Raw genomic sequence first — 56857 nt, forward strand, 5'->3', positions numbered from 1 at the left:
GCACGAGCGCTAGATTGCCCGCGTCGGCGGCGAGCTGAGACCATACCGCCGCCGCCAACGGAGAGACCTCGCTTGCAAGGTCATAGGGACAGTCCTGTTATCGAGCGGCGAGTTCGAGCTGTTCGAAAAGAGCCACAAGTTCGCTATGGTCTCGCATCCCATCATGGACCGCCCTTAGCTCCGAGGTTGGCGGTATCGTTCGAGGAGGATCGGCGTCGCCGACTGCGAACGTTCACCTGGCACTAAATCAATCGTTGACGGGTTGCCTGATAAACGGCGTTGGTGAGGTTGTACGCTCCAAGCTTCATTCGCGCCCGATCGAGGTGGAACTTCACGGTGCCTGGCCGCATGCCCACCAGTTCCGCTGTCATTGCCATCGATTTCCCGAGCGATGCCCAGGCGAGGCATTCGACTTCGCGCGCCGAAAGATTGACATCGGGCGCCTTGAGCGTGGTGGGCCGGCACGCAACGATGCGTGCATGGACGAAGGCGACCGCGGCGATCGCCTTGAATTCGTCGAGCGGTGACTTGATATGTGGCCAGTCTCTTGCGGCGAAAGTCAGTGCCGCGAAGTTGCCGAAGGGGCAACGGATAGGGATGGATACCCCTCCCCCGATACCGTGGCGGCGGGCGCCATCCCAGAATTGTCTAACGTTGCGATCGGCACCCGGCGTGGGTGCGTTTAGCCAGGCGAACGGGCGCATCAAGCGCTGGGCCTGGGCCATGACGGGGTCGATCTGCAAGTAGCCGCAGGCGGAATACTCGTCCTGCCACGCCTCGGGGAAGTTCGTGAACGCTGCACCGAAAGGGAAGGTCATATCGACATAGGCAAACCAGTCGAATGCGCATCGCTTCGTGAACGCGCAAAGTGCCTCGCGAATGTCTTCTTCATTCATTGCAACATTGCTTGCGTCAATCAGTTGGTCCAGTGCCGAATTCATCTGGCATCATCTCCGGTTGCGACTGCCAAGCGTGCAATGCTCGCAAAAAGGGTGCAACGAAGCCTGGGTGAAGAATTCACAATGGTTTTGTGAAGGTTTGTGAGTGCAATCAGTTCTGATTGAGCGCGTATCCTATCGATCGCACTGTCCTGATTGGGTCGCGTCGTAAAGACCTGCGCAATGTGCGCCGCAATCGCCCGACGTGGACGTCTACGGTTCGTGGTTCGACGAACACAGTCGCTGGCCATGCTGCCTCGATCAGTTCGTCACGTGAACAGACCTGTCCCTGCTTGCTCAACAGAAGAACCAGAAGTTTGAACTCGAGAGGCGGAAGATAGATCTCCTCGTCAGCGCAGATGACACGATGCGACGCGAGATCGATCTGGATTTCAGCGAATCGTAGCGATTTCGGCCCTGGAGACCTTTGCTCAGGGTTCATTGTCTGTGTCGGCGAAAGGCGCAGCAAGTAGTCTACCAGCCGCCGCGGCGAGATTGGTCGATGGAACCGTTCGGCGCCCGCCTTGATCAGATCGAGATGGAGTTTGCGATCATCGCCCTCGACAAGGGCGATAAGAGGAACGGACAGAGCTGCAAGTTGGTCCATAGAGGCGCAGCACTGTTCAGATGGGTCGCCCGTGAGGCGGCAGTCAATTACGACAGCCAGGACCTCGCTATCGATCTGGCGATCGATCCCGTCACTCAGTTCCACCTGAAACCCCTCTGTGGCAAGGATGTATTCCAGCCAAAGGTAAAGTTCCGCATCGGTTGAATTGATGAGTATTCGAGGCACCATCCAGTCATCCTTTCGGCATCGTCATTTTGATGTCACAAAAAGATTGCGATAGGAAGGATTATTCTCGCTTTTCGATTGCAATACGGTAACTAATAGGCGATTATGCAAGTCTTCTATCAGAATAAAATTCAATATGCTTTAACACTTAAATGAAAAATGAGGTAACATAAGGCAGTAATTTGTATTTCGACTGTCTTGCATACGCCAAGGGCTCAGTGCGAATTTCGCACTACCTGTGATCAGGTCCAATAGGCCGGCGCAACGCAAGTCAATCCAGGCCGGCTCAGTGGAGCCTGTTATGTCGACGCAAACGACCGCTTCTATGATTACTTCGCAAGCCGCTTTGCGAGCGAATGAGAATGAAAGGCATCTCAGAAACGCCGTCACCAAGGTTTTTGGCGACGATGCACGTCTGGTCGCTGCCTGGAGCGCTTTGGAGGCCAAATTCGATGGTCGCGAAGAGGATTGCCGCCTTTGGGCCGCAGTCTTTCATCAGCTGGGCGCGCGTACCGTGTTCTAATTGTCTGGCGGCGCAACCAACTTGTACCCGGAGCTTCTGATCGTTTCGATGAAGGTCTCGCCGAACGGCGCCAACGTCCGCCGCAGCCGGCAAACATGGACGTCGACGCAGCGGACCGTTAGTCCGGGCTGAGACCAGCCGGCGGCAAGCAGGTCTGTGCGCAGCCTTACCCGACCGTAGTGCCGATGCATGTCCGCAAACAGACCGAATTCAATTGGCGAGAGCCGGATCGTCCGATCTTTCCAAGTGACCGTTCGCTCGAGACGATCAAGCCGGAGGCGAGATGGTGGGTGTTGTCGCTCGCCGAGGGAACCGGCGGCCCGTCGCAGAATATCGAGGAGGCGCGGGAGACCGAACGGTCTGATCACGCATATCGTCACTCCCGCTGGCAGCAATCGGGCGACAAGTTCGCAAGAGGTGGATCGAATGAGAGCGATGGTGGCAGCCGGCTGTTTGTTGCTCGACACTATCGATCGGCATATTTCTAGCGTGTTTTCGCTGGTATCGAGGATGATGACCGCGGGATCGACGTGTTCATCGATCGCTATGTCGCCCGGCCCAATTGCTCGAGAAACCAGAAAGCCCTCAGCCTGGAGGACATACCCGAGCAGGCTGAAGAAATCCGGATCATCCGTAATCACAAGCACGCGCGCCATGTACCACCCTGACAGCTCCTAATTGGGAACGAATTCTCCGCCGTTGACGTCAATCGTAGCGCCGTTGACGAAGCCTGCCTCCGATGAGACCAAGAACGCGATTACGCTAGCAACGTCGTCCGGAGTTCCGAGCCGTCCGAGTGGAATGCGCTGACGCGCCTCCACATTGACCGGCAGCTCTGCGGGGCCCGTCATGTTGGTGATGATCCTTCCTGGTGCCACGAGGTTGACCGTTACTCCCTTCGGACTGAGGCAACCGACAAGGCCCTTCATCAATCCCGACAACCCGGCCTTGGAACTGACGTAGCCCAATCCTGCGATCCTCGGGCGAGTTCGTGCCGCGATCGATCCGACCAGCACTATCCGGCCGAAGCCCTGAATGATCATCTTTTCTGCGACCGCCTGGCAGCAGAGCATAGCGCCCGTTAAGTTCACCGCGAACACGCGGTTCCATTCATCGAGGGTGAGATCCGGAAGCGCTATTGGGCCATTTTCGCCTTTCGGCGAAATCCCGGCGCAGCAAACGAGAATATCCGGGGATCTCCAGCTCTTTTCCACTTCAGCAAAAAAAGCTCTAATCGACGGCGGGTTCGTAAGATCGGCCTCCCCGCTGATCACCCACTCGTCGCTGGCGAGCGCTGTAAGCGCCTGCTTGGCGAGCACTGCCTGATCGTGTCGCTGTCCGAAAACAGCGACACGATAGCCATCCTTCAGCAGGCGCTGTGCCGTCGCGAGCCCGATGCCGGATGTGCCGCCCGTCACGACGGCCACCTTTTCGTGTTCGGCAATCATGCGCATTCGTCCATCTGCGCAAAGAGTGAAAGAGCCGGATGCGCACCGGGATCCGCTATCACCTCAATCAAGGTCGCGGTCTCGGTGCTCAAGGCACGCCCAAGCGCGCCGGCAAGATCCTCTGGCTTTTCGACCCGCTCGGATGCGCAACCGCAAGCGCGCGCGATCAAGCTGTGGTCAACGTTGCTGAAGTCGATCGCCGTCGTATGTCTGCCGAACTTTGCGATCTCGGCATCCTTCTGGAAGCCAAGAATGCCGTTGTTCAGCACGACGATGACTATGGGGAGGTCACTTCTGACGATCGTTTCGAGTTCGGCCCAGCTGTGGGCAAAGCCGCCGTCTCCGACGATTGCGACGACCTTCTTGGCCGGTTGGGCGCACTTGGAACCGATCGCCAACGGCACGCCCCATCCCAGTCCCGCCAAGCCCCGCGGTGTTATGAAACGAGCGCCAGCGCTTGCGCAGCGCAACTGGCCGACCACCCACATGGAGGAGTAGCTGGCGTCAGCAGCTACGATCACGTTCTCATCCAACCGTGCCTGGAGCTCACGAAGCACGCGCTCCGGACGGATAGGCATCTTGTTCGAGGACGCAACATCTTGCCGATCGACCTCAAACCGGGCCCAGCATTGGGCGATCTGCTTTTCTATCCTGGTCCGCGCCGCCCTGCGCCTGGATAGGTCTCGGTCCTTCAATGCGTTGGTGAGTGCCATAAGTGTCGCCCTGACGTCGCCAACCAAGCGGAGTGCTTCGTAATTGCGTCCGATCTCCAGCGGATCGACGTCGATATGGATGATCTTCGCGTTGGGAGGAAACTGGCGCCAACTGTCGGTCCCGTTCTGATTGGTACGCGAGCCGACCAAGAGGATCAGGTCTGCGCCTTCGACCAGCGGCAGAGTGTGTCTGCCGAGCGAGCGCGGTCCGACGAGCGAGCCAAGAACGCCGGCTGAGAGTGGATGATGCTCGTCGACTGATCCTTTTCCCATGTTCGTCGTAAGCACCGGCAATCCAGCAGCTTCCTGGAGAGTTGCAAGTGCTTGCGACGCATCGCTTGCGTGGACCCCTCCCCCCGCGATGGCAATCGGTGCTTGCGCTTCGGCGATCAGCTTAGCTGCGAGCGCGATGACGTCATCGCAAGGGCGCCCGCGATCGAGCGGATAATGTCCGAGGTGGCTGCGCCTTGTTGCCGGCCGCTCGGGTCCTTGTTCTCTAAGGAGGTCCGCCGGCAGCAAAAGCACTGCAGGTCCTGGTCTTCCGGAGGCGGATGCAACGAAGGCCTGGTCGAGGTAGTCTTCAATGCGGTCCGCCTCAGTGACGCGGCGCACCCACTTTGCGCAAGGTTGGAACAACTGGATATGGTCCAGTTCCTGGAAGGCGTTCTTGTCGGTTTGTCTGCGTTCGACGTCCTGGACAAGTGCAATGAGCGGGACGCTGGCTTTCAAGGCTTCGGCGAGGGGTGGAACCAGGAGCGTTGCTGCCGGCCCGTTTTGAGCGGCGACCACCGCAACCTTGCCGGAAACGCGCGCGTAGCCATCTGCCATTGCACCGCCCATGTTCTCCTGCCGGTAGGCGATCTGGCGTATGCCAGTTGCTTCGGCTGCCAGGATGAGCGCGGATGGAAGGCTTTGTGCAAATATGTGCTCGACGCCATGACGCTGAAGCGCAAGCGCCATGCGTTCCGCGACGGTGACCATTTTCGTATTGATCGTCATTGTGCTTCTCGTCGTTTAGTAGGTCTGGGAAATAAAGTGATCGAAGACTTCGATGACATGTTCGATGTCAGCCGCCGTCATGGCGGTGGAGAGGCATGCCGAAGCGCCTATCGGGAGGGAGATGCCGTGGGAAATGCAATGGCGGGTCAATCGGCGCATCGTTTCCTCCTGCTCGGCCGACATGAAGGCTTCGCGGTAGGTGCGTGGAAGCTCTGAGCGTGGGTGGATCCGAAACAAGGACGCAGTGCCGGTCACGCAGAATGGCGCGCCGCTTCTGGCGATGGCTGTTCGAAGCCCGAGGCGGACTTGATCGCCAAAATGCTCGAGACGGCTGAATGCATCTTCATTCATGGCCTGCATAGTTGCTAGGCCGGCGACCATGGAGACTGGATTTGCAGAGAAGGTGCCGCCTTGCGGAACCGCCGGCCGGCCATGCTCCGCGCTAAAAACGCGCATCACCTCGCTGGCGCCCCCGATCGCACCGATGGGGAACCCCCCGCCAATGATTTTGCCCGCGGTGATGAGGTCCGGGGTAAGGCCGTGCCGCTCGGATGCGCCTTGGTATCCCTGCCTGAGGTTGAGAACTTCGTCGGACACGATCAAAATGGAATGACGGCGCGCCAGTTCCATGATCGCCTGGATGAACTCTGGCTCCGGTTCGATCAAGCCGGCCCTGCTCGGCATGACGTCGATCAAAATGCAGGCGGTTCGGCCGCCGACGGAACCGATCGCGTGTTCAAGGGCGTCAACGTCGTTGAATGGCAGGACCGTCACGTCGTCTGCGACGCTGGCCGGGGCGCCGTGGTAACCTGGAACGCTGCTCGGCCGCTGGACTGGTCCCCAATTTGCCGGGCTGTTTGACTGCCCGACTTCGGCCCAGTCGCTGGCACCGTGATAGGCGCCCTCGAAGCGAACCACATTTGTCTTGCCCGTGACGGCACGCGCCGTTTTGATTGCGAACATGACGGCTTCCGTGCCGCTGTTTACGAAGCGAATATTTTCGATCGCCGGAATGCGTTCGACGAGCAAGGCGGCGAGTGCAATTTCATGTTCGGTTGGGTTTGCGAAGCAGGTTCCGTCCCTTACCGTTCGAGACACTGCTTCGACGACCGGCGGGAACGCGTGGCCGTGTATCAGGGTAGTGAAGTTGTTGTTGAGGTCGAGAAATCTGCTGCCGTCGAGATCGACGAGGTGGGCCCCCTCCCCCCGCGTCATGTAGATCGGGCCACCATCGCGCTCAACCGTGGCTCTTGAGGTGCCATCCGGAAAGTACCGGCGCGCCTCCCTGAATGCGGCGTTGGACCGGGCTCTGGATTGAGCCCGAGCGGCCACTATGCTGTCCATCATCAAACTTCCCTTTGCAACGAGCAGTGGTTCATGTTTTCGTCGCAATTATGTTGCAACAAAAATGACGCTCTGGGAAGTCACGCAACAAAAAACTTTTCTTAGGTCGTCGACTGTCGCCGAATTCTGTCCGCATCGACCCGGCGGAGGCGACGGTATCCGTCCCGAATGTCGCTCTCGATTGCCGCCCGCACGCCCTCGGCATCCCCAATTACAAGGCTCTCGATTGCTGCCAGGTGGTTGTGCACGCCAAACCTGTTTTCTGCGAACTCCGGGTACAGATCATGGAAAGCCGCCCCTGTGCGCAGCCAAAGTGTCTCAATGGTTGCGACGAGGTTGGGCATTTCGCTGAGCTGGTAGAGCGCGAAATGGAATTCGCGGTTTGAGGCGAGGACGCCAACGTAGTCTCGTTTGTCGAGGCGCTCGTTGATCGTCTGTTGCAGTGTCTGCAACTGGGTGATCGTCTCTTGTGTGGCGTTGGATGCCCCCTTGAACGCCGCAAGGCCTTCCAGGGCCAATCGCATCGCGGTCACCTCGTCGAGTGCTTCTCGCGTCAGGCTTGGAACGATCACCGTCTTCGGGCCTGCAAACACAAGCGCGCCTTCCTGTGTCAGCCGGTTGATGGCCTCACGAGCAGGTGTCGAACTCACTCCGAGTTCGTCGGCGACGCCCCGCACGGTCAATTTGGTGCCCGGCGCAAATGCCCCTCGGATCAAGCGTTCCTTCAGATCGTCGTATGCGACATCGCGTAGTCGCGTCGGATTCTTTCCATCTGTGGTTTCGATTCCATCCGCTGCGTCGCTCAATCTACGTCTCCCGGTTGACTTGTTCGCAATTATGTTGCAACAAAAGTGAAATATGTCTTTTACGCGAACTTTATGTGACCTCGCAGAGCTACCACTATTCGCTGCACGGGTAACGCAATCATGACTTGCATGTTTATTCGCAGCTTTGCAGCCTGCGGTAATTGATTGATCAATGGGAGGTTTATTTGATCGGAGAGAGAGTCACCTTACGGGGTCTTCGAAAGAGCTATGCGGGCGCCTTGGCGGTGGAGCGACTGTCGCTCGACATAGCCGCAGGGGAGTTCTTGTCCATCCTCGGCCCCTCCGGCTCGGGAAAGACCACCCTCCTTACCATGATCGCGGGGTTCGAGTACCCGGACGAAGGAACGATCTCAGTCGGAGTCAGGGACATCACACGAGTTGTGCCGAACCGGCGCGGGATCGGCATGGTGTTTCAGAAGTATGCGCTGTTCCCGCATCTGACCGTGGCTGAAAACATTGCTTTTCCCCTGAAGATGCGGCGCCAGCCGAGTGGTGACATCAAGGCGGATGTGGCAGCCGCTCTCCACTTGGTTCAGCTTTCGGATTTTGCCGGGAGATATCCGCATGAACTGTCAGGTGGGCAGCAACAGCGCGTGGCCGTGGCGCGCGCATTGGTTTTCCGCCCACCCGTGCTTCTCATGGACGAGCCGCTGGGAGCATTGGACAAGAAGCTTCGGGAAAGCATGCAGTTCGAGATCAAGGCATTGCAGCAGAACCTGGGCGTAACCGTGGTTTATGTGACCCATGATCAGGAAGAAGCCCTGACAATGTCGGATCGGGTTGCGGTTATGGCCGGCGGCAACCTTGTTCAGGTCGGATCGCCGCAAGATCTCTATGAGAGGCCGCGCGACAGTTTTGTAGCTGACTTCATAGGCAAGATGAACTTCGTTGCAGGCCATGTTGTCGGGGTCGAGGCTGACGAGACGATAGTCCGAACCGCGCCAGGAGGTCTCTTCCGTGTCAAAGGTCGGACGGCAGGGGCCAGACAAGCTCAATCCGTCCAACTGGCGTTCCGTCCCGAACGCGCCCGATTGATGGCGAAGGAAGAGGGCCGGCCGGATGCAATCGGCGGAACGGTGGCCGCGAGCGTATTCGTTGGAACTCACCACATGTATGTGATCGATATCGCCGCCGGAAATGCCCGCCAGCTGCACGTCCAGGCCGAGACAAGTGCAACGATGCGCTTTTCGACCGGCGACAAAGTCGATGTCATACCCGACCTCTCTCGTCTCGTGGCGTTTCCTCTGGCGGAGGCTCGCTAGATGGAGCAAGTTTCTCTGGAAATACCTGGAGGTTCGATTGCTCGCGGCGGATCGGCAAAGATCCTGTCGCGGAGCGCGACAATCCTGTTGCTGATGCCGCTGGCCCTGCTTTTGGCAATCGGGTTCGTCTACCCGCTTCTGCAACTGGTCAAGATCAGCCTCTTCACGCCCGAATTTGGAATAGAAAGCTATCGGCGCATCCTCAACGAGCCTTTGTATCTGCTGGTCCTGCTGCGGACTTTTATGGTGGCGTTTTGTGTCATGGTTTTATGCCTCGTCGGTGGCTACCCGGTTGCATTCGCCATGTCGCGTCTGAAAGGCAGATCCGCGGCGCTCGTTGCTGCATGTGTGCTGATCCCCTTGTGGACATCCGTTCTGATCCGCTCCTATGCGTGGATCGTCCTGCTCCAGCGCAACGGGATCATCAATTCCGCTCTGCTCGACGCAGGTCTCGTCAGCGAGCCGCTGAAGCTCATCTATACGGAGACCGCCGTGATCGTGGCGATGGCGCATGTGCTCATGCCGTTCATGATCCTGCCGTTGTTTTCCACCTTGCGCTCCATCCCGAAAGACCTGTCGCATGCAGCTCTCAACCTTGGTGCCGGACCGCTCGTAGCGTTCCTGCGAGTCACCTTGCCATTGAGCACGCCAGGTGTCTTCGCCGGCTGCGTCATGACCTTCATTCTCGCGATCGGCTTCTACATCACGCCCACCTTGGTTGGTGGGCCAGGTTCGATGATGATCGCAACCCTGATTGGCCAACAGACCACCGTTGTCTTGGATTGGTCGTTCGCAGCAGCACTGTCGACCGTGCTTCTGGTGATCACCCTCATCCTTGTCGTGGCCTTTCGAAAAACCATCTCGCTGAACAAGGGGTTCAATGGTGTCAACTGATCAAACCACTTCTCAAACTCCATTGCAGTTCACTCAAATGACCCTCGCAGGATCAGGACGCCTGTCGAGATCCGTCACGGGCGGTCTCGCTCGGATCGTTGTTGCCGCCGTCCTGTTTTTCCTGATGCTGCCCACGATCGTGGTCATCCCGATGTCGTTGAGCGCCGGCGAGTTCATCGAGTTCCCGCCGCGTGGTCTGAGTTTACGCTGGTATGGGGAGTTCTTCGCCGATCCAGAGTGGCTCTCTGCCACGCTCTTCAGCCTGAGAATTGCCCTTTCAACGACAGTTGCCGCAACGGTCGTCGGGACCCTGGCCTCTATCGCCCTCGTGCGGGGTCAGATTGCGGGGAAGCCGATTATTCAGGCGCTTTCGATCGGGCCGATGATCGTTCCGCATATCGTTCTCGGCGTTGCGCTCTATCTCGTGTTTGCACCGCTTCAGTTGACGGGCAACTTTCTCGGCTTTCTGATCGCTCACACCGTGCTTTCGATACCTTATGTGGTCATCACCGTGAGTGCGGCCCTTCAACGTCTCGATCCGGTCCTCGAACTTGCTGCACTTAGCTGCGGGGCCAGCAGACCGCGTGCCTTCTTTTCCGTCGTTCTGCCGAATATTGCCCCGGCGATCGCCGCTTCTTCCGTCTTCGCGTTCCTTGCTTCTTTCGACGAGGCAACGGTGGCGTTCTTCATCTCCGACACGGGCGGCAAGACGATCAGCCGCAAGATGTTCGAGGACATCGATTTCAATCTCACGCCCGTCATCGCAGCCGCATCAACGCTGCTCGTCGGTGTTTCGCTTTTGCTGATGGCATCCGTCCAGACCTTCGCAAAGAAACGCTGAAACAAACGCCAACATTTTTATTCCCGGGAGGAAAATCCAATGACAGCAGCCAAGTATCTCATACAGCGGCCGTGCACCTTCATCGTTGCAGCTTTCGCACTTGTGTTGGGCGCGAGCGGCCATGCAAGCGCCAACGAAGAGGTCATCATTGCCTCAACCGGCGGGGCCTACGACAAGGCCTTGCGCGAAGCGTGGTTCGACCCTTTCACAAAGGAAACGGGCATCACCGTGAAAACCGTCGCGGCAACCAATGCGGAAATGCGGGCCAAGGCCACTGCGATGGTCAAGACCGGCAACGTGTCCTGGGATCTCTTCATGCAGGGCGAAATACAGGCGATGTCCCCGCAACACCTCGAGACTGCTGCGGATATCAGTGACTTCTGCAGAAACCTCGACGGGCGTGAAGACCTGGTTGCGGACGCCTGCAGACCGGGCGGAATCCGGCTCCAGTCTACCGCAACGCTGCTCGTCTATGACCGCAGCAACGCGTCCGCGCCGGTTCCCGAGACGTGGGCGGACATGTGGGACACGAAGCGGTTCCCCGGCCGCAGAGCCTTTCCCAACTTTGATGACCCCTGGCGCGTGATGGCAGCGGCACTGCTTGCCGATGGGGTGCCGCGCGACAAGCTCTTTCCTCTCGACGTTGATCGGGCGTTTGCGAAGCTTGATGAAATCCGCCCGTCCGTATCGGTGTGGTGGAAGACGGGCGACCAAAGCGTGCAGGGTTTCAGAAACAAGGACTACAGTCTCGGTCAAATCTGGTTGACCAGAGCAACGGCGCTGAAAGCCGAGGGCCACCCGATCGGCTGGTCCTACAAGGCCGCCTTTCTTGTCGGAGACCGCGTCGCCCTGCTCAAGGATGCTCCCAATCGAGAAAACGCTCTCAAGCTCATGGCCTATTGGCTCAACAATCCGAAGGCCCAGGCGCGAGCCTGTGAGCTGCTTTCATGCACACCGCCTAGCAACCTTGCGATCGAAATGATGTCGGCTGAAGTGCGGGCCAGCATGCCCTCGCCTGTCGACATTGAAGAGCACATCATCGTGCCCGATGCCGAGTGGATCAACGCGAACGCCCCGCGGCTGCTCGAACGCTGGAATGCGTGGATCAGGTAAGGATCAAGATGAGCACTGACTTCAACTCACCAAGAAAAACCGTCCTTGTCGCTCGAATCTGGCACGAGTCGAACGGTTTTAATCCTCGGGTCACCGGGCGGGACGCCTTCGAGATCATGGCAGGCAAGGATTTCCTCGAGAAAGCTCGGAAGAGTGGTTCGACGATCGGCGGTATCATTTGCCGGCTAACCGAAGCCGATGTCGAAATCGTCGGAAGTTTGTCTGCCTCCGCCCCTCCGAGCGGACTTGTCGAGCATGAGTTCTATGTGGAACTGCGGGACCAATTGCTCGGTGATGTTGAGGCTCATCGGCCGGATGCCATCGCGTTGGAACTGCATGGGGCCATGGCGACGACCAGATGCCCCGATGCCGAAGGGGAGCTCCTTACGGAACTCAGAACGCTCGTCGGTCCTGACGTACCAATCGCCATCGGCCTCGACCTCCACGCCAACGTCACTGTGGATATGATCGAAGCGGTCGACATCTGCATCGCTTGCAAGGAGAACCCTCATTCCGATGTCGTCGAATGTGGCCACAAGGTTGCCGACTGCATACTGGCGATGCTGGATGGTCGATTGAAACCTGTCACGACAATGGCAAAGGTTCCAATGATCCTGCCTGGAGCTGGAGAGACTGCGACGGGCCCCCTTTATGACCTGCACGAGATGGCGCGCGATTACGTCAGTTCTGATCCGGGTATATGGGACATATCGCTGTTCAACGTGTTTCGTTACTCGGATGATCACGATATCGGACAAGCAGTTGTGGTTACCACAAATGGCAAAGCCGACCCGATAACCATAGCAAGGAATCTTGCTGAGGCGTTCTGGATCCGGAGAGACGAGTTTATCGATGACCTTTTGTCAATCGACGAGGCGCTGACGAAGTGTGCCGCTAGCCACGGCGAGCGCTACATCTTCGCCGACATGGGTGACCGCATTCTTGCAGGGGCGCCCGGCGACAGTACAGCCATCCTGCAGGCCGCTCTGGAAAGGTATCCCGGCCTGCGGGGTGCTATGTCACTGACCGATCCCCAAGCAGTGATCGCAGCGCACACCGCCGGACAAGGAGCGTCACTCGAAATTCTGATCGGCGGGCGGGTGACCCCGGGTTTTCTACCGTATCCTGTGAAGGCCGTCGTCAGACATCTTGGCGACGGACACTGCGTTCTTGCCGGCCCGTTTCAAGGGGGACAGGCGTGCACGATGGGCGATACGGCTGTGCTCGAAATCGACGGACGGCTTTCGGTGTTGCTGACCACTCATCCAGCCTTCAGCCATGACCCGGCTGTCTTTACCAGCCAAGGTGTCGGGCTAAGCAGCAAGGACTTTATCGTTGTGAAGTCCGGCTACCATTTCAAGCTCAATTTTGCTGACTACGGAGAACCTCTGCTCGTGCGTAGCCCGGGCGTCGGCTACTATGAAAAGGGTGTCTTCAACTACAAACGCGCCCGCTTTTGGCCAGAGCATGCGCAGGCCTCCTCCCCGGTCACGACCATGGTACGGGGGCCGATCGCTGGTTCAAGCCATGCCGAACGGATCGATTGAGTATGAACCGGTTGTGGGCTCTTCCCTGCTCTACGAAGCCCAGGTCTTGAAACCCGAGTTTTGTGAGAACGCGCATGGACTGATGGTTTTCCGGCCGAACGAAGGCGACGATCTGATTGATCGACATTGTCTGGAACGCGCGGTCAACGACGGCCGCCGCCGCCTCTGTCGCCACACCACGGCCGGTGGCTGCGGCTAAGAAACAGTAGCCGAGCTCGGCTTCTTCGTCGGGGGTGATCCGAAGACCACATCTGCCAATTGGAGGGCTCGCTGCCTCTTTTCTATCAAAGACGAGATAAAACCCGCAGCCGAAGGATCGCCAGTGTTGAACATAGCCTTGAAGCAGATGATCCGAGCAACTCCTGCTCATTTGATCCACATTGGCCAGAAGCAGCGACACGGCGACATCCCGGTGGACATGATAGAGGCCGTCACCATCGGCGTTCGTGGTGGGACGCATGTAAAGGCGCGACGTTTCCAGGCACGCCTCTCTTGCCCCTCGATACGACATCTGAGAGCCCTCGGTTGCTCAGCGCATTATCTTGGCGACAGCGTTTGCGAGGCCGTTGACCTCATCTATGGTATGGCCGGCGGTTGGGCACACACGGATCCCGGCCTTCCCTCGCGCTACGGTCGGGAAAAAGATCACCGAGGTGTAAAATCCCATGTCCAGCAGGGAGCGCGCAGTCTCGATGGCTTCGACGTGGTCGCCGATCGTTAAAGTCCTTATAGGTAACGTGGTGCCACGATGTTCGGTTGGCGTCAGGAGGTCGAACAAAGCGAGTTTCTCACCCAGGTCCCGTTGCCTGATCGCCAGTTCGGGGCTCTCATGAATCGCTACGGAGGCGATCGCTGCTCCAAGAGCGGCAACGTTGGGAGAGGCGGAGAACGCGTGAGCGATCGCGTATCTGCGAAAAAGCTCCTCTTGCCGCTCCGTTCCGAGCATCAGCAAACCGCCGGATGCGCCGAACCCCTTTCCGAGCGAAGCCGCGATAATTGTGCTGTCCCCAAGCGGGCCCTCAAGCTGGGAGCGGGCAAAGCCTTGTCCTTTATCGCCAAAGATCGAAATGCCATGCGCGTCATCGATGTAGAGGAACATGCCATATCGGCTCTGCAGCTCTTGGAGGTTTCGGATTGGCGCTGCGCCGCCCATGGAATAGACGCCATCGCAGACATAGGCGACCTTTTTGCCCGTTCGACACACGCGCTCGAGTGCTTCGATGTCGTTGTGCGCTATCGTCAGGACTTCTGTCTCAAGAGCGACCGTCGCCTTATGAAACGCCAGAGTCGCGTGCGCGAATTTGTCGAACACGACAACGGGTTTCTCTCCGTTGGTCAGATGGCCGGAGGCAAGAACCGGCAAGGCGCCCATGTTTGCAGCGAGGACAGTCGTATAAACGATAACCCGAGCGGAAAATAGCTTTGACAGAGCGTCTTCAAGATCGAATGCGATCTTGAAATTGAGGCGTGTTCTCGCGCATGACCAGTGCAGGTTTCCATATTGTTCGAGCGCTTCGATTGCTCCGGCGACTATCCGCGGGTGGTTGTCCAGCCCGAGATACGAGCAACGAACAAAATCCACGATGTTACGGCCTGCATCGTTTGCTGATTGGAGTTCAACGCCCCGCCCCCGATTTGGGTATGCGGAGACCCCGATCAGGCCGGCCGCCTGTGCCGCCCGGAAACACTCATCGGACGACTGAATAAGCGCGGCAGTGTTCCTTCGGACAGTCTGATCGGTTCCGGCCACGAAATCCGTGAGCATCCTTGCCTCCATCAAGAGCGGTTGTCGCGCCTAAAGGTGGCATAGATCACTTTTCACTCAACGAACGGCGGCAAAAGAACGGAACAAGTTTCTGCAAATTTTCGTATGCCATGGGTGGCATTGTGCAATGATTTTACGAACAAGTTTGACGGCCCTTCTCGGTGGTAGTGCTGGACGGTTAACGGTCAGCGCAGAATCGAACATAGCGGCGTCTAAGGGCGGCGATTCGGTCGGGCGGTGTGAGTCGGAGACGAAATAGTGCCTGTGCACACGTCGAGCCCCGAAAGCCGGAAGGGCATAAGAGACTCTCCGGTGCAAAACTTGCGGCGGCCCTAATGCGGAGAGTATGCAGGTAAGGTATTGAAAAACAGTGGGAAAATGCGCTCTATTGACTTCATGTTCTGCTGTCGATCCGCTCTGAGTTAACCCTTTGTTAACTCTATATTCCTTGTCAGACGAAAGGAACCGCACATAATAACGGTTAGGATGAGTTCCTGCCTGAAAAACCGTTATTTGAGAGCTTCCTTGCAATGAACGCTAATTCGCTGTCCATGGCTCCCGCACAGCCGATGCACTTTGAGGATTTGATCCTCGAACAGGGCGATTTGATTTCAAAGAAGCTGCACCTGTTGAGCATGCAGCAGTTCCCGCCGAATGCCAAGAAACTGCTGCGCCAATTCTCGCTCTCGGAGGTCGCTGATTTCCTCGGGGTGTCCCAAAGCACGTTGAAGAAGCTCCACCTTGAGAGCAAAGGCCCCCTCCCCCAGACGTCTTCGTCGGGCCGCCGTTCCTACAGCGCCGAGCAGATGGAGGAACTGCGCCAGTACCTCGACCAGCATGGTCGCTCCGAAGCGCGCAAGTACGTGCCACGCCGGCGCGCTGGCGAGAAGCTCCAGATCATTGCGGTCGTCAACTTCAAGGGTGGATCGGGCAAGACTACCACTGCCGCTCACCTGGCGCAGTACATGGCACTGACAGGTCACAGAGTGCTCGCCGTCGACCTCGACCCGCAGGCCTCGCTGTCTTCGCTTCACGGCTTCCAGCCCGAGCTCGACATGACGCCTTCCCTTTACGAAGCGATCCGCTACGACGAGCAACGGCGATCGATCACCGATATCATCCTGCCGACCACCTTCCCCGGCCTCGACATCGTACCCGCCAACCTTGAGCTGCAGGAATTCGAGTACGATACGCCCCTCGCGATGACGAACAAGAGCTCGAACGATGGCAAGACCTTCTTCACGCGCATTTCGCGCGCGCTTGTCGAGGTCGAAGATCGCTACGACGTGGTTGTCATCGACTGCCCACCTCAACTCGGCTACCTGACGATCACCGCCCTGACCGCGGCGACAAGCGTACTTGTCACTATCCACCCCCAGATGCTTGATGTCATGTCGATGGGACAGTTCTTGCTAATGCTGGGCGGCATCTTGAAGCCGATCCGCGAAGCTGGTGCCGCCGTCAATCTCGAATGGTACCGCTACGTCATCACGCGCTACGAGCCAACGGACGGGCCACAGGCGCAGATGGTAGGGTTCATGCAGACGCTGTTTCACCAGTTCGTTTTGAAGAACCAGATGCTGAAGTCGACAGCGATCTCTGACGCTGGAATTACAAAGCAGACACTTTATGAGGTCGACAAGGCCCAGATGACGCGCTCGACCTATGAACGAGCGATTGGATCCTTGAATGCGGTCAATGCCGAAATCGCTGAACTCGTGCATGCGTCCTGGGGACGTAAGGCTGCACGCTGATCACATCAACCTTCACACTCAGTCGGTTAGGTAGAACGGAGCAGGCACATGGCGAGAAAAAATCTGTTGGCGGGACTGGTAGACGCAGCGGAGATCCCGCAGGCGGATACCGCGCCAGCCTATCCCATGCGTGGTGCGTCAAAGAGCATGGTGCGTTCTCTCGACGAACTCTCTAAGCAGGCCGACAAGTTCCTCGAAGGTGAAGCCGTCGTCGAGCTCGATCCGGATACGGTGGATGGGTCCTTTGTGCTTGATCGTTTGACGGACGATAGCGAGCAGTTTGAAGAATTGAAGGCGGCAATTGCCGAACGCGGCCAGGACACGCCGATCCTCGTGCGCCCTCACCCGTCTGCATCCGGACGCTATCAGATCGTCTTTGGACATCGCCGTGTGCGTGTAGCGCGCGAACTCGGCCGTAAGGTCAAGGCAGTTGTCAAAGCAATCGATGACCGGACACACGTTATCGCTCAGGGCCAGGAAAACTCAGCCCGCGCCAACCTCTCGTTCATCGAACGTGCCAGCTTTGCTTCACGCTTGGAGGCGCTTGGTTACGACCGTGGAGTGATCGCATCAGCTCTTGCTGCGGACAAGACGGCGGTTTCGAAGATGATGAGCGTGACTGAACGGGTGCCGTTGGTAGTCATCGAGCAAATCGGTGCGGCGCCCTCGACTGGGCGCGACCGCTGGCTCGAGCTTTCGCTTCTGGTAGGCAAGGCCGCCAATGCGGAAAAGGTGAACGACATCGCCGGCGATCCGAGCTTCCAATCGCTTTCAAGCGACGAGCGGTTCAACACGCTATTCAAGGCACTGGATACGTCGGGGCAACCCGTCAAAAAGATGTCACTGAAATCCAAGGAAAGCTGGCAGACAAGCGACAAGGCAGTCTCGGCTCAGTATTCGAACTCCGGCAAGGCCTTCGAACTTTCAATGAAATCGAAGAACGCCGGTCGCTTCGGGCAGTATCTCGCTGAAAACCTGGATCGGCTCTATTCCGAATTCCTGGCGGCGAATGACGGGAAGGAAGACTGAACGCTCAAAAGAAAAAGGCCCCCAGACGGTAACCATCGTGGAAGCTCGCTTTAGCGCCTGATGAGCAAGATGGCCCCGCTGTCGTCGTGCCGAAGTTATCTAAGTAATTGAAAAAAAATAATAAAACTGGAAAATTGTCGGCCGGCAACTTCGACCCCGGCAACGCTGATTTGCGCCCAGCGCATAGAGTGACCGTCAGCGCTAACCCGGTGTTAGGGTCAGCACCTCGCTGTTGGTTTTGCGCGAATCGCCGCTACGCCGATGCCGACAACCTGGAACGCCTCATTCAGTTTCGCCACGGTTCTGCTCACCTTGATCCCGGCGCCGCCGCCGGTGACCACCCACGAGCCGGGACAACGATTGTCCAGCACATGCTCGGCAATCAGGGCAGCATCGTCCAAATGCCCATCGTCGTCTGAAAAGCCGGTGAAGCTTTCGAGTATTTCGACCGCTGGGGGTTGGTCATTGTTTCTATGGTCCAAGCGGCGTTTCCGGCGCCGAAGGTGATACGGCGGCCAATCAAAAATTCTGGCACCAAAGTGCCAACCTTCTTAAACACCGTGGCCGGATCGGCATGGAGGGGAGGGGGGAGCCGGTGCCAAAAGAACCCACCGCGGCGGATGAGGATGCAGGCGCTTGGCTGAAGCTGCGAGACGGCGGCAATTACCGTCGGCCGGCGGCGCCGATCGTCAATAGCTTGGAAGACCCTGTCGGCAGAGGAAGCACGCGATCGGTCGCCTGATGAGCCGCGCCTTCAATGGCGGATGAGGCCATATCGGTGGGCTTCGTCCAGCAGGTCGCGGACGGAGGAAGGCTGCCATTTCTTGCCGCCGCGCACAGTCCGTTCTCCCATCTGATTCAAATTGGCGGCAATGTCGCGGAGCGACAGATTGGGATCGGCAATGGCGATCGCCGCTACCAGCTTCATCAGATGGTCTTCGGGCGCACGGCGAGGGGACCGGGCCAGGAGGTCTTTTTCCGCGAGCTTGTCGCGCACCAAGCGCGCTCGACGGTCCAGTCGTGACCGCGGCGATTAAGCACCCGCACGACGTTGTCCCAACTGTGGTGAGGCCGCAGTTGCCGCACCATCGGCAGCCAAGTTTGCGCGGATGCAATGAGCTCGTCGAGATAACGCTTTGCGCGTGCTTTTGAGACTGATTTGATGGCCTCCGGTGGCCGTTCTCGCAAGCCCGGGTTTCCCGGGAGCTTGCCACGCGCCTTCGCCGCCTTGATGCCGGCTTTGGTGCGTTCGGCAATCAGCGCCCGCTCGAGTTGGGCGACCGCGGCGAGAACTTGGAGGGAGAACATGCCCTGAGGCGTCGATGTATCGATCGGATCGCGGATCGAGCGGAAATGCACACCGCGCTCTTCAAGATCCTCGATCACTGCCAATAGATGGCTCACGGCTGGCCAGCCGATCGAGGCGAACGACGACGAGGATATCTCCCGCGGTGAGCTCGCCAAGCAATTTGACCAAAACTGGGCGCGCGCGCGATGCCCCAGAACCGTGCTCCTGATAGATGCGGTCGCAGCCGGCAGCTCGCAGCTCATCGATCTGGGCATCGTGGATCTGGCCGTCTGTCGAGACGCGGGCGTAGCCGATCAGCCGTCTTTGAGGCTGTTGGACGCTAACTGTTAGTCGCTTTGCCATCGCGCTTTCACCGGCCTCATCTCAAGCTGGTTTGTACAGATAAGAAATGCGTGAGGAATTGCTCAGTTGCAAGCGTGTTTTATGTACTGAATAGCGGCCCGCCAGGCTCAAATCGGTGCCCGGGGCGAGCAACGGCGCATCCATATAGGCAAACGCGCGTCAACGGGCTTCTGCGGCTGAAATGCAGTTGTCATTATCGCCCAAACTCTGGAATGGGCGGGCAATTCGGCCCGGCGGCTCTCTGCGGGATTTGAGCGCGAGCCTGGGTCGACGCTGATGGCGCTGATGCGGCACTCGCCAAGTCTCAAGGCCTCTTGAATGCGGAATTGAGCGTTCGCATTTGGGGTGGTGGCGTAGTGTCAATAATTGCGCAATTTATGTTATTGTGCGATGCTTGCGGGCAAACGGAGGTGTGACATGAACGTTTCCATTGGTGACCGTTGGGAAGCCTTTGTATCCAACATCGTGAAGGACGGCCGTTACGGTTCGGCCAGCGAAGTCGTGCGTGAAGGATTGCGGCTGGTCGAGGAGCGCGAGCAGAAGTTGAGGGCTCTGACCAGCCTGCTCAACAAGTCGATCGCCGATGGCGGCGAAGCATCCGACGCAGATATTGACGCGGCGCTGGAAGCCAAGGCCGCTCAACTGACCAAGGAAGGCTTCTAAGGGTGCCGCAGCTTCGTATGCTGCCTTCGGCACTCACAGACCTGGTCAATATTCTCGAATACATCACTCGACAGAGCGGTAGTTTGATGGCGGGACGTCGGTTTGTGGGAGAACTTCGGCAAAAATGCCGGACACTGGCAGATCTTCCCGGCACCCTCGGCCGAGCAAGGCCGGAATTGCGCCTCGATATACGCAGCGCGGCGTTCAAAGGATACGTCATCTTTTTCCGGTACGCCGACGAACGTTTTGAGGTCGTCAATATCATCGAGGGGCATCGCGATATCGATGAGTTGTTTTCCGCGGTCGACGCGAACGAATAGCACCCCACGCCCCCGCTAGCCTGACTGCCGATTGCCGCTACCAAGGATGAGCGAGCGGGGGGCGCTAGGTAACCAACCGCGCCGCTCGTCCCAGCTTACGCTCGGCGTCGTTGTAGTAGCGGGCGGCCTGCGTCACGGATTTGTGCAACGACTGCTGCATCGCTTCCGGAAGGGGAATGCCACGATTGGCGGCTTCAATCAGATAACCTGATCGCAGTCCATGCGCCGAGAACAGGGTCGGGTCGAGACTGACCTGCTTACACCGGTTTTTGAGGATCAGATTGACCGACTGCGGCGTCAGCGCACGGCGATCAATGTTCCCCCACTGGTCAATCCGGCGAAACACCGTACCCTCTTTGATATTGGCTTCCTCGAGCCACCGTTTTAATGCGGTCACCGGTCGGCCGATCAGCAGTACATGTTCGTCGTCATCGCTGGTGGTCGTCTTCGTCCGACCCAGCCGGATGGCGAGGCAGGGAAGGGGAGGGGAGTCCGGGATCGATGGATCCGCCAGCACGGGGTCCTCGTCGGTAATTTCATCCAACCGCAATCCAGCCACTTCCGACCGGCGACGGCCGCCGGAGGCGAAAGCGGTCAGAAGCAAGGCGCGGTCGCGAAGATCGACCAGGCGTCCACCCGCGCAGGCGTCCAGCAGCTTCGCCAGGATGTCGCCGGTGACCGCTTGTCTGCTCTTGCGTTGCCGTGGGGGCGCGCTGGCACGGACCGCAAGTCGCAGCGCCGATCTGAGCGACGGCCCATCGAAGGCTCCGGTCAAGCCGCGCCAGCGGGTGAGGATCGACCAGCTCGTTAGCCGGCGCCGAACAGTCTCCGGGGCGTGCGGCCCGTCGGCGCGCAGCAGCCGATGGGACCGAAGGCCAGCTTCAACCTCCGACGGCATGCCATGGGACGCATCGGCCGCTCGCTTGACGGGGTCCCACAGATGGTGGGCGACAAACTTCAACAGCAGACTTTCCGGGGCTGGCCAGGGAAGGGGAGTGCCCGTGGCGAGCTGACACAAGGTCTCGAGGTAACCGAGATCGGAGGCAAGCGCCCTGAGCGTGTTGTCGCCTATGCCTTCGCTGGCCAAATGCTTGAGTGTGGCGACGTCGTCATCCGTCAACAGGACAGCAAGCTGGTCGCGGCGATCGAACGGCAGGATGGCGTCGAGCGCGTCGAGTTCTTCGGCGCGCTTAAGGGCGCCATCGCGGCAGGTACCGTTTTTGCCGATCGCCTTAGTTTTCGTCATAGCACAGTGCCCAGTCTTTGCCGACATACCAGCAGCGCTCAACCGGTGGGACTGCCTTCCAGATCAGGCTCTTGACGAATTCGACGCCGCCCCGCGTGAAGGCCGCCGTCAGAGCGTCGAGCTGGTCGGCATCCGTCGCGAGTTGCCCAGTTGCGCACACGAAAAACGCGGGTCCGAGCCAACGGGCTGAAAAGCTCTCTAAGTGGCGCTCAATCCTGAGCGCCACGCCATGGGAAGCATGGCGGCCCTCTTTGGAGCGACGCGCAGGACCTGGCACACCCAGCGGCATTACCAGACGTCCGCCCGGCCGGAGCGCTTCGATCCAAGCGTCCGCCGGGCGGGCGACGCCAAAATTGACGTACACGGCATCGGCCGCCTGCTTTTCCCACTGCGCCCCGTCGGCGGCGATCACCGTGACGTTGTTCCGATCGGCAAGTGCCGTTCTGGCTCGGCTGGCAAGGGCATCGTCGATTTCAACGGCGTAGACATGCCCAGCCGGTCCCACCAACTCCGCCAAGATGGCGGTGTAGTAACCCATCCCAGCGCCGACGTGCACGATACGATCGCCGAGTTGAGGTTCGAGCGCCGCCAACAACCGCGCGTGCAAGGCCGGACTGCCGTTATGAATGCCCTTGTCCGCGGCCAGGACGAACAAAGCGTCCTGGTAGGCGTACAACAGGGTCGCCAGCCGGCAGCGTGCGGTATCCGCCGCGCGGTTCGGCGATCTGCCAGGGTGTTTCGCCAAGAAACTTTTCGCGCGCGACAGCGGCGAAGGCTGCTTCGATGCGCGTGTCGGTGATGCCGGCTGCAGCCATCATCTGGCAGGCAAAGGCGCGGCGGATTATTGTGAGCTCGGCGGACGAAAAGGACGTTGCAATCATGGGGGCTCCGGCAATGCAGCGAGATTATCGTCTTTGCGACTCGAAAACCATCACTATCGATACCTGAAACCTATCGATAGTGATTGCCGCAACTATCAGCCGTATCCAGTAAGGAACTGGCCGGCGGACGTCGTCAAAACTGCCGAAGCCGGGTCTCGCCATCGCGATGGCGCGCAAGCGACGTGCCGCAGGGGCTAGCGGGCCCGCTGACGCAGTTGCGTCTTGCACGCGAGAACAAGGTCGGTGACGTGATGCTTGAACCGACCATCCGCAGGATCGAGGAAGACTATCAGACCCTGCGAGAAAACTTCACACGCTCCGGGGTCTCGCACGGCGATCATCTTTCATGAGGTCGAAGCGAGGCGCCCGATGCCACCGCAACTTTTGCCTTGGGACTTGTTCTGGGCGCTCTGACCAATCTGGTCGACAATGCGGTGCACTGGGTCAGGATGCGTCATCCTGAGCGGGCCAACGCCGGATCTACCTCAATGTGATCCCTGACTATGAGGGCGGCCCGGCGATCGTGGTCGCCGACAATGGCACCGGGTTCCTCGATGATCCTGCGACCATGGTCAGCCCGTTCTTTACCTGGCGACCAGGGGGTAGCGCGGACTGGGACTCTATTTTGCAAACCTTGTGATGGATCTTAACGAAGGCCCAGACTTTTATTTCCGACCATGGGGTCAAGTTGTGCAAATAAAACTCGCACTGAACCGGTGGCAGTGCAGACACCGGAAATGCGGGCGACGAACCCCGACAGGTTGCCCGAGATTGCTTCACCCTACATGGGACGAACTGAACGGATGTCTGAGATTGTAGGCTTGGTTGGCCACAGGATAGGCGGTCGCCCGGGTGAATACTTGATGCACTGGCTTGGCATGCCGGTCAGCGGCGACATGATCTTGCGACAACTGAAGCGCGATAATTCGGCGTTCATACAAAAAGACGCTATTCGGGTTGTGGGCATAGATGATTGGAGCTGGCGGCGTTCCTCGCGGTACGGGACGATCGTGGTCTCCACAAGAGGTGTTTTTGACTATCGACGTTGATTCATTTGCGTCAGCGTCAAAGGGTAGCGGAGCGGGTGATAGGCGGCAGCGCTGATGTTGACGGTTCGGTTGGTTGCATCATAGGCGACTTGATCGAGAGTAAGAACCGCAGCCGGAATTTCCATTTGCAGTAGCTCGGCCTCTGCGTCTGTCGCGAGCCGCGCGCTGACTGTCGATTGGCCGCGGGCCGGGAACACGCCGTAGGTTTGTTCGAATTCGGAGTAGAGCGAACGGTTCTCCGCCGTCCAATCGAGCTTGAGAATACCGGGCGTCATTCCCGCAGAAAACCAGTCGCGCTGGACGACGACGGGCAGGTCGTTCAGCAGGCGCAATCGCTCCAGATAAACCACTTCGGCGCCGACCGGCAGAGAAAGAGACCGTGCGATCTCTTCGCCGGCCTTGATTACTTCGCCTGTCAGAAGTCGCATGCTTGGTCGCAACCGGTTCTCGATCGCCGTTTGCGTAAAGCTCCTGACGATTTCCAGCTCATAGCTCGGCTTCGGCTCCGACACGTAGATGCCCTTGCCCGGCCGGCTCTGGAGATAACCGAGATGTTCAAGTTCCTTGAGAGCCTGGCGCACGGTTATGCGGCTGACGCTATATTGCGTGACCAACTCCCTCTCGGAGGGAAGTTTCTCATTCGTCGCCCATTCGCGCTGATCTATCTTCGCCTTCAGCAGATTGCGCAGTTGGATATAGAGCGGATCGGGGTGATTGCGCTCTATCAGGGGTTCGCGTTGGTTGGCGTACGCCGACATTGAGGTTCCTGGCATGTGATCGAGGCGCTTGATTACTGCAAATACACGCAAATGTCGTCCGGCGAAACGCCCGCATGGCCGCGAAGATGCACGCCGGACCGAGTGAGTGAATCATAGTTGACATGACTGGTTATGACCAGTACTGATCGTGCTGTCCTTTTGGCGGAGCATGACATGAAACTTACCCTGATCGGCGGCGGCGGTGTCCGCGCGCCCCTATTTGTCGGTTCGGCGCTGCGGCGCGCGGAAAAGAGTGGGCTGACCGAGATCTGCCTTCAGGATATCAATGAGAAGAAATTGGAGCTCTTCGGTCGCATTAGCCAGGAAGTGGCCCGGCGCGTGCAATCGCCGGTGCGCATTACCGTGACGCCCGATGCTGAGCGCGCGCTCGACGGCGCGAAATATGTGGTCACGACCGTCCGCCCCGGAAACGAGGAGGGGCGCATCAAGGACGAGCGGATCGCGCTCGCCCATGGCGTGCTCGGGCAGGAGACCACCGGTCCCGGCGGCTTCGCCATGGCGCTCCGCAGTATTCCGGTCATCCTCGGTTATGCCGAGATCCTGAAGCGCCGGAGCCCTGATGCGTGGCTTTTCAACTTCACCAACCCGGCCGGCCTGGTCGCGCAAGCCCTGCAGGATTCCGGTTATCACCGCACCATCGGAATTTGCGACGGCGCGAACGGAGCCCAGGAAGCGCTTGCCCGCTGGTTCAAGGTGCCGCAGAACGATGTCCATGCCGAAGTCTACGGGCTGAACCATCTCTCCTTCACCCGTGGCGCGACGCTGAACGGCAGGGAAGTGCTGCAGCCGTTGCTCGACGACGAGGCTTTCCTGAAGTCTACCTCGCAGCGGATGTTCGATCCCAGCCTGATCCGCCGCCAGCGCAACTGGATCAACGAATATCTCTACTACTACTATTACGCGGAACGTGCCGTGGAGGCGCTGAAGTCGGACACTCGCACGCGCGGCGAGGAGGTCAAGGACCTGAACGCCGCACTCATGGCGCGCCTCGGCGGGATGGATCTGGACAGCGATGCCGATGTGGCCCTCTCCGCCTACTACGCCTACGAGCGCCGGCGCAACGCCACCTACATGCACTACGCCTTTGAAGACGCGCCGAGCATGGAGGCTGCCGACCGGGTCTCGGATCATCCCGCCCACAGCGCGACCGGCGAGGAGGGAGAAGGCTATGCCGGTGTCGCGCTCAATCTCATTGACGCGCTGGAGACTGGCGTGCCCTGTTATAGCGGCCTGAACGTGCGCAACGAGGGTGCGATCGAGGGGCTCGCCGATGACGATGTCGTGGAGGTGAGTTGTGTCGTCGACAAGGCGGGCATAAAGCCGCTGCCGATTGGAAAGATGCCGGAATCGCAGGCCCAACTGATCCTCAACGTGAAGCGCTACGAACGGCTCGCGATCCGCGCCATCCTGCAGCGCGACCGGCAGACAGCCATCGAGGCGCTGATGGCGCATCCGCTGGTTCTGTCCTATTCCCGCGCAGAGCCGCTCGTGGACGAATACCTAGCCGCGCACGCCGCCCACACGGGAGAATGGCATTGAGTGAACCGAACGAACGACCCGACTTCGAGGTCGTGGTGATCGGCGAATACTATTTCGACCTGATCTTCCGCGGCCTGCCCGGTGCGCCGACGATCGGGACGGACATCTGGGCGAAGGAGTTCGATTGGCTCCCGGGGGCGTCGTTCTCGACCGCACTTGCGTTTGCCCGCCTCGGTACGCGGGTCGGCTGGTGGTGCACCTTCGGCAACGACATCTTCAGCCGCATGATCGTTGACGAAGCGCGGCGGGAAGGCATACCGACAGAGCTCTTCCAGATGGTCGACCGGCCGCTCAGGCGCGTCAGTGCCGCCTTTTCGCTTTCGCACGACCGCGGCTTCATGAGCTATTCGGAAGAACCGGAGGGTCTGATTGCACGCGAGGAAATTCGGCGCCTCAAGCCGCGCGTCCTGTTGCTGCAAGGTTTCTCGCTGGATCCCGAGCGTCTTGCTCTGATCAAAGAGGCGCGTTCTCTCGGCGTCTTGGTGTGCTCGGATTGCCAGCATATCGACATGACGCTCGATACGCCTTCGATGCGGGAGGCGTTGTCGTCGATCGACGTGTTCCTGCCCAATGCCAAGGAGGCGCTCGACCTGACCGGCGCGGCGGATGTGGAGGGTGCCCTGGCGCTTCTCGTCGAACTCTGCCCGACCGTTGTGGTCAAATGCGGCGGGGAGGGGGCGATCGCGATGCACGAGGGTCAGCGATACGCAGTATCCGCACTTGCGGTTGAAGTCTTCGACACGACCGGCGCAGGCGATTGCTTCAATGCCGGCTTCGTGCACGGCCTCCTGAGCGAACCAGACTTCGAGTCTGCGCTCGAGATTGGCGTCATCTGCGGTTCGCTGGCCGTCACCGGCTATGGTGGCCGCAATCTTCCCTATCTCGACGACCTTCCGAAATACAGGCGAGCGAGGGCTCCCGTATAGCAGCGTCCAGTGCAAAACAAAGGTGGGAACAATGGCAAGAAATAAACTGGCACTCCTGGCCGGCGCGGCCCTGATGGCATCGATATCGGCCGTTTCGGCGCGAGCCGAAACCGTTTCGATGTTCTGCTCGGCAACCGATTACGAGCTCTGCGAAAAGGGAGCGGCGCAATGGTCGAAAACCTCGGGTCATGAGGTGAAGATCAATCGCATGCCGCAGAACCTCGACGATGCGATCCCGATCTACCAGCAACTCTTCGCCGCCAACTCGGCTGATGTCGACGTGCTTTATATCGACGTGATCTGGCTCGGCATGTTCAAGGACCACCTTGCCGACCTTGCGCCGCTGGTGCCGGAGGATGAGGTGAAGGCGCATTTCGCCTCGGCGACCGGCGCGGCGCGGCTTGAAGACAAGCTTGTCGCCATGCCGTTCTACATCGACACCGGCCTGATGTTCTATCGCAAGGACCTTCTGGAGAAGTACGGCAAGCAGCCGCCGAAGACCTGGGACGAACTGACTGCGACGGCCAAGGAGATCCAGGACGCGGAGCGGGCGGCCGGGAGCCCCGACATCTGGGGCTACGTCTGGCAGGGAAGGAGCTATGAGGGCCTCACCTGCGACGCACTCGAGTGGATCGCTTCGAGCGGTGGCGGCACAATTGTTTCCGACGACGGTGAAGTCACCATCAACAATCCCAAGGCCGTCGAAGCGCTGACGCGGGCGCGCGACTGGATCGGCACGATTTCGCCGCAGGGCGTGTTGAACTACGACGAGGAGGCTTCACGTGCGATCTTCGAAAGCGGCAACGCCGTCTTCCACCGCAATTGGCCCTATGTCTGGGGCACCTCCCAGGCTGAAGACGCCGGCCTCGTCGGCAAGGTCGGCGTGATGGCGCTGCCCGTGGGCGCGGCAGGCGAGGGCTCCAGCGGCGCGCTGGGTACGGCCTATCTCGGCGTTTCGAAATATTCGAAGAAGCAGGACATCGCTGTGGACCTTCTGCGCTATATGGTCGGCCTCGAGGACCAGAAGATGCGGGCGATCGAGGGTGGCTACAATCCCACTGTCGCCGCCCTTTACGAGGACAAGGACGTGCTGGCGAAGATCCCGTTCCTTGAAATGGCAAAGGCAGCCTTCGAGGAGTCCGTGGCGCGTCCCTCGGCCATCACGGGCAAGAACTACAACCGTGTTTCGCGAACCTTCTACCGCGCCGTCCACGAGATCATTTCGGGCGCCGATGATGTTGCGGGAACGGTCGAGCAGATGGCCCGTCGCATCGAACGCGACGTGAAGGCTACCGACTGACATCGAAGATCCCGGCGGGCATGGTCGTCTGCCGGGATCAATCTCCAAGCAAACAGGAATCGCGAGTGACCGTTCGCCTGTTCGAAAAGCCCGAAGCAATCGGAAACCATGCCGCAAGCCATCTGCTGGCGGGGCTGGGCGCGGCCGTGGGCAGGCCCTATCTCCTCGGATGTCCGACGGGGCGCACGCCGCGACCCGTCTATGCGGCACTCGCCGAAGCCGTGCGGTATGAGCCCTTGGACATCTCGCATCTCGTGCTTGTGATGATGGACGAATATACGATCGAAGATGGCCCCGGACGGCTTCGTCCTGCCGATCCGTTCGCGCATTTTTCCTGCCGCGGCTTCGCTGACCGGGAGATCGTCGCGCCGATAAATGCGGTCCTGCCGCCGGAGTTCCGGATTCGTTCGGAGAACATCTGGTTTCCCGATGTGAACGAACCAGCCTCCTATGACAAGCGCATTGCGGAGGCCGGCGGTATCGACTGCTTCCTGGTTGCGTCCGGTTCCGGCGATGGTCATGTCGCTTTTAATCCGCCGGGCAGTGAACTCGGCAGCCTCACGCGCATTGTGACGTTGGCCGAGCAGACGCGGATTGACAATCTGAAGACCTTCCCTGCCTTCGAAAACCTCGACGCCGTGCCGCGGCATGGCGTCAGCGTTGGGCTGCAGACGATCCGGTCGGCTCGCCATTGCATGCTTTTGCTTTGGGGGAGGGAAAAGCGCGAAGCGTTTCGGCGGGTCACCAATGCCGCCGGCTTTGATGCGGATTGGCCTGCAAGCATCGTGCTGGCCGCAGCAAGCCACGACATCCTCGCGGACCATGCCGCGGCCGACAACCGGAGATAGAGCATATGGCGTCCGTCACGTTGAAGAACGTCAGCAAGAGTTTCGGCGTCTATGACATAATCCGCAATGTCGACCTGGAGATCGCCGACGGCGAATTCGTGGTTTTCGTGGGCCCCTCGGGCTGCGGAAAATCCACCCTGCTGCGATTGATCGCGGGCCTCGTGCCGGTTTCGGACGGCGCCGTGCTGATCGGCGGTGATGAAGTAACGGATGTCCCGGCCTCGAAGCGGGGCATTTCCTTCGTCTTCCAGTCCTACGCGCTCTACCCGCACATGAATGTTTCGCGCAACATCAGTTTCGCGCTGGAGACGGCACGGATCGGCAAGGCGGAGATCGCGCGCAAGCTCGAGGCGGTCGCCAGCATGCTGAAGATCGGTCATCTGCTGGAGCGTAAACCGCGCCAGCTTTCCGGCGGCCAGCGTCAGCGCGTTGCGATCGGCCGCGCGCTCGTCGCCGATCCGGACGTCTTCCTCTTCGACGAACCACTGTCCAACCTTGATGCGGACCTGCGCACCGAGATGCGTTTCGAAATCGCCAAGCTGCATGCCGAAGTCAAGACGACGATGATCTACGTGACCCATGACCAGACCGAGGCAATGACACTCGCCGATCGGATTGTTGTCTTGAACCACGGCAAGGTCGAACAGACAGGCACGCCCCGCGAACTCTACGATCGCCCTGCGACCCGCTTCGTCGCCGGCTTTCTCGGGAGCCCGAAGATGAACTTCGCGCCGACTGTGCTGACCGATGGTCGACTGGCGGGGCCAGACGGGTTTTCCTATGCGCCTGGCCTGGCGACGGGCACCGCGGCCAGCGAGATCGGGCTGCGGCCGGAAGCGTTGGCGCTGTCGGCGCAGCCGGGCTCCGGTACGATCGAGGGCATCTTCGAGAGACAGGAAGATCTCGGCCACGAATACCTCTGCTATGTGCGCATCGGCGAAGGGCTGATCTGGACCGTTCGAGGCTCTGGCGCGCCACCCGCGTTTTTGCCGGGACAGTCCGTCCATGTCGGCTGGCGCGCGGAGAACCTCTACCTCTTCGACCGGGATGGCCAGCGGCTCGACCACAGGCCAGCCGGCCGAGTGGCAGAGGAGGTTGCATGACGCCGACGGATCGCGCCCGGCGCGCCGAAACGCGAGTAGCATGGCTATTTGTGGCCCCCCTTGTCGTCATCTTGCTGGCGGTTGCCATCTGGCCACTGGGCCGCACGGTGTTCTTCGCCTTTACCGATGCCTATCTCGACAATCCCGGCAGCTATGATTTCGTCGGTTTCGCGAACTTCGTAACCGTCTGGGAAGACGCCACCTTCTGGCGGGCCGTCCGCAACACGCTCGTGTTCACCGTCGTCTCCGTGGGCATCGAGACCATGTTTGGGCTCGCGATCGCACTGTTACTGCATCGAGCGTTTTTCGGCCGCGGGTTGGTGCGGGCGGCGATTCTCATTCCCTGGGCCATGCCCATGGTCGTCTCGACGCGCATCTGGGACTGGATGCTCAACGATCAGTTCGGCCTCATCAACAAGGCGCTCGTCGAACTCGGCATCATCGCCAAGGGCATTGCCTGGACCGCCGACCCGTCCCTTCTTCTCGGCGTGGTGATCTTCATCGACATCTGGGTCACGACGCCCTTTATGGTGCTGCTCATTCTCGCCGGCCTCCAGCTCATCCCAGAGGAGCTCTACGAGGCGGCAGAGGTGTCGGGCGTGCCGCACTGGAAGCGTTTCTGGTCGATCACGCTGCCGCTTGTGGCGCCCGCCATAGGCGTTGCCATGCTCTTCCGCACGCTCGACGCACTGCGCATGTTCGACCTGAGTTACGTACTGGCCGCCAACAATGCTAACACGATGACCATGTCGATCTATGCGCGTGACCAGCTCATCGGCTTTCAGGATCTCGGTGTCGGTTCGGCTGCCTCGACCTGGGTTTTCCTGATCATCGGCCTCATTGCCATCGTCATCGTCGGCTTGCTTCGGCTCGACCGGCCACATCATTAGGGGGCGATCATGGCCATACGCCATTCCAACGCGACCTATCGGCTGATCCGTCGCCTTAAATCCGTTGGTCTCTATGCGGCCGTTGCCGTGGTCATGGTCTATATTCTCTTTCCCTACTACTGGGCGATTGTGACCTCGACGAGATCCGGGCAGGCGATCTACGGCTTCAGCCTGTTGCCGTCCCTCGACCTAACCAACTACGTGCAGCTCTTCTCGAACGCCGTGTTCATCGGCGCGCTGGTGAACTCCATCATCGTAGCGCTTGCCAGCACCATGATTGCACTCGCGATTGGCATTCTCGCGGCCTATGGCTTCGGCCGGCTGCATTTCGCGGCGGGGCGCTATCTGCTGATTGCGGTTCTCATGATCTCCGTCTTTCCTCAGGTCGTGGTGCTTTCCGGCATGTTCGAGGTGATCGGCTGGTTGAGGCTCTACAATAGCCCGGGCGCGCTGGTCGTTTCCTATCTCATCCTGACCTTGCCCTTCACGACCTGGATCCTGACCAGCTTCATTCGCGATCTGCCGATGGAACTCGAGGAAGCGGCGTTGATCGACGGCTGCTCACGGCTGCGCATCCTTACCCATGTGCTGCTGCCGCTGATGTGGCCGGCCATCGCCAGTACCGGCCTGCTTGCCTTCATCCTGTCGTGGAACGAGTTCCTTTTCGCGCTGACCTTTATCCTGACTGACGAAAACCGGACAGTACCGGTGGCGATCGGCCTCCTCACGGGCAGCAGCCGATACGAGGTGCCATACGGCCTCCTGATGGCTGCCTCGGTGACTGTGACATTGCCGCTGCTTGCTCTCGTTCTTATCTTTCAGAGGAAGATCGTGGCAGGCCTGACGATTGGGGCCGTTAAAGGGTAGGCGACGTGCATTCTGCCTGTGGGCCATTCGTGACACCACCGGCAGTCTCGAAAGCCGCCACTGGTTTTGCCGGGCGAACTCTATGCAGATCCCGTCAGCCCCGCGAGAAAAGGCCTGCAAGTGGTGGTAGGTCTCGTCCCTGTACGCGATAAACAGGAATGTAGGTTGTGAACCCATAGCCTCCATGCGTCTATGAGTGATTGCAAGACGATTGTCACAAGCTCTGCTTACTCCCAGGGGTGCCGGTAGCTTCGAGACAGCTGCTTACTCCAAATCCGCGGCTTTCATTCTCAGCGCTCTTGTGAAGACCTTGCGCAGATTCAGCGCCCCGGCGCCCGACTGCATCGACAGCTTCAGCAGTCGGCGGTTCTGCGGAGGCCGAGACAAGGTCTTCCGATACGACGTTGGCGATGGCCTCGCGACGAACCGTCTCTAAAATCGTGCTTACCTCTTCTTCGTCCCATCCTGCCTCGACTGGGTCGGCTTTCGGGGGGAACCTTGAGCGGCGATCGAAGTGCGCATCACCCGTTCCCCGTTTGAGGATTGCCTATGACACATCCAGCGCCCACTCCATTGCTCTGTCGGTATCATCGTTCGCGCTTCTCGGTGCGAGCGCGCCACAGCTAAAGCCTCGGACAATTTGACAGCGGCCGTTCGTCTTTGCGATCAGACTGCCGAAAGTGCCGCGCTCTTCACCGGCGCTGTATTCTCGGCGGCCGACGTTTCGGGACGAGGATTCGTTGGTGGGAGTGTTGCGACGATGTGGCGAGTGACCTCGCGGACGAATTTGCCTGTAAGCCGGCTAGCGCAAGCCAGGGGATTGTAGCACTAGCGACATTGACAGGCCCGGCGCAATGACCACATAGCGATCGTCGTGCGTGCTGCGTGGCTTTACCTCTGGGCTCCCGGCCAATCGTTCGCTGGTTCTCCAAGAATTCGTGTCGTACTATCGTCTGCGGGATCGGGATCGAGCTCAATTGCGATGCGAAGACGGGCCAGTTCTGCTTCAATTGCGGCGAAGACGTCTGCATGCCGCGCGCCTCCCACCACGGCTTTGTCAACCAGTTCCTCCAGACCTATACGAACCTTAGCTTTCCAGTATTCACCCATCGTGCTTTCTCCGTCTGCTCTTCTTGTCGGATAACTCGATCCAGGTGGGCGCGTGATCACTCGTGTGCTCTCCCAGCCGCGGACTTCTTTGTCGACCCCTGCTCTGCGGAGCCGAGTAGCAACCGCGGGGCTTAGAAGGAAGTGGTCAGTACGCAGGCCTGCATCCCTGCCGAAAGCATTCCTGAAGTAGTCCCAAAACGTGTAGATTCGCTCGCCAGGATGGAGGTGCCTCAGAGCGTCCGTCCAACCTTGGTCGACGAGCTTCCGGTAGGCGTCCCGGACTTCGACACGGAAAAGGGCGTCGTCGGTCCATCGTTCCGGCTTGTATACGTCCAGCTCCGTTGGCATCACGTTGTAATCGCCGGCAAGGATAACAGGGACATCTATTTCGAGCAGTTCCGCGGCATAGGCCGATAGGCGCTCGAACCAAAGGAGCTGTTAAACTTTGGGCCGGGATAGGGATTGCCGTTTGGCAAATACAGGCAACCAATCACCATGCCACCGATCGCCGCTTCGATATACCGGCTGTGGACGTGTTCAGCATCACCAGGTAGGCCCTGGCGGGTGAGCAGCGGCTGCTCTCCCTTCGCCAGAATAGCGACACCGTTCCAGCTTTTCTGGCCGTGCCAGATTGCACCATAACCCGCCGCCTCTATTGCTTTGACCGGGAACTTGGCGTCAGGAGCTTTGAGTTCGTGGAGGCAAACGACGTCGGGCGAAGTTCTAGCCAAGTATCGAAGCAGCATATGGAGTCGACCGTTCACGCCATTTACGTTATAGGTCGCGATCTTCACCGGCTACTCCTTGCGGTGATCGCCTTTGTCGCCCTCGCCGGGCTTCGCGTCATGCTTGGCCTTACGCCGTTTGTCTGCAGACAGAGATCGGCCGACATTCACGGATTCCTTGAATGTGCCGTCTTTATCGCGGCGCACGTACCGTTTGTCGGTCCCAGTATCGATGAGTTCGCGATTGGACATCGGGTCTCTCCGGTGGTGTGTCGTGCCAAAACGCGCGAAAACGCAGAAAGTTACAAATCCATGACGGCTGTACCCGAGGAAAGCTTAACTTCGCTGCCGCCGAGGTAGACATTTGCTGTGGCACCGCTCAATTCACCAGGGAGGCTATCCATCACCCTGGTGAGGATCACGGCGGCCAGGTAAAGGTGCTCGCCTGGCATTCGCCCGCAGCGAGAAATCGGGAAAACCGCTGCGTTCACCATCTCCGTCGCGCCCGATTGGCACGCCGCGATCTCGTAAAAGAAACCAAATCGACCCGTGAAAGTTCCTTCGGTATGGCAGGGGACAAACGGGTCGAAAAGCACTATCCCGATACTCCGGACGGCAGATACTTCGTCGTCGGGGCCGCCCTTGGCGCAAAAGCAATCCGGCTCTCGCGGAAGAAGATCACGATCGCTTGGTGTCAGAGCTTTTACGCCAGAAATACGCCTTATGGAGGCTGGTACGAAGGTCTGTAGTTCGTGAGACAGAGATCACTGCTCTTGGGAACGACGAGGGACAGGGCGCAAGAAGCACACAAAAGCCGATACCGCAAATCAGTTGTCCTGGAGGGTTTCTCGGCCACCATCTAATTGGAAGAGATTCGCCGCCGGCCCTAGCAGGTTAGCAGAGAGCAGCTCCCGACATCATTATCTGCGACCGGTGCGGAGAAGTCCGTCAAGGCCGGAACATCGATTCATCTTGAGTTCGATGAACGGCCTCGGATCGAGGGATGTCTACTCTTTGATGCCCCGAATGCCTGTCGAGGCTGAGCATCATGCCCACCAGGCCTAATAGCCTGTCATCTCAAGATAACCCTGCCCTGTCGTACTGCCATCTATTTGGATCGGACCCTCCCAATAGGGTGTCGAGGTTGCCATCCATGCGTGATCGTTGAGCGCCGTTGCTCGAACATCGAGACCCCGGCTGGCAATCCTCACTCTCCACTCGACAGGCACTGATTTGCCCTCCACGTCTGCCAGGCGTAGCGGTTCCAGTGAGACGTCTTGCGATCCAAGGGGAGAGGTTTTGCCGTCGGCTTCGATCCAGTTTGCTGAGACGTAACCCTTACCGCCATCGCGTAGCCGAAATGCCATGACCCTCTCTCCGGAGGCCAGTTGCAAGGAAAACCAGTCCCAACCTGTCTGATCCGACGCCAGAGGCTGTGACGACCACTCCCTGTCAAGCCATGCTTTTCCTGTTACCTCATGGGATTCGCCGCCCAGCTCGACCCTTCCCCGAACCATATAGAAGGGCTGTGAGTAGTAGTAGCTCGCCTGGCCGGCCGCTGATTTTACCGAAAAACCCCGGTCCCCCTGAAGAACAAGCGGGCCCTGGGCGTCAAGGGCCAGTCTATAGGCGAAGTCGGCGTCTTTGGCAGTCAAATCGAGATGGTTCAGTTCATCGTCTGGCGCAGTGGATCTGCCCTTCATCTGCCAATCGTCGATCCACGCTTCGAACGGTGCGTTGCTTACCCCTGCCTGTCCAACTCCCCCCCGCGCCAATCGTTCGCCGACATAATGGCGGTCAGCTGTCGTGACGGCGGCGTGGCCGATCCAGACTTGCGGGCTCGTCCAACCCTGGCGCTCGACAGGAGCAAGCGCCGAACGGAACAACGTCCATTGCACGCCTATTTTCCATCCGTCGGTGGTCTCAAGGTTGGCGGTAACGTACCACCATTCGATGCGGAAATCGGGGTGTGCGCCATGGTCTCTCGGAAACTCTAGGAGGGCTCCCTTTTGCGGTACGGCGAAACCCTCGGCATTCGATCCAAGTCCGGCAAATCCCTGGGCTAGAAGAGAGACGGGGAACAACAGGAACACGGCTAAGATCGTGAGAAAGGTTCTTCTACCGTTCATTTGCAAACACCCTGAGGAGATCGGCCGGATCGGTCTTCGCAAGTCGCCGGATGGGTATCGCAACCGATATGGCGGCCGCGATAAATGCGATGATACCGAGCCTTAGCCAGTCCATGGGAAACAGGATCAGTGGCAGCCGCCATCCGAAGGCTTCAACATTGATGATTGCAAGCAACACCCAGGCGAGCCCCAGCCCAACTGGGATCGATGCAATGAAGACAGCAAGCCACAAAGCAAGTGTCCGGATGATCTCGACGAGCGCAAGGTCGCGGCGGCGCAGTCCCATGGCCCAAACGGGTGCGAGTTGCGGCAAGCGTTGCGAAGACAACGTCAAGAGGCTCGAAAACATCGCGAACCCGGCAACGAAAAGCGTAAGCAGGCTCAGAGCACCCGTGACGGCAAAAGTTTGTTCGAAGATCGCCGTCGATTGCCGTTTGAGGGAGACCTGGTCGACGATGTTGCTTTCCGGAAGTCCGAACTCGTCGACAAGCTTCTTTCTAACCTCCGGCACCCGACTTGGGTCCATCCGCAGACCATATCGCAATTTCGAGACGGCGGGATAGTGACGCACCAAGGCATCCAGGCCAATCATGACCTGCCCCGTCGGATTGCCGTAGTCGGAAAAGACACCGACTATCGTCGCGGCCCACCCTCCGGGAAGTTTAATCTGTTCACCGATTTCGGCTTTTCCGGAACGCCAAAGTTGCTCGTTCACCAATGCGCCGCGCCCGTCAGCAATCTCGTCCCAGGTCGTTGGCGACCCAAGGATCAATGGCCAGTGATCACGGTATGTAGGGTCGTCGACCACGCCAAAAATCTGCATCGGCTGTCCGACCACCTCTCCGTCCGTGCTCCAGATCGGGAGAACGGATTTCACCTGTCCAGGGAGCCATTGCCGTAGGCGCTCGCCTTCTGCCTCATTTCGCGCCGTGATGTAAATCTCCGCAGCAAGGCGCTGGTCGAGCCAGCCGATGAAGGTCTGGCGAAAGCTCGACACCATCGTGCCGACGCCGATGTTCGCCGCGAGAGCGAGGAGCAGCGCCATGAGCGCGAGGGAAAGACCCGGCAACTGTTGCTGCGTATCCGCCCAGAACCAGCGAACAACTACATGCTTCGACATCTTCTGCCCAAGACCGATGAGGACCGCCAAGATCGGCGGCAAGATTAGCGCGGCTCCAAGAAGGAGAGCGGCGAGCACCGCGAAGCCGGAGTAGAGGCTTCGGCCAAAGAGGATTAAAAGGCCGGAGGCCAACAGAAGAACTGCACCGATGCATGCTTGGAATGCTGCGCTTCTCGCAGAGGCACGCGCCCATGCCCTCTGCTGTGCTGCGGCGAGTATCGGCATCTTCCACACCCGCCACAGATGTTGAGCCGATGACAATGCCGTGCCTGCCAGCGCGATCGCTAGGCCCGCAAGCCACCACCCCGGTCTTAGGGAAAGCGCTCCAGGTACACTGGCTCCATAAAGACCCTGCAGGGTTGCCGCGACACCCGGCAAGAGAGCTGACGCCACAAAGTAGCCGAGCACAACGCCAATTACCCCCGCCAACAGCGCGAACGCAACGGTTTCGACAAGCAGCATTACCGTCAGCGAGCGAAGGGAGACACCGAGAGACCTCAGCGTTCGAAAAGTCATGCGGCGCTGCTCGAAGGAAAGACCGGTGGCTGAATAGACGATGAAAAGTCCCACGACGAAGGCAAGGAAACCGAAGGCCGTTAGATTGAGGTGAAAACTGTCGGTGAGGCGAGCAACGTCCGGCCGCTCGCCTGCCCCTTTAACCGAGAGTCCCGGCACAAGGCGATGGAACGGTTCAAGTCCGGCTCTCTGCGACTGAGCCACAACGATCCTGCTCAGTTCTCCCTTTCGATTCAGCAGGCGGTCGGCCACTCCGATGTCGATGAACGCAGTGCCGTCCGGCAAATCGGCGGTGGTTCTAACCTCTAGGCCGATTGGTCCTCGGAGACGTTGCGCCGTTGCAGCTGAGACCAAGAGCTGTCCTGGAGGGCCGAGGAAGCGCGCGAGCTCCGTGCCGTTTGATACCGTGGAAATCTTTCCTTCCGAGGGCATGCTCAGGGGATCGATGCCGATCAAGTGGATACGGGTCTGACCAAACCGATAGTCGCCTTCGATTATAGGGGAAACGTTCCAGCCGGCTCTCCGTAGCCTCGCGTAAGCCTCTGGGAATATCGACCCTCCATCCTCGGCGACAAGCTGGTCAAATTCATTCTGTTCAAGCACCGCGGCAGCGCGACCGTAGCTTGCCCTTGCTTCGGCATTGATTGCCTGCACCCCAGACCACAGCGCTGTTGCGAGCGCCACTCCGGCGATCAGCGTGGCGAATTGGAGGGGCCTGTATCGCCAGTGAGATAACAACGCTCGAAGAGCAACCCAACTCATGCTGCAAGCTCCCCACCGCTCAGTATGACCCGCCGGTCAAGTTTGTTGGCCAAGCGGTTGGAGTGGGTCACAAGGAGAAGGGCGATGCCCTGCGACTTTGTCAGTCGAAGCATGATGTCGAGGACGGCGTCGGCCGTGCTTTCATCGAGATTACCCGTGGGCTCGTCCGCCAGAACAAGGGCGGGCCTGGCTGCCAATGTCCGACCGATTGCTACCCTTTGCTGCTGGCCGCCGGATAGCTGTTCGGGATAGCGTCGCAGGAGCTGGTCGATCCCCAGCGCATTGGCGAGTTCTGTCTCCCAAACGGGATCATAGCGTCGAGCGAGTTCAGCATGAAACGAGATATTCGCGCTGACATCGAGACTAGGGATCAAATTGAATTGCTGGAAGATCAAACCGACTTCGGTCCGCCGAAAGTTGGCGCGGCCGGCGTCGTCCAGCTTAGTAATTTCTTGCCCTTTCACAGAGATAGTGCCACCGTCTGGCTTATCTAAGCCGCCTGCCAGATGGAGGAGTGTACTTTTTCCGCTTCCCGACTCCCCTGTGAGTGCCAGGCTCTCGCCTTTGTCCAGTTCGAGACTTACTCCTTTCAACACTGGGAGTGGTCCTTCGACCGACGGATAGGATTTGGTGACATCTGAGAGCGAGAGGATCATCAATTTTTTAATCCGGTGAACTGCATCTAAGTAGCGCACCACGCTCTGAAAGGCAGTCCGGTGGGAATCTCATTAAATATTTCGGGTGAACCTCATGGTTTTTCCGTCGTTGAGGAAATTCCCGGCATTAGTGGCTTCGCGAGCCCGCCAAATTTCATCGATCCGTCACGAAACGTGTCGGGGGGAGCGACTTAGGTTGCCAACATAAGGAGGTGGCATGAAAGAGGCCGCACCCGCTGAGAGAACGGATCACTGAGATGGCGGTGATGATCGAGGAAGGACCTCCATGTCGTTGTGCGAATAGGCTTAGCCAACAAGTTCACATGCGGCGACAACCGTCATTTTGTTGAAACTATTCATACTGATCCCCCGCTTTTCAGATTTCATGAAATCCCCTTTTCCTCACCGAGCTTGTCCACCGCGACACCGAGGGCATCGGCCAGCGCGCGCTTGCCGTTGTCCGGCATCATGACTAGGCCTGCTGCGATCCCTTCCTGCCACGACGGCCCGCGATCCCAAGCCTGCCGGTAGGCATCGGCCAACACGTCGCCCTGCTTGGTTTCCACGAGGGCTTCAGATAGCAGGGAGGCTTGCAGGAGGTCCTTGTCCCGCTTCGCACGCCCGGGTGCATCGTTGAGCCGCCTGGACGACACGATCAGTTTGTGGACGGCATATCGTTCGGGAGCGGGGACATTCACGCTCACGCCCTCCCGATGCAGTAGCACAGTCCTGACAGGCTCGTAGATGAGGTAGTCCAAGAACCGGAGGTTTTCCGCCGACGCCCCGCCGAGGGCGGGCATGGGCGAGGGCTTGCCCGTGTATTCGTCCGATCCCCGGGTGCCCGTTAGGAACTCGACGCGGTAGTTGACCGAGTTCGTGAAGGCGACCACCTTTGCCTTGTCGGCTTGGTGCGGTACTGCCTGGAAGGTCTCATCGACCGATCGCAGGACCTCGAGAATAGGCGGCAGCCTATCCTCGACACCTGACGAGATCGCGAAGTCCTGCGCGAAATCCGCATCACCTGTCTGGATGGCGGTATTGGGGAGACGGACCCCAAGCAGGCCCGAATAGCAGCCGAACGCTACCGAGCCGATGAGGACCGCTCGTAGCCGGAAGAGGCCAGCGTCGGCAAGGGCCCGCGTAACCTCACCCGCGAAGCGATCCGGCGAGGACATCCCGCCGCTACGCTGGAGCATGGCGACGAGACGCCGCCGCTCGCGGATGTCATTCTTGATTTCCTTGTGGGCCTTCACTCGCGCCGTGATCTCTGGATCATCCTCGGGGCCGACGTAGCTGCGCTTGTCTTTGCCTTCGGGAGTAGGGACATCGAAATACCAGTAATTGCGGCCCTTGACCGGAACTGTCACGAAACGACCCTCAAGAGGGAAGTCAGCTTGGAATTGGGCGTCAAATGTCCGCTGCGCGAGTTCTGCGAACGCCGTCCGATAAACCAGGTCGATTTGTTTCATCGTTCGCTCTTCCCGTTATAATGGGCTGGAGAAAACATTATAACTCTATTGCCCTTTGTCAATCGATAATAAAAAACCCCGGAAACCCGGGGTTAAGCTGCATTCTTGTTTCGATCAGATCGGCGGTTGCTCGGCCAGACTATCGGCCTGCACAGCCAAATCGATCACGTAATGCACGAGGAACGTATCGCGGGCGGCGATCCCCATTCCCTGGGCCATGCCCATGGTCGTTTCGACGCGCAACGCGAGCAGCAAGATGCGCTCCGCCGAAGGCGGCCGCTCTTACTGGCGACGCGCCCCGATCCAATCCTCACGGCTTCAAAGCGGCCAGGAGGGCCTTTGCCGTTTCGCCAGATGAGGCGGGATTCTGGCCGGTGATGAGCTGGCCATCCACGACCGTGTGGACGCCCCAGTCTTTCACCTTCGAGAAAACGGCGCCGAGACCGAGCAACTCGTCTTCCACCAGGAAGGGCACGACCTCCGTCAAGCCGACGGCCGCTTCCTCGGAATTGGTAAAGCCGGTGACCTTTCGCCCGTTTACGAAAGGTGTGCCGTCCGGGTTCTTGACGCGGTGCAGAACGCCGGGTGCGTGGCATACCAGCGCAATCGTCTTGCTCGCCGCGATGAAGGCTTCGAGTAGCTTGATCGAGTTTTCGTCCTCGGCGAGATCCCACATCGGACCGTGACCGCCGGGATAGAAGACGGTGTCGAAGTCCCTTTGGTTGACGCTGTCGAGGCGCACCGTCTCGGCGAGCTTGGCCTTGGCTTCCCGGTCTGCCTTGAAACGCCGAGTGAGGTCGGTCTCGAACATCGGTTCATCGCTCTTCGGGTCGAGCGGCGGTTGGCCGCCCTTGGGCGATGCAAGGGTGATTTCGGCCCCGGCATCCCTAAAGACGTAATAGGGAGCCGCCAGCTCTTCGAGCCAGAAGCCTGTCTTCTTGCCGGTGTTGCCGAGGGTGTCGTGCGAGGTGAGGACCATTAGGACTTTCATGGATCATATCCTTTTCACTGGAGGAGTAGATTTGAAGTCCGATCAGCCGCGTAGGCTTCTCGATGCACTGATATTGGCGTCGCAATGATATTTGGGAGATCTAGGTCTCAGAATCCAGCTATCCATCTTGATGATGGACGAAGGAGCGAGATCTTCAACGCGTTGATGGGCGGCGATAAACCGCCGCCCAGGTGACCGAAAAGGCCGGTGCGCTCTTCAGGTCTGACCGTTGCGGGCGTCAACCGACAGGCTGGCTGCGGTGCCATCCGCGCGCGCCAGGACGAAATTGTCGAAGTTGGCGATCGAGGCGCAGGAATGGTTGGGGAACACGCGCACGCGGCTGCCCAGCGGCAGGGGGCGCCCGGAATGGGGGACGAACCCGTGTTCCTCGGACAGTCGCTCGAGCGTCCACAGGCCGGTTTGGCCATCGCCTTCGGCGCTGACGACCGTGCCGAACCCTGCGCCACCCATGCCATGTGCGCCGCGATCGGAGCTCATGGACTTCGAACCAGCGTCGATGATGAAGTGCGCCTCGTTCGACGCAACGACGCGGGCGACGACTGAAAGCGCCAGGTCGTCGGCGGTACAAATGCCAAGCCGCAGGGCGGTGACGTCCAGAAAGACGTAGTTTCCGGGACGGATGCAATCGACTTCCCGGGGCAGCGGTGCACCGAGGCAAGTCGGCGTTGCGCCGACGGAAATGCAATCGACGGCGATTCCGCGTTGCCGAAGCCGCCCGGCGAGGCCGGCGAGGGCCTCGGCCTCGTCGTGGGCGATCTTGGCCAGGGCATGGGGCTGCGGAGCCGCGTAGGCATGTCCGGCGTGCGAAAGCAGTCCGGCAAATCGCAAACCCGGCGCGCCGGCGATCCTCGCGCACAGTTCAGGCGCTGCCGGGTCATCGGGTTTGAGGCCGACGCGGCCGAGGCCAACGTCGACCTTGAGAAACACGCCGATCTCGACGCCGTGCCGGTAAGCAGCCTCCGACAGCGCATCGACACCTGTTTCGCTCGCCGCAATCGTGCCCAGCTCCACGCCCCGCGCCTTGACCGCAGGCAGAAGGCGATCGAGCGACGCCGCATGGACGATGGGATAGGCCAGGATGATCGACGCAATCCCGGCTTCGGCAAAGACCAGCGCTTCGCTGGGCTTGGAGGCGGTGATACCGCGCGCACCTGCGGCTAGCTGCTGTCGGGCGATGTGGAGGCTCTTGTGCGTCTTCACATGCGGGAACATCGCCACGCCGGCTGCATCGGCGCGCTGCTGCATGGCCTTGATATTGCGGGTGAGCCGTTTCTCGTCGACCTCGATATAGGGGGTCGGTCGGTCGGCGGCCGCTGGACGCAGGAACACTGCGGCCGTGGTCCCGCTTGCGCTGTCGCGGATATCTGTCGACGCCATGCCGGCAGCGCTCGCAGCCGGTTGCGTCACTTCGAAAGTGCTCATGTTGGGATACTCTGATCTGGAACGGGGTATAGCGGCTACGTCAGGCGGTTGCGACCTGGCGCACGTAGTGGGTCGATGAGATCTGCCGCATCGGCAGTTCGCGAGGCACGAAGTCCGGCGCACGCACCGCACTCGGAATTTCGTCGGACATCGGCTGGCGCCCTTCCGGACGGCGCGTCGGATCGGCAATCGGCACGGTCGATAGAAGCTTGCGGGTATAGGGGTGCTGCGGATTGCCGAACACCGAGCGGCGATCGCCGATCTCGACGATTTCGCCGAGATACATGACCGCAACGCGGTGAGCGATGCGCTCGACCACCGCCATATCGTGGCTGATGAACAGAAGGGCGATCTGCATCTCGCGCTGCAGGTCCATGAGTAGGTTGATCACCTGCGCTTGGATCGTCACGTCGAGCGAAGCGACTGCTTCGTCGGCAACGATGAGACGCGGCTCGAGCGCAAGCGCCCGGGCGATACAGATGCGCTGCCGCTGCCCGCCGGAAAATGCATGCGGATAGCGCTCGAGATGCTCAGGCAAAAGCTCGACCTTTGCCAGAAGTTCGGCGGCGCGGGCGCGCATGTCCCCGGTCGAACCCAACTTGTGGACCCGCATCGGATCCATCAGCGATTGCTCGATCGTCATGCGCGGGTTGAGCGAAGAAAACGGATCCTGGAAGACCATCTGCGCTTCGCGCCGAAAGCGCGCAAGGACGGGGCGCGGCGCGCCGATCAGTTCGGTTCCATCAAAGCGGATGGAGCCGGAGCGCGGTCGATCGAGCTGCATGAGCGAGCGGGCGACCGTCGACTTGCCGCAGCCGGATTCACCGACCAGCGCCAGGGTCTCACCGGGAAAAATGTCGAAGGAGACGTTCTCCACCGCATGCACCCGGCCGGAGACGTGGCCGAACAGCCCGGCCTTGAGATCGAAGCGCGTCACCAGGTTTCGCACCTCGACGAGCGGGCGAGGGGATTGCGTCATATGAGCCGGCGCGTTCATTCTGTCGCCTCCGCGGGCTGCCGCTCCGGTTCGAACACCAGCAGCGGGAATTTCTCCGGCGCATCCTTGTCGGCCATGCTGCCGAGGCGCGGCACGGCGGAAATCAGGGCGCGGGTATAGGCATGCTTCGGCTTGGCGAAGATGTCGTAAACCGAGCCCGTCTCGACGATTTCACCCTTGAGCATCACGCAGACCCGGTCGGCAACCTCGGCAACGACGCCCATGTCGTGGGTAATGAACAGCACCGACATGCCGATTTCGCGCTGCAGGGCGCGAACCAGGTCGAGGATCTGCGCCTGAATGGTCACGTCGAGCGCGGTCGTCGGCTCGTCGAGGATCATCAGCGACGGGCGGCAGGCGAGCGCAATAGCGATCATGACGCGTTGGCGCATGCCGCCGGAAAGCTGGTGAGGATACTGGTCGAGCCTGCGTTCCGCATCCGGCACACGCACCAGCTTGAGGGTGTTGAGCGCGATCTGGCGCGCTTCCTTCGGTGTCTTGTTCTGGTGATGGATTACCGCTTCGGCAATCTGGTCGCCGACGGTAAAGACCGGGTTCAGGCTCGACATCGGGTCCTGGAACACGATCGAGATGTCCGCGCCACGAAGGACTTCGACCCGCTTTTCCGACAGTGTCGCGAGATTGGCGACCTTGCCGTCCTTCAAGCGCATCAGCACCCGTCCGCCGGTGATCGCCGCGCCGTCATACTCCGTCAGCCGCATGATCGTCATTGCGGTCACCGATTTGCCGGATCCGGACTCGCCGACCAGCGCAACTGTCTCGCCGCGCGCGATCCGGAAGGAGACGCCCCGCACCGCGCGCAGCTGTGAGCGCGTGCCGGCCGCGAAGGAAACCTCAAGGTCTTCCACGGATAGGATGACATCCTCGGGCAGTTCAGGGGGCGCGGATTTAGACAGGAACATCAGCACATGGACCCGATTTCGAGGGGACGTTGCCCTGTCAGGTCTCGCAACGGGGTTGCATCCTGTCAATACGCTCGGATGGTGGAAAACTCCCTGCGAGGCAGACCGTCAGTGCCTGGCCGACACGCAATCGGCTTCGGTCCGTGCTGCAAAACCGAGTGAAATCAATGTGTCACGAATGTGGCATTCGAAACTATGCGCTTTCTGCATCGTGTCGCCTGTCTTCGCATATGGCCTCGGTCGGCCGATTTGGGTCATGACGATGCCTCAGGCGGCGTCGATGCCGGCATCGAATCCGTTCTTGTATTGTGGCAATGCCGCACACTGCTTGAGATGCTGCCACAATCCATCGCTGTCGGCGCTACCGGGGCCGGCGCGCCTGAAGATGCGAATCTCCATTTCGAGCGACATCTGTTGTCCGCCGATCTGGACGAGGCGGCCTTGGCGCAGGGCTTCCGCCACACAGATCTGCGGCAGCCAGGCGACGCCACGCCCGGCGACGGCCATGTGCTTCAGGCCATCGGCGAGGCCCGACTGGTAGACGATGCTGAGATTGAGCGGCCGGCGCCAGCGCGACTGGATCAAAGTCGCCAGCTTGCCGATGTAGCCGTCGCTCCAGGAATAGGCGAGATAAGGGATCTCCGTGCTTTCTGGCCCGTCGACGTCGAACAGTGGTCGGCCGCTCTCGTCGGTTCCCGACACCAGGACAAGCCTGTCCTTGCCGATCTGCAGGGATTCGAACGGACCGCCTTCCAGCACCGGCGGGCCATCGGGATGCACGTAAGTGATGGCAAAATCGCACTGGCCCGAACACAGGTGATCGATACTTTCAAGGAAGTCGGCGGCATGCATGCTGGTGCGAAGGGGCATGCGGGAGATCAGCGGTGAGCCTATCCATCTCGGGAAGAAGTACATCGCCAGCGTATGCAGCGAAGTAAAGGTCAGCATGGCCGAGCTCTCGCCGGCGACATTGCGGCAGTCGGTGCGCAAGCGGTAGGCCTCACGCACGAGACGCTGGCAGCCCGGCAGGAACATCGTTCCCGCCCGTGTCAATTGAACGGGATAGGTGCTGCGGTCGATCAAGTCCGTGCCGATCCAGTTCTCAAGCGATTTGATGCGGCGACTGAAGGCCGGCTGCGAGATGTTGCGCGCCGTCGCCGCTGTCGAGAAATTCCGCGTGGCGGCGATTTCGAGAAAATCTTCAAGCCATTGCAGTTCCATGCCGGCCCTCATGCGTGATTTGCATAGTCTATCCTAATTACACATTGGACAGACCTGCAAGGGCTCTTCTAGCCTCCCCTATAACGAGAAGAAAACTTCCGCCTCCACCAAATGGGAACAACGATGAAACGCACCTTAGCCCTCGCTCTCTGCTTGGGGCTCGGCATTGCGGCTGCGCCCGCTATGGCCGAGACCAAGAACCCCGGCACTTTCGTTTTCATGTGGACCGACGACATCCAATCGTTCGATCCGGCCTATATCGCCAACACGCCGAGCTCCTACGGCTCGCTCAACATCTACAGCCGCCTGTTGAATTTCAACGGCTCGAAGATTTCCGAGTTCGTGCCGTCGCTCTCGACCGAAGTACCGTCGCTCGAAAACGGCCTCATCAAGCAGGCGGCCGATGGCTCGGTCAGCTACACTTTCCCGATCCGCAAAGGCGTTTCAGCCCACAAGGTCGGGATCAAGGGTGCCGACGGCAAAGTCACCTGGGAGTACTACGACAAGCTGACGGACGCCCAGAAGGCGACGATCGAGCCTGGCTACGGCCAGATCACGCCGGAGGACGTGCGCTATTCGCTGTTGCGCGCCATCCTTCAGGGGCAGTCGTGGATGTCGAACGCGATCACCGAGGTGATCACTGCCGGCAAATATACCGACATCGCCAAGTGGGTTGAGGCCGAAGGCGAGGTGAAATCCATCAACGACGCCAGCCCCGAGATCCTGCGCAAGGTCTATGACCAACTCGCGTCGCAGATCGTCGTCGATGGCGATAATGTCACGCTCAAGCTGCCCAAGTCGTTTCCGGCCACGCTTGGCGTGATCGCGCTGCCCTTCGGCACTTCGGTCGTCGACAAGGAATGGGTTGCATCGGTCGGCGGCTGGGATGGCTCGGGCGACACCTGGAAGGCCCACTACCGTCCGGAACTCGGCGCCAATCCGCTGTTTGCGGAAGAAAATGGCACCGGGCCGTTCATGCTTGAGGAGTGGGACCGGACCGACCGGCGCATCACCTTGAAGCGCTTCGACAATTACTTCATGGGCCCCGCCAAGCTTGAGCGCGTGGTCATGCGCACGGTGCCGGAATGGACGACGCGGCGCCTGCAGCTACTGTCCGGTGACGCCGATTTCGTTACCGCCCCGGTCGAGTTCATCGACGAACTCAGCAAGACCGAAGGCGTCAAGGTCATTGACGGCCTGCAGAAAGTGTTCTCGCGCGGCATCTTCTTCGCCTGGCCGCTCGACGACAACGACAATCCGGCGATCGGCAGCGGCAAGCTGGATGGCGCCGGTATTCCGCCGGACTTCTTCGCCGATATCGATGTGCGCAAGGGCTTCAACTACGCCCAGAATTACGACGCGCTCCTCACCCAGGTGCTGCTCAACAAGACCGTGCAGTCTCGTGGGCCGACGGTTCGCGGCATCATGGGTTACCGCCCAGATTCACCTGTCTACAGCTACGATCCCGCCAAGGCCGAAGAACACTTCAAGAAGGCATTTGACGGCAAGCTCTGGGATACCGGCTTTGCCTTCACCGCCTATGTGACCGAAGGCAACCCGCAGCTGACGGCGGCACTCTCGGCGCTGCAGCAGGGCCTGTCGCGCATCAATCCGAAGTTCAAGATGCAGATCCAGGCGCTGCCTTGGGCATCGGTATCGGACAAGCTCAACAACCGCGAAAAGCCGGCAGCACCCTTGACGGTGATGGGTTGGGGTCCTGACTATTCCGATCCGGGTGGTCCGCTCGGTGCCGCCAGCTACTACCTCTCGCCCACGGGTCTCGTCGGCGGCATGGTCGGCCAGGGTTACCGCGACCTGATGGCCGAAAAGTTCAAGCCACTTCTCGACGAGGCCTGGGCCTCGGTCGATCCCGCGGTGCGCGAGCCGATCTACGCCAAGCTGCAGGAAATGTCCTACGAATACGCCACCACCCAGTTTCTCTGGGAGGACTTCGGTTACGTCGTCACCCGCAGCAATATCGATGGATATGTCGACAACATGATCCTCTACGGCGCCTGGGACTTCTACCCTGTCACCAAGGCGAACGACTGATTGGCTAGGACATGCCGGGCGGCAATCCCGCCCGGCATGTTTTCATTTTCCCTGAAATCGGAACGTGTGAACCGTGCTGAACTACGCACTCAGACGATTGATGATGCTGCCGATCGTCCTCTTCGCGCTGTCGTTGATGATCTTCGCGCTGCAGATGTCGCTTTCGCCGACACAGAGACTGGCGGCCTACGCACCGTCGCCCGATTATCTCAAGGGCGGTCAGGAAAGCATTCGCCGGATGATCGAGCAGTACGGGCTGAACGATCCCTTCTATCTCCAATATGGCCGCTGGATCGGCGGCGTTCTCAGCGGCAATCTCGGCTGGTCCGAGACCGCGCGCCAGCCGGTGTCGACGGCGCTGATGTCGCTGTTTCCGGCGACGCTGGAGCTGGTCGTGCTGGCCTTCGTGCCCTGTCTGCTACTCGCCGTCTACCTCGGCTCGCGCGCCGGCATCTATCTCAACCGCTGGCCGGACCATGTCATCCGCATCTTCACCATTCTCGGCTGGTCTTTTCCGGTCTACGTCTTCGGCCTCTTGATGCTGCTGATCTTCTATTCGGCGCTTGACTGGTTTCCGCCCGGCCGGCTCAGCCAGTGGGCCCAGACCATCGTCAGTTCCGGCGATTTCGTGCGCTACACCGGCGCCAACACGGTCGACGCGCTGTTGAACGGCAACCTGGCGATCTTCGGCGATGCACTTCGTCACCTTGCCGCGCCCGTCATCACGCTGACCTATGTCAACGTCGCCAGCATGACGCGGGTGATGCGCACCTCGATGCTGGAAACGCTTCGCCAGGACTATGTGCGCACCGCCCGCGCAAAGGGCCTGCCGCGCCGCGTCGTCGAATTGCATCATGCCAGGCGCAACGCGCTTTTGCCGCTCGCAACCATCGCCGGCATGGAACTCGCCGTGATGATGGGTGGCGTGGTCATCACCGAGACCATCTTTGACTACGCCGGGCTCGGCCAGTTCGCCGCCAAGACAGCTGCCAATCTCGACTTTCCCGCAGTTCTCGGCTTCGGCCTCTATTTCGCGGTCGTCCTGGTGCTGATGAACCTGGTCGTCGATCTCATCTATCCGTTGCTTGACCCGAGGGTGAAGACGCAATGAAGTTTCTTCGTTACCTCGCACGCAATCCGGTGTCGCTGTTTGGCGTCGTGATCCTGCTCGCTTTCGTGCTGATCGCCGTCTTCGCGCCCGTCTTGGCCCCGCCACAGAGCTTCCAGCTTTCGCCCTACGACACGCCGCGCGCAGGATTCCTCGCAACGCCGCAACCGCCTTCGCCGGAGGCCGTGTTTGGCACGACCCAGGGCCAGTACGACATCTTCTATGGCGTCGTCTGGGGTACGCGCACTGCATTCAAGATCGGGCTCGGGGTCGTGGCGATCTCCGTGCTGATCGGCACGGTCGTCGGCGCTGTCGCGGCCTATTACGGCGGCGTCGTCGAGGAAGTGCTGATGCGCATCGTCGACGTGTTCATGGCCGTGCCCTTCCTGATCGCCGCCATGGTGCTGACGGCTTTGCTCGGCAAAGGCATCGTGCCCATCACGATCGCGCTCACGACGTTCGGCTGGATGAGTTATGCCCGTATCGTTCGAAGCGAGATCCTGAGGATCCGCGAGATGGATTACATCCACGCAGCCAGGAGCTACGGCGCCAGCGATCTCAGGCTGATCGTCTTGCATATCCTGCCCAACGCCATGTTCCCGGTGCTGGTTCTCGCGACGATGGCGACCGGTTCCATGGTGCTGTCGGCCTCAGCGCTCAGCTTCCTCGGCGTCGGCACCGAAGAAGGGTATGCCGACTGGGGTCAGTTCATCGCCTATTCGCGAAACTGGATCGTCGGTCAGCCCGGCAATCCCTTCCAGTTCTGGTACACGCTGGCCTTCCCCGGCGCGGCCGTCTTCCTCTTCGTACTGTCGTGGAACCTGGTCGGCGATGCGCTGCGCGACATGCTCGACCCACGCCACGCCCATTGAGACCCAATCCCTTACGACCAAGGAGCATTTTCCATGTCCTCTCTGTCTGCTGCTTCCATCGAGCTGTTCGAGGATCTGATCCGGTACGAGGTCGAGGACAAGGCGATCCCGTCGATCTCCTACGCCCTCGTCGACCGAGACGGTGTGCTTGCCGAAGGCCATGTCCAGCGCCATGACCGCCATTTCGACATGGGCAAGGACACGTGCTTCCGTATCGGCTCGATCACCAAGACCTTCACCTCGCTGGCGATCATGCAACTGGTCGAAAAGGGCCTTGTCGATATCGATGTCGACGTGTCGACCTACCTGCCCGGATTCAAGCCGAAAAACCCGTTCGCCGGCGCCGAGGGCGGGCCTCATGGCTCGGTCATCAGCCTGCGCAAGCTGATGACCCATACGGCCGGGCTCGTGCGCGAACCGAAGAGTGGGCACTATCTCGACGCAACCCGTCCTCCGCTGGAGGACACCGTCGACGAGCTCGCAAGCTCGACCTTGAAGCAGGATCCGAGCCTCGGGGTGATGCATTACTCCAACGCCGGCATCGCCGTCGTCGGTCGGGTGATCGAGGTCGTCACCGGCCAGAGCTATTCCGACTATGTCGCTGCCAACATCCTGAAACCGCTCGGCATGGACAGTTCCTCCTGCGGCATGGCGCCGGGCATTCGCGAGCGGCTTGCGCCGGCCGACATGTGGACGCTCGACGGCGATACGCCGGCGCCGGTGTTCAGTCTCGGCGGCTCGCCGGCCGGCAACATCTTTTCCACCACGGGGGATATGGCACGCTACGCCCAGTGCCTGCTGCGCGGCGGCTTTGACGCTGAGGGCAATTCGATCATCTCGCCGGCGTCGCTGCGTGAGATGTGGACACCGTTCGGCAAACGTCCGGCCGGCCACGACAAGACGCTCAACGGGTATGGCCTGTGCTTCGGTTCAGGCGACGTCGACGGCTGGACCTCGGTCGGCCATGGTGGCGCCGTCTATGGTTATGCTTCGCAGATGATGCTTTTGCCTGCCGCCGGCGTCGGCGTGCTGATCTTTGCGACCCTTGATTTCGCCAACCAGATCGCCTCGCGGCTTGGGGTCGACGGCGTGCGCATCGTTCTTGCCGAGCGCAAGATGGGTGCGATGCCGGAGCGGAGACAGCGTCCGCCGGAGATCCCCGAAGCGCAGTTCAAGGCTTTGCCGGGCCATTACCGCGACGACGCCACGCAGGAGATCGTCGAGGTCAAATCCAAGGACGGCAAGGTCTACCTGATGGGCGAGGGCGTTCCGCACCGGATCCGTCCGGTGGCCGGCAACGATTTCGTCATCGACGGCCGCATCTACGGGCGCGGCGCGGACTATGCCCATATGAACCTCTCCTTCCCGGCAGCCGGCAAGCTCCTCTGGCGAGATACAAGCTGGACACGCATAGAGACGCCTGAGGACGAGACTGTGCCCGACGCCATTGCGCCGCATCTCGGCGAATACGGGCCGGATTTCAACATCACCTACCTGACCTACAGCCATGGCGGCCTGAAGTGCCTGATCGAGTACTTCTGCACGCACACATGCGAGCCGGTCGAGGAGGGACGCTTCCGCATGCATGGGCGGCTTTACGAAGACGAGATCCTCGAACTCGACGCCGTCGACGACAACGGCAAGCGCGGCATCCGCGTCGGGCCGATGTTCCTGGAGCGACGCAGCCCGTCTCAGGCCGAAGCGGCGTGACCCAACCATGACCGCTCCAATCAATATGGAGTCACCTCTTGGCGCCCGCATGTTCATCGGCGGGCGCGAGGTCGACTATTATTGCGGCACGTCCTACTTCTGCCTGCATGGCCACTCCGAGGTGATCGAGGCGGCCTGCGAAGCGACGAGGCGCTACGGCATGGGGCCGGGGACACTCGCCTATATGCAGGTCTATGCCGATTTGCAGGAGCGGTTGCGCGACTGGTTCGGCACGCAGGAGGTCGTCTACATGATTTCCGGCTACACCAGCCCCATGGTGTTGCTGCAAGGGCTGCGCGACGAATTCGATGTCATCCTCATGGATTGCGCAACGCATTACAGCACCCGTGACGCGATCCCGACGCTCGGCAAGCGGGTTCAAGAATTTCGGCATGCCGATCCGGAGGATCTTGCTGCGCAACTGTCGTTGCATGTGAAGGCGGGTGAGCGGCCGGCAGTGCTGACCGACGGCGTCTTTCCGTCCTCGGGGAAGCTGGCGCCACTAGGGGATTACCGGCAGGTCATGGTCCCCTATGACGGTGCGTTGCTCTGCATTGACGATTCCCACGGTGTCGGCGTTCTTGGTGAGACCGGCCGCGGATCGCTGCAGCACGCGGGGCTCGAAGGCGAGGGCAACTATCTCGCCGGCACGATGAGCAAGGCGTTCGGCGCGCTCGGTGGCATCGTTCCCTGTAGTGCGGATCTGGCCGCCAACATCGCGGGCAATGCCATGATCATGCGTGGTGCTTCACCGGCGCCACCGGGTCTTGCAGCCGCTGCCGCCGCATCGTTGCGCGTTCTGCAGGCGACACCGGAAAAGCGCGCCAATCTCGTTCGCAACGTTAATCATATGCGCAGCGGGTTGCGGACCCTCGGGTTCGAGGTTGCCGACACGCCGGTACCGATCGTCACCATCAAGGGTGTCACCGACCTGGAACAGTTGCGCGATCGTCTGGCGGAGCGCGACATCATCATCAGGGTGCAGCAGCCTGGGGGTTATTCCGATGCGTCAGATGTTGCGAGCATGCGGCTTGCGGTGTTTTCCGAGCATACGACCGATCAGATCGATCGGCTCCTGCAGTCGATGGGTGAACTTCTCTAGACCTGCGTGTGGTGATGCCAACGACGTTGGCGTCGGCGAGAACTCCGCGCTACCGACCGTGCACGCACGCCTGCTCGTAAGGCGTTATCCATAACCGATTGAACTCTCGGGAGTTAGGCGATTTTTGCATGGAGTTTTGCCCAAATTGAATTGGCCCGTGGCGGCGAGCTGCACCAAGGTTCCGTTATACGACATGCAAGTCGCCGACCACCAGTCAGAAGTGCCTCGCCGATCACCAAGTCTGCCCAAGTGGCCCGTGAAGCTCCTCGCGGTTGGCGGAGCCGAGCGCGCTGGTTGGCCTGGGCGAGCCTAAAACGACCGCATCTACCCGCCCTTCCCGATTGCCCGATAGAGGAACCCGCCCATGAAAGTTTTCATCTCCGCTGACATCGAAGGTACCGCAGGCATCGCGCAATGGGACGAAGCCGAGCGCACCCATGCCGACTGGACCGAATTTCGCGCCCTGATGACCGCCGAGGTGGTCGCCGCCTGCGAGGGCGCCCGTGCCAGCGGTGCGACCGAAGTCGTGGTGAAAGACGCCCATGACAGCGGTCGCAACCTCATTCTCGATCGCCTGCCGGACTACGTCCGCATCGTGCGCGGCTGGTCTGGCCATCCCGATGCGATGATGTTCGGCCTCGATGCCGGCTTCGCGGCCGCGATCTATACGGGCTATCACTCCAAAGCCGGCAGCGAGGCAAATCCGCTCGCACATACCTCAACCATGCGCATCTCGCGCCTGCTTCTGAACGGCGAGGTCGCCTCGGAATTCACCGTCAACGCGCTCTGTGCCGCTGGTTACGGTGTGCCGTCGGTCTTCCTTGCCGGCGATGCCGGTATTTGCTCTGACGCGCGGGCGATGGTGCCGGGGCTGAAGTCCGTGGAAACATTGGAGGGTAATGGTCGTTCGACGACGTCGATCTCGCCTGCTTGGTCGCGCCGGCTTATTCGCGAAGGCGTGGCAGAAGCGCTGTCCGGCGATTTCGCTCAGCTGCTGCCGTCCAGGGCAGAGCGCTACGAAGTGGTGATCGAGTTCAACAATCCAACAGATGCCTACCGTGCTGGCTGGTATCCCGGTGCCTATGCGCACGGTCCTCGCGCCGTCGCCTTCAAGCATGCGGATTTTGCGGAGATCCTGCGCGCGCTGGTCTTCCTGAAAGCCTGATCAGGTGAGAAGCGCTGTTCCAAACGCTGCCGCCCAAAGTTCAACTGTCTGGGGCGCAACCTCGGCGCGGCAAAATCGTGTGCGGCGACACCGCTCGACCCGCTATGCTCCCGCTTGGGAGATCCTAACTGAAGTGCAACTCGCCGGTTTTCAGGGTAGGGGTTCAGCCTCCCTCTTGCAAATGTGCCCGGAACACTTCGGCGGGTGTTCTGCAGTCGAGGCACTTTCTCGGCTGGTCGTTGAGATGGCGAGCAAACTGGATGACACGCCGCTATCAGTCGGGCGAAGTCGATTATGACGGTCATATCTCACGTAGAGGTGACAGCCGTCTGCGCGGGCTGCTTTACGAAGCGGCGACAGCGGTGCTGACGCGAACCAGTGCCAGGAACGAAGGCCGCCTCAAACACTTGCCGCTGAAGCTGCGCGAACGGCTTGGCTTCAAGCGGGCCGCTGTGGCCGTCGCCCCGCAAGCTCGCGATTATCATGCATACCATGCTCAAGACGGGAGAAACCTTCAACCCATCGCCAGCGCAAGCGTATAAAGGAGGCCTGCCAGACAATCACTCTCAGCGCGTTATCTTCTGACGCGACGAGGCGTCCCTGTCGTGGACGTGGGTCAGGACATTTCGTGTAGCTGGCGGCAGCTCCCAGAGACTGCGCGCAAAACATAGGAAGACCTTGCCTGCGAAGACCATCATGCGGCGGCCATGTACCGACCGCGGAGACAACCATGCTCCCGACATACGATTGCTCTTACGTCAAAATGAAGCGTTGCGCGAAGACTAAGAATAGGAACGCCCATATAACCAATGCCGAATCCGTGCCACAACTGGCATGCGGAGCGCATCGCGCAGAGTCAATCGCGATTGACTCGTGAGCTGCGATCAGACAACCAGCTACGAACAGATCAAGGACCGTTGCACCGGCAAGCCGTCGGATCGGTAATCCGAGAGTCCTGAAGGTGACCGCATGCCCCAACCGGGAGACCGCTTGCGATCGGCCCCTCCGTTTGGCGCGTGCGATACGGGGCGCGCACCGCACGGCTGAATGGTATCAGAGCGCGGCGTCGATCGCGCCGAAGGGTTATTTCGCGCCTTTGGGGAATGTGGGCAGCTTGTTGATGTCCGATGCGTCGTGCTGCACGATCAGGGTCGCATCGAGTGACCTTGCGATGCCAATCAGTCTCTCCATTGATGCGAGCGTGCTCGCTCGGTCGAAGTTGAAGGTCGGAACGCCGCGATTGGCGAGCTGTTCCTCGAAATGGACGACGTCGCCGGACAAAAGCACCGGCCCTGTCTTCTCCAGTCGTACGAGCAGGCTGCTTTCGCCGGGCGTGTGGCCGGGAGTCGACAGGATCACCACCGATCCGTCTCCGAAGACATCGCGATCACCCGAGATCGGATCGACCTTCGAGCGGCCATCAAGCCAGGGCTTTATGGAGCTGGGATCGACCGCAAAGGGCAGGGGATCGGCCTTGAACTGGGCGAAATCCGCGGCGCCGACCATCAACGTGGCGCCGGGAAAGCTGGCCGCCTGACCGACATGGTCAAAGTGATTATGACTGATACCGAGCCGGCCGATCTGTTCCGGCTTGACACCGATTCTGGCAAGTTGGGTCGGCAGATCTTCCGAGAGCGTCGGCGCAAAAACTGAGGACGCATCCGGCTTCGCTCCTATCAAACCTGCCGGAAGTCCGGCATCCCAGAGCATATAGTCCTTGTCGTGACGAACCAAGTAGCAGCTATCGGTCAGTGTCCGCTTCTCTCCGGCATATTTGAATGTATCGGAAAAGACGCCGAGATCGCGAACCTCGATGTTGCCGCAATCGAGCCGCCAGAGCTCTGTGTCCGCCGCACTGGCCGGGGCGCCCAAGACCAGCATCGCTGCTACAGCAAATAGGTTTGTTGTCAGGGTTCTCATTCTGGTCTCCTTCGGTTGAAGACCGGCTTGTGCATGAGTTTAGCGGGGAGGGTGGTGCCACTACGATCGCTCTTGAGCCCGAAACGCTCGCGTCGGTGTTTTTTGTCGCGCCATCGTCGCCTATATTGCGCGCATGAACATTCACCGCAAAGGCCAAGGCGCTGACTTGAGTTCGACACTGTTGGAGCGGCTGCGGCCGATGACGGCGCCGAGCGGTACCGATGGGCGCTATCAGCACGGCAATCGGTTGTTTTCCTATTGTTCCATCGATCGAGAACGACTGAAAGCGGTCGAGCTCCCCCATCCGATCATCGGCATTATTCTGCGTGGGCTTAAGGAAGTATGGCTGGGCGATACGGTGCGCGTATTTGAGCCAGGTACTGTCTTTGTCATGCCGCGTGGGGTACGGATGGACGTGGTCAACATACCGGCGGAGCGCCATTCCTACGAATCCTTGTTGCTGGAAGTGCCAGCGCTCCCGCCCGGCATATCGCCGTTTATCGGTGGCCCGCGCGCCGGAGGCAGTGACTGGCAGTTCTGCGTTCCCCTCAACAGCGATCTCGTTGACGCATTGGTCCACGCCGCCACCTCGATCGCCAGTGATGCGGTCGGTGAGGCATTGAAAACGCTCCGGCTGGCGGAAGTGCTCACGTTGATGCAACCGCTTGCCGCGGCGCGACCGCTGTTTGAGACCAGCTTGTCGGAGGAGGTTGCGTGGCTGATCCGCGCCGCACCGTCGCAAGCGTGGACGGTGGAGCGTGTTGCGGCTCGACTCGGCCTGGGGGCTTCAACGCTGCGCCGCAGGCTCACGTCTGAGAACCAACCCTTCCGGGAGATTCTGCGGCATGAGCGGCTGCAGGCTGGTCGAAGCGTGCTCGCATCGGGCGCGTCGAGCCAAGCTGCGGCGGAGGCGGCTGGCTACAGCTCGCGCTCCCATTTTGCTCGCCGTTATCGCGAAATCTATGGCACGTCGCCGATGAAGCGCGGTGTGGGCTAAACAACGCCATCTGGGTG

Annotated in this window: 52 protein-coding genes and 5 pseudogenes; 28 read left to right on the forward strand and 29 right to left on the reverse strand. The window is 60.0% G+C overall.

Translation table 11 applies throughout. From position 1 onward, the window contains the following. Positions 1 to 242 precede the first annotated feature (242 nt). Positions 243 to 941, reverse strand: coding sequence for a helix-turn-helix transcriptional regulator (locus BLU15_RS26545; RefSeq protein ID WP_089045403.1), 699 nt, complete (start codon positions 939 to 941; stop codon positions 243 to 245). Between the two features lie 109 nt (positions 942 to 1050). Next, a complete protein-coding gene (locus tag BLU15_RS40920) occupies positions 1051 to 1545 on the reverse strand; it encodes a winged helix-turn-helix domain-containing protein (RefSeq protein ID WP_371590089.1) in 495 nt (164 codons plus the stop codon). On the opposite strand from BLU15_RS40920, the gene BLU15_RS40160 reads away from it, so the two are divergent. Both BLU15_RS40160 and BLU15_RS26555 read left to right on the forward strand, forming a co-directional pair. Then, positions 1441 to 1710: a hypothetical protein gene (locus BLU15_RS40160; protein WP_060644946.1), complete on the forward strand. Its 270-nt coding sequence runs from the start codon at positions 1441 to 1443 to the stop codon at positions 1708 to 1710. The two genes, BLU15_RS40920 and BLU15_RS40160, sit on opposite strands and share 105 nt — an antisense overlap. A gap of 322 nt (positions 1711 to 2032) precedes the next feature. Then, positions 2033 to 2254 carry a hypothetical protein gene (locus BLU15_RS26555; protein WP_090299575.1) on the forward strand — a complete coding sequence of 74 codons (222 nt, stop codon included), beginning with the start codon at positions 2033 to 2035 and terminating at the stop codon, positions 2252 to 2254. Here BLU15_RS26555 and BLU15_RS26560 read toward each other — a convergent pair. From BLU15_RS26560 to BLU15_RS26580, 5 genes are all read right to left on the reverse strand, one after another. Beyond that, positions 2251 to 2910 carry a response regulator transcription factor gene (locus tag BLU15_RS26560; RefSeq protein ID WP_090299576.1) on the reverse strand — a complete coding sequence of 220 codons (660 nt, stop codon included), beginning with the start codon at positions 2908 to 2910 and terminating at the stop codon, positions 2251 to 2253. The genes BLU15_RS26555 and BLU15_RS26560 overlap by 4 nt on opposite strands. Positions 2911 to 2928: 18 nt before the next feature. After that, positions 2929 to 3702 (reverse strand): SDR family NAD(P)-dependent oxidoreductase, encoded by a 774-nt coding sequence (locus BLU15_RS26565; protein ID WP_090299694.1) that lies wholly within the window; start codon positions 3700 to 3702, stop codon positions 2929 to 2931. After that, positions 3699 to 5414 carry an acetolactate synthase catalytic subunit gene (locus BLU15_RS26570; protein ID WP_090299579.1) on the reverse strand — a complete coding sequence of 572 codons (1716 nt, stop codon included), beginning with the start codon at positions 5412 to 5414 and terminating at the stop codon, positions 3699 to 3701. The genes BLU15_RS26565 and BLU15_RS26570 overlap by 4 nt, the downstream gene beginning before the upstream one ends. 15 nt (positions 5415 to 5429) lie before the next feature. Continuing rightward, complete coding sequence (locus tag BLU15_RS26575; RefSeq protein ID WP_244546821.1) at positions 5430 to 6758, reverse strand: aspartate aminotransferase family protein; 1329 nt, start codon at positions 6756 to 6758, stop codon at positions 5430 to 5432. 101 nt (positions 6759 to 6859) lie between these two features. Then, positions 6860 to 7564 (reverse strand): GntR family transcriptional regulator, encoded by a 705-nt coding sequence (locus BLU15_RS26580; protein WP_090299585.1) that lies wholly within the window; start codon positions 7562 to 7564, stop codon positions 6860 to 6862. 185 nt (positions 7565 to 7749) lie between these two features. On the opposite strand from BLU15_RS26580, the gene BLU15_RS26585 reads away from it, so the two are divergent. From BLU15_RS26585 to BLU15_RS26605, 5 genes are all read left to right on the forward strand, one after another. Then, positions 7750 to 8847, forward strand: coding sequence for an ABC transporter ATP-binding protein (locus BLU15_RS26585; RefSeq protein WP_090299588.1), 1098 nt, complete (start codon positions 7750 to 7752; stop codon positions 8845 to 8847). Then, a complete protein-coding gene (locus BLU15_RS26590) occupies positions 8848 to 9741 on the forward strand; it encodes an ABC transporter permease (protein WP_049810937.1) in 894 nt (297 codons plus the stop codon). A gap of 124 nt (positions 9742 to 9865) precedes the next feature. Beyond that, positions 9866 to 10582 (forward strand): ABC transporter permease, encoded by a 717-nt coding sequence (locus BLU15_RS26595; protein ID WP_244546829.1) that lies wholly within the window; start codon positions 9866 to 9868, stop codon positions 10580 to 10582. Between the two features lie 39 nt (positions 10583 to 10621). Beyond that, positions 10622 to 11695, forward strand: a complete 1074-nt coding sequence (locus tag BLU15_RS26600; protein ID WP_090299592.1) for an ABC transporter substrate-binding protein — start codon at positions 10622 to 10624, stop codon at positions 11693 to 11695. An 8-nt stretch (positions 11696 to 11703) separates the two neighbouring features. Then, positions 11704 to 13242, forward strand: coding sequence for a M81 family metallopeptidase (locus BLU15_RS26605; protein WP_143034265.1), 1539 nt, complete (start codon positions 11704 to 11706; stop codon positions 13240 to 13242). Here BLU15_RS26605 and BLU15_RS26610 read toward each other — a convergent pair. Together BLU15_RS26610 and BLU15_RS26615 are read right to left on the reverse strand one after the other, a co-directional pair. Further along, positions 13184 to 13702, reverse strand: a complete 519-nt coding sequence (locus BLU15_RS26610) for a GNAT family N-acetyltransferase (RefSeq protein ID WP_159416293.1) — start codon at positions 13700 to 13702, stop codon at positions 13184 to 13186. The genes BLU15_RS26605 and BLU15_RS26610 overlap by 59 nt on opposite strands. Before the next feature lie 69 nt (positions 13703 to 13771). Next, positions 13772 to 15007, reverse strand: coding sequence for an 8-amino-7-oxononanoate synthase family protein (locus BLU15_RS26615; RefSeq protein ID WP_244546822.1), 1236 nt, complete (start codon positions 15005 to 15007; stop codon positions 13772 to 13774). A gap of 530 nt (positions 15008 to 15537) precedes the next feature. Here BLU15_RS26615 and repA point away from each other — a divergent pair. Together repA and repB are read left to right on the forward strand one after the other, a co-directional pair. Next, complete coding sequence (gene repA / locus BLU15_RS26620; RefSeq protein WP_082566386.1) at positions 15538 to 16761, forward strand: plasmid partitioning protein RepA; 1224 nt, start codon at positions 15538 to 15540, stop codon at positions 16759 to 16761. Positions 16762 to 16809: 48 nt separating this feature from the next. Further along, complete coding sequence (repB, locus tag BLU15_RS26625) at positions 16810 to 17790, forward strand: plasmid partitioning protein RepB (protein WP_090299603.1); 981 nt, start codon at positions 16810 to 16812, stop codon at positions 17788 to 17790. A 218-nt stretch (positions 17791 to 18008) separates the two neighbouring features. Here the strand turns inward: repB and BLU15_RS26630 are convergent, their stop codons facing one another. Next, positions 18009 to 18272, reverse strand: a complete 264-nt coding sequence (locus tag BLU15_RS26630) for a hypothetical protein (RefSeq protein WP_060644955.1) — start codon at positions 18270 to 18272, stop codon at positions 18009 to 18011. 272 nt (positions 18273 to 18544) lie between these two features. Next, positions 18545 to 19441: pseudogene (locus tag BLU15_RS26635) on the reverse strand (recombinase family protein). A gap of 417 nt (positions 19442 to 19858) precedes the next feature. On the opposite strand from BLU15_RS26635, the gene BLU15_RS26640 reads away from it, so the two are divergent. Together BLU15_RS26640 and BLU15_RS26645 are read left to right on the forward strand one after the other, a co-directional pair. Beyond that, positions 19859 to 20104 (forward strand): type II toxin-antitoxin system ParD family antitoxin, encoded by a 246-nt coding sequence (locus BLU15_RS26640; protein ID WP_060608251.1) that lies wholly within the window; start codon positions 19859 to 19861, stop codon positions 20102 to 20104. Between the two features lie 2 nt (positions 20105 to 20106). After that, the gene (locus tag BLU15_RS26645) at positions 20107 to 20424 is read left to right on the forward strand and encodes a type II toxin-antitoxin system RelE/ParE family toxin (protein ID WP_060608248.1); all 318 of its coding nucleotides are present in this window, start codon (positions 20107 to 20109) and stop codon (positions 20422 to 20424) included. 64 nt (positions 20425 to 20488) lie between these two features. Here the strand turns inward: BLU15_RS26645 and BLU15_RS26650 are convergent, their stop codons facing one another. Together BLU15_RS26650 and BLU15_RS26655 are read right to left on the reverse strand one after the other, a co-directional pair. Next, positions 20489 to 21670 (reverse strand): tyrosine-type recombinase/integrase, encoded by a 1182-nt coding sequence (locus BLU15_RS26650; protein WP_090299606.1) that lies wholly within the window; start codon positions 21668 to 21670, stop codon positions 20489 to 20491. After that, a pseudogene (locus tag BLU15_RS26655) lies at positions 21657 to 22488 on the reverse strand (protein-L-isoaspartate O-methyltransferase). Before BLU15_RS26655 ends, BLU15_RS26650 begins: the two are co-directional and overlap by 14 nt. Here BLU15_RS26655 and BLU15_RS40165 point away from each other — a divergent pair. Both BLU15_RS40165 and BLU15_RS40170 read left to right on the forward strand, forming a co-directional pair. After that, complete coding sequence (locus tag BLU15_RS40165; protein WP_244546830.1) at positions 22454 to 22618, forward strand: hypothetical protein; 165 nt, start codon at positions 22454 to 22456, stop codon at positions 22616 to 22618. The pseudogene BLU15_RS26655 and the gene BLU15_RS40165 sit on opposite strands and share 35 nt — an antisense overlap. A gap of 614 nt (positions 22619 to 23232) precedes the next feature. After that, positions 23233 to 23588: pseudogene (locus BLU15_RS40170) on the forward strand (ISL3 family transposase); the annotation flags it as partial. Here BLU15_RS40170 and BLU15_RS26665 read toward each other — a convergent pair. Beyond that, a complete protein-coding gene (locus BLU15_RS26665) occupies positions 23588 to 24358 on the reverse strand; it encodes a GntR family transcriptional regulator (protein ID WP_090299609.1) in 771 nt (256 codons plus the stop codon). The pseudogene BLU15_RS40170 and the gene BLU15_RS26665 sit on opposite strands and share 1 nt — an antisense overlap. Positions 24359 to 24532: 174 nt before the next feature. On the opposite strand from BLU15_RS26665, the gene BLU15_RS26670 reads away from it, so the two are divergent. The 7 genes from BLU15_RS26670 (at position 24533) to BLU15_RS26700 (ending at position 31852) form a co-directional block, all read left to right on the forward strand. Further along, on the forward strand, positions 24533 to 25918 hold the full coding sequence (locus tag BLU15_RS26670; RefSeq protein WP_090299611.1) for a family 4 glycosyl hydrolase: 1386 nt from the start codon (positions 24533 to 24535) through the stop codon (positions 25916 to 25918). Continuing rightward, positions 25909 to 26844, forward strand: coding sequence for a carbohydrate kinase family protein (locus BLU15_RS26675; RefSeq protein WP_090299612.1), 936 nt, complete (start codon positions 25909 to 25911; stop codon positions 26842 to 26844). Before BLU15_RS26670 ends, BLU15_RS26675 begins: the two co-directional genes overlap by 10 nt. A 31-nt stretch (positions 26845 to 26875) precedes the next feature. Continuing rightward, on the forward strand, positions 26876 to 28144 hold the full coding sequence (locus tag BLU15_RS26680) for an ABC transporter substrate-binding protein (RefSeq protein ID WP_090299615.1): 1269 nt from the start codon (positions 26876 to 26878) through the stop codon (positions 28142 to 28144). Positions 28145 to 28209: 65 nt separating this feature from the next. Beyond that, positions 28210 to 28992 carry a 6-phosphogluconolactonase gene (locus BLU15_RS26685; protein WP_176960364.1) on the forward strand — a complete coding sequence of 261 codons (783 nt, stop codon included), beginning with the start codon at positions 28210 to 28212 and terminating at the stop codon, positions 28990 to 28992. A 5-nt stretch (positions 28993 to 28997) separates the two neighbouring features. Next, entirely contained in the window at positions 28998 to 30095 is a 1098-nt protein-coding gene (locus BLU15_RS26690) for an ABC transporter ATP-binding protein (RefSeq protein WP_090299621.1), read from the forward strand. Then, entirely contained in the window at positions 30092 to 30985 is an 894-nt protein-coding gene (locus BLU15_RS26695) for a carbohydrate ABC transporter permease (protein WP_090299624.1), read from the forward strand. The genes BLU15_RS26690 and BLU15_RS26695 overlap by 4 nt, the downstream gene beginning before the upstream one ends. A 9-nt stretch (positions 30986 to 30994) precedes the next feature. Then, positions 30995 to 31852, forward strand: a complete 858-nt coding sequence (locus tag BLU15_RS26700; RefSeq protein WP_090299627.1) for a carbohydrate ABC transporter permease — start codon at positions 30995 to 30997, stop codon at positions 31850 to 31852. An 891-nt stretch (positions 31853 to 32743) separates the two neighbouring features. On the opposite strand, the gene BLU15_RS26705 is transcribed toward BLU15_RS26700, so the two are convergent. The 14 genes and pseudogenes from BLU15_RS26705 to BLU15_RS26765 form a co-directional block, all read right to left on the reverse strand. Further along, positions 32744 to 32962, reverse strand: a complete 219-nt coding sequence (locus BLU15_RS26705) for a hypothetical protein (protein ID WP_090299630.1) — start codon at positions 32960 to 32962, stop codon at positions 32744 to 32746. Next, positions 32955 to 33756: pseudogene (gene xth, locus BLU15_RS26710) on the reverse strand (exodeoxyribonuclease III). The gene BLU15_RS26705 and the pseudogene xth overlap by 8 nt, the downstream one beginning before the upstream one ends. 3 nt (positions 33757 to 33759) lie before the next feature. Continuing rightward, entirely contained in the window at positions 33760 to 33939 is a 180-nt protein-coding gene (locus BLU15_RS26715; protein WP_090299632.1) for a hypothetical protein, read from the reverse strand. 50 nt (positions 33940 to 33989) lie between these two features. Then, positions 33990 to 34283: a hypothetical protein gene (locus BLU15_RS26720; RefSeq protein ID WP_090299635.1), complete on the reverse strand. Its 294-nt coding sequence runs from the start codon at positions 34281 to 34283 to the stop codon at positions 33990 to 33992. 465 nt (positions 34284 to 34748) lie between these two features. Then, positions 34749 to 35816, reverse strand: a complete 1068-nt coding sequence (locus BLU15_RS26725) for a lipocalin-like domain-containing protein (protein ID WP_090299637.1) — start codon at positions 35814 to 35816, stop codon at positions 34749 to 34751. After that, complete coding sequence (locus BLU15_RS26730; RefSeq protein ID WP_090299638.1) at positions 35806 to 38214, reverse strand: ABC transporter permease; 2409 nt, start codon at positions 38212 to 38214, stop codon at positions 35806 to 35808. Before BLU15_RS26730 ends, BLU15_RS26725 begins: the two co-directional genes overlap by 11 nt. Next, positions 38211 to 38870: an ABC transporter ATP-binding protein gene (locus BLU15_RS26735; RefSeq protein ID WP_090299641.1), complete on the reverse strand. Its 660-nt coding sequence runs from the start codon at positions 38868 to 38870 to the stop codon at positions 38211 to 38213. Before BLU15_RS26735 ends, BLU15_RS26730 begins: the two co-directional genes overlap by 4 nt. Positions 38871 to 39253: 383 nt before the next feature. Next, positions 39254 to 40339 carry a nucleotidyltransferase family protein gene (locus BLU15_RS26740; protein ID WP_090299643.1) on the reverse strand — a complete coding sequence of 362 codons (1086 nt, stop codon included), beginning with the start codon at positions 40337 to 40339 and terminating at the stop codon, positions 39254 to 39256. A 114-nt stretch (positions 40340 to 40453) separates the two neighbouring features. Continuing rightward, positions 40454 to 40594 (reverse strand): hypothetical protein, encoded by a 141-nt coding sequence (locus BLU15_RS39635; protein ID WP_176960365.1) that lies wholly within the window; start codon positions 40592 to 40594, stop codon positions 40454 to 40456. 55 nt (positions 40595 to 40649) lie between these two features. Continuing rightward, complete coding sequence (locus BLU15_RS26745) at positions 40650 to 41330, reverse strand: type 1 glutamine amidotransferase domain-containing protein (protein WP_090299646.1); 681 nt, start codon at positions 41328 to 41330, stop codon at positions 40650 to 40652. 216 nt (positions 41331 to 41546) lie between these two features. Beyond that, a complete protein-coding gene (locus BLU15_RS26750) occupies positions 41547 to 42773 on the reverse strand; it encodes an alanine racemase (protein WP_090299649.1) in 1227 nt (408 codons plus the stop codon). 40 nt (positions 42774 to 42813) lie between these two features. Next, positions 42814 to 43770, reverse strand: coding sequence for an ABC transporter ATP-binding protein (locus BLU15_RS26755; protein WP_090299651.1), 957 nt, complete (start codon positions 43768 to 43770; stop codon positions 42814 to 42816). Continuing rightward, positions 43767 to 44639, reverse strand: a complete 873-nt coding sequence (locus tag BLU15_RS26760; RefSeq protein ID WP_244546824.1) for an ABC transporter ATP-binding protein — start codon at positions 44637 to 44639, stop codon at positions 43767 to 43769. Before BLU15_RS26760 ends, BLU15_RS26755 begins: the two co-directional genes overlap by 4 nt. A 321-nt stretch (positions 44640 to 44960) precedes the next feature. Beyond that, positions 44961 to 45914, reverse strand: coding sequence for a LysR family transcriptional regulator (locus tag BLU15_RS26765; RefSeq protein ID WP_090299657.1), 954 nt, complete (start codon positions 45912 to 45914; stop codon positions 44961 to 44963). A 123-nt stretch (positions 45915 to 46037) separates the two neighbouring features. Between BLU15_RS26765 and BLU15_RS26770 the strand changes: the two genes are divergently transcribed. The 7 genes and pseudogenes from BLU15_RS26770 to BLU15_RS26800 all read left to right on the forward strand — a co-directional run. Continuing rightward, a complete protein-coding gene (locus tag BLU15_RS26770) occupies positions 46038 to 47966 on the forward strand; it encodes an ABC transporter substrate-binding protein (protein ID WP_090299659.1) in 1929 nt (642 codons plus the stop codon). A 73-nt stretch (positions 47967 to 48039) separates the two neighbouring features. Continuing rightward, positions 48040 to 49077 carry an ABC transporter permease gene (locus tag BLU15_RS26775; RefSeq protein ID WP_244546825.1) on the forward strand — a complete coding sequence of 346 codons (1038 nt, stop codon included), beginning with the start codon at positions 48040 to 48042 and terminating at the stop codon, positions 49075 to 49077. After that, entirely contained in the window at positions 49074 to 49946 is an 873-nt protein-coding gene (locus BLU15_RS26780) for an ABC transporter permease (RefSeq protein WP_029742577.1), read from the forward strand. The genes BLU15_RS26775 and BLU15_RS26780 overlap by 4 nt, the downstream gene beginning before the upstream one ends. Positions 49947 to 49979: 33 nt before the next feature. After that, complete coding sequence (locus tag BLU15_RS26785; protein ID WP_090299662.1) at positions 49980 to 51656, forward strand: serine hydrolase domain-containing protein; 1677 nt, start codon at positions 49980 to 49982, stop codon at positions 51654 to 51656. Positions 51657 to 51663: 7 nt separating this feature from the next. Next, positions 51664 to 52758 (forward strand): aminotransferase class I/II-fold pyridoxal phosphate-dependent enzyme, encoded by a 1095-nt coding sequence (locus BLU15_RS26790; protein WP_090299665.1) that lies wholly within the window; start codon positions 51664 to 51666, stop codon positions 52756 to 52758. A 364-nt stretch (positions 52759 to 53122) separates the two neighbouring features. Further along, a complete protein-coding gene (locus tag BLU15_RS26795; protein ID WP_090299667.1) occupies positions 53123 to 53923 on the forward strand; it encodes a M55 family metallopeptidase in 801 nt (266 codons plus the stop codon). Positions 53924 to 54186: 263 nt separating this feature from the next. Further along, positions 54187 to 54508, forward strand: a pseudogene (locus BLU15_RS26800) (transposase); the annotation flags it as partial. Between the two features lie 498 nt (positions 54509 to 55006). On the opposite strand, the gene BLU15_RS26805 reads toward BLU15_RS26800, so the two are convergent. Next, positions 55007 to 55843, reverse strand: a complete 837-nt coding sequence (locus BLU15_RS26805) for an N-acyl homoserine lactonase family protein (protein ID WP_090299669.1) — start codon at positions 55841 to 55843, stop codon at positions 55007 to 55009. Positions 55844 to 55976: 133 nt separating this feature from the next. Here BLU15_RS26805 and BLU15_RS26810 point away from each other — a divergent pair, with 133 nt between their 5' ends. Beyond that, complete coding sequence (locus BLU15_RS26810; protein WP_090299672.1) at positions 55977 to 56840, forward strand: helix-turn-helix transcriptional regulator; 864 nt, start codon at positions 55977 to 55979, stop codon at positions 56838 to 56840. Positions 56841 to 56857 lie beyond the last annotated feature (17 nt).

Source organism: Ensifer sp. YR511, assembly GCF_900103045.1.
In the GTDB taxonomy this organism is placed as follows: domain Bacteria; phylum Pseudomonadota; class Alphaproteobacteria; order Rhizobiales; family Rhizobiaceae; genus Ensifer; species Ensifer adhaerens.

Bases quoted from the DNA above. Each gene is read 5' to 3' on its own strand.
- BLU15_RS40160 (WP_060644946.1), top strand. From the start codon at position 1,441: ATGGAACCGTTCGGCGCCCGCCTTGATCAGATCGAGATGGAGTTTGCG.
- BLU15_RS26770 (WP_090299659.1), top strand. From the start codon at position 46,038: ATGAAACGCACCTTAGCCCTCGCTCTCTGCTTGGGGCTCGGCATTGCG.
- BLU15_RS26810 (WP_090299672.1), top strand. From the start codon at position 55,977: ATGAACATTCACCGCAAAGGCCAAGGCGCTGACTTGAGTTCGACACTG.
- BLU15_RS26605 (WP_143034265.1), top strand. From the start codon at position 11,704: ATGAGCACTGACTTCAACTCACCAAGAAAAACCGTCCTTGTCGCTCGA.
- BLU15_RS26570 (WP_090299579.1), bottom strand. From the start codon at position 5,414: ATGACGATCAATACGAAAATGGTCACCGTCGCGGAACGCATGGCGCTT.
- BLU15_RS26690 (WP_090299621.1), top strand. From the start codon at position 28,998: ATGGCGTCCGTCACGTTGAAGAACGTCAGCAAGAGTTTCGGCGTCTAT.
- BLU15_RS26680 (WP_090299615.1), top strand. From the start codon at position 26,876: ATGGCAAGAAATAAACTGGCACTCCTGGCCGGCGCGGCCCTGATGGCA.
- repB (WP_090299603.1), top strand. From the start codon at position 16,810: ATGGCGAGAAAAAATCTGTTGGCGGGACTGGTAGACGCAGCGGAGATC.
- BLU15_RS26765 (WP_090299657.1), bottom strand. From the start codon at position 45,914: ATGGAACTGCAATGGCTTGAAGATTTTCTCGAAATCGCCGCCACGCGG.
- BLU15_RS26795 (WP_090299667.1), top strand. From the start codon at position 53,123: ATGAAAGTTTTCATCTCCGCTGACATCGAAGGTACCGCAGGCATCGCG.
- BLU15_RS26785 (WP_090299662.1), top strand. From the start codon at position 49,980: ATGTCCTCTCTGTCTGCTGCTTCCATCGAGCTGTTCGAGGATCTGATC.
- BLU15_RS26755 (WP_090299651.1), bottom strand. From the start codon at position 43,770: ATGAACGCGCCGGCTCATATGACGCAATCCCCTCGCCCGCTCGTCGAG.
- BLU15_RS26560 (WP_090299576.1), bottom strand. From the start codon at position 2,910: ATGGCGCGCGTGCTTGTGATTACGGATGATCCGGATTTCTTCAGCCTG.
- repA (WP_082566386.1), top strand. From the start codon at position 15,538: ATGAACGCTAATTCGCTGTCCATGGCTCCCGCACAGCCGATGCACTTT.
- BLU15_RS26600 (WP_090299592.1), top strand. From the start codon at position 10,622: ATGACAGCAGCCAAGTATCTCATACAGCGGCCGTGCACCTTCATCGTT.
- BLU15_RS26670 (WP_090299611.1), top strand. From the start codon at position 24,533: ATGAAACTTACCCTGATCGGCGGCGGCGGTGTCCGCGCGCCCCTATTT.
- BLU15_RS26595 (WP_244546829.1), top strand. From the start codon at position 9,866: ATGCTGCCCACGATCGTGGTCATCCCGATGTCGTTGAGCGCCGGCGAG.
- BLU15_RS26610 (WP_159416293.1), bottom strand. From the start codon at position 13,702: ATGCGTCCCACCACGAACGCCGATGGTGACGGCCTCTATCATGTCCAC.
- BLU15_RS26695 (WP_090299624.1), top strand. From the start codon at position 30,092: ATGACGCCGACGGATCGCGCCCGGCGCGCCGAAACGCGAGTAGCATGG.
- BLU15_RS26745 (WP_090299646.1), bottom strand. From the start codon at position 41,330: ATGAAAGTCCTAATGGTCCTCACCTCGCACGACACCCTCGGCAACACC.
- BLU15_RS26590 (WP_049810937.1), top strand. From the start codon at position 8,848: ATGGAGCAAGTTTCTCTGGAAATACCTGGAGGTTCGATTGCTCGCGGC.
- BLU15_RS26545 (WP_089045403.1), bottom strand. From the start codon at position 941: ATGAATTCGGCACTGGACCAACTGATTGACGCAAGCAATGTTGCAATG.
- BLU15_RS26780 (WP_029742577.1), top strand. From the start codon at position 49,074: ATGAAGTTTCTTCGTTACCTCGCACGCAATCCGGTGTCGCTGTTTGGC.
- BLU15_RS26735 (WP_090299641.1), bottom strand. From the start codon at position 38,870: ATGATCCTCTCGCTCTCAGATGTCACCAAATCCTATCCGTCGGTCGAA.
- BLU15_RS26705 (WP_090299630.1), bottom strand. From the start codon at position 32,962: ATGGGTGAATACTGGAAAGCTAAGGTTCGTATAGGTCTGGAGGAACTG.
- BLU15_RS26650 (WP_090299606.1), bottom strand. From the start codon at position 21,670: ATGACGAAAACTAAGGCGATCGGCAAAAACGGTACCTGCCGCGATGGC.
- BLU15_RS40165 (WP_244546830.1), top strand. From the start codon at position 22,454: ATGCGCGTGTCGGTGATGCCGGCTGCAGCCATCATCTGGCAGGCAAAG.
- BLU15_RS26715 (WP_090299632.1), bottom strand. From the start codon at position 33,939: ATGTCCAATCGCGAACTCATCGATACTGGGACCGACAAACGGTACGTG.
- BLU15_RS26700 (WP_090299627.1), top strand. From the start codon at position 30,995: ATGGCCATACGCCATTCCAACGCGACCTATCGGCTGATCCGTCGCCTT.
- BLU15_RS26725 (WP_090299637.1), bottom strand. From the start codon at position 35,816: ATGAACGGTAGAAGAACCTTTCTCACGATCTTAGCCGTGTTCCTGTTG.
- BLU15_RS26555 (WP_090299575.1), top strand. From the start codon at position 2,033: ATGTCGACGCAAACGACCGCTTCTATGATTACTTCGCAAGCCGCTTTG.
- BLU15_RS26615 (WP_244546822.1), bottom strand. From the start codon at position 15,007: ATGCTCACGGATTTCGTGGCCGGAACCGATCAGACTGTCCGAAGGAAC.
- BLU15_RS26675 (WP_090299612.1), top strand. From the start codon at position 25,909: ATGGCATTGAGTGAACCGAACGAACGACCCGACTTCGAGGTCGTGGTG.
- BLU15_RS26575 (WP_244546821.1), bottom strand. From the start codon at position 6,758: ATGGACAGCATAGTGGCCGCTCGGGCTCAATCCAGAGCCCGGTCCAAC.
- BLU15_RS26665 (WP_090299609.1), bottom strand. From the start codon at position 24,358: ATGTCGGCGTACGCCAACCAACGCGAACCCCTGATAGAGCGCAATCAC.
- BLU15_RS26730 (WP_090299638.1), bottom strand. From the start codon at position 38,214: ATGAGTTGGGTTGCTCTTCGAGCGTTGTTATCTCACTGGCGATACAGG.
- BLU15_RS26805 (WP_090299669.1), bottom strand. From the start codon at position 55,843: ATGAGAACCCTGACAACAAACCTATTTGCTGTAGCAGCGATGCTGGTC.
- BLU15_RS40920 (WP_371590089.1), bottom strand. From the start codon at position 1,545: ATGGACCAACTTGCAGCTCTGTCCGTTCCTCTTATCGCCCTTGTCGAG.
- BLU15_RS26790 (WP_090299665.1), top strand. From the start codon at position 51,664: ATGACCGCTCCAATCAATATGGAGTCACCTCTTGGCGCCCGCATGTTC.
- BLU15_RS26750 (WP_090299649.1), bottom strand. From the start codon at position 42,773: ATGAGCACTTTCGAAGTGACGCAACCGGCTGCGAGCGCTGCCGGCATG.
- BLU15_RS26565 (WP_090299694.1), bottom strand. From the start codon at position 3,702: ATGATTGCCGAACACGAAAAGGTGGCCGTCGTGACGGGCGGCACATCC.
- BLU15_RS26640 (WP_060608251.1), top strand. From the start codon at position 19,859: ATGAACGTTTCCATTGGTGACCGTTGGGAAGCCTTTGTATCCAACATC.
- BLU15_RS26740 (WP_090299643.1), bottom strand. From the start codon at position 40,339: ATGAAACAAATCGACCTGGTTTATCGGACGGCGTTCGCAGAACTCGCG.